This is a genomic window from Ensifer sp. 1H6, from assembly GCF_001976035.1.
GTDB lineage: Bacteria > Pseudomonadota > Alphaproteobacteria > Rhizobiales > Rhizobiaceae > Ensifer > Ensifer canadensis.
This window is the reverse complement of sequence record NZ_MOAI01000024.1, coordinates 57,460-111,786: the sequence shown is the minus strand read 5'-3', so window position 1 is coordinate 111,786 and position 54,327 is coordinate 57,460. Positions and strand designations below refer to the sequence as shown.

At 62.7% G+C, this 54,327-nt stretch carries 57 protein-coding genes and 3 pseudogenes; 29 read left to right on the top strand and 31 right to left on the bottom strand.

Annotation, left to right across the window (positions count from 1 at the left end):
* Positions 1 to 195: 195 nt before the first annotated feature.
* The 6 genes from BKP54_RS24925 to BKP54_RS24895 form a co-directional block, all read right to left on the bottom strand.
* Positions 196 to 843 (bottom strand): TetR/AcrR family transcriptional regulator C-terminal domain-containing protein, encoded by a 648-nt coding sequence (locus tag BKP54_RS24925; RefSeq protein ID WP_025427589.1) that lies wholly within the window; start codon positions 841 to 843, stop codon positions 196 to 198.
* A gap of 578 nt (positions 844 to 1,421) precedes the next feature.
* Positions 1,422 to 2,660 (bottom strand): NAD(P)/FAD-dependent oxidoreductase, encoded by a 1,239-nt coding sequence (locus BKP54_RS24915; RefSeq protein WP_198956872.1) that lies wholly within the window; start codon positions 2,658 to 2,660, stop codon positions 1,422 to 1,424.
* A gap of 243 nt (positions 2,661 to 2,903) precedes the next feature.
* Complete coding sequence (locus BKP54_RS24910; protein ID WP_025427594.1) at positions 2,904 to 3,170, bottom strand: DUF2277 domain-containing protein; 267 nt, start codon at positions 3,168 to 3,170, stop codon at positions 2,904 to 2,906.
* A 174-nt stretch (positions 3,171 to 3,344) separates the two neighbouring features.
* Positions 3,345 to 4,277 (bottom strand): ribose-phosphate pyrophosphokinase, encoded by a 933-nt coding sequence (locus tag BKP54_RS24905; RefSeq protein WP_025427595.1) that lies wholly within the window; start codon positions 4,275 to 4,277, stop codon positions 3,345 to 3,347.
* A gap of 223 nt (positions 4,278 to 4,500) precedes the next feature.
* Positions 4,501 to 4,950: a VOC family protein gene (locus tag BKP54_RS24900; protein ID WP_057211159.1), complete on the bottom strand. Its 450-nt coding sequence runs from the start codon at positions 4,948 to 4,950 to the stop codon at positions 4,501 to 4,503.
* Between the two features lie 290 nt (positions 4,951 to 5,240).
* Positions 5,241 to 5,573 carry a TetR family transcriptional regulator C-terminal domain-containing protein gene (locus BKP54_RS24895; protein WP_025427597.1) on the bottom strand — a complete coding sequence of 111 codons (333 nt, stop codon included), beginning with the start codon at positions 5,571 to 5,573 and terminating at the stop codon, positions 5,241 to 5,243.
* Between the two features lie 201 nt (positions 5,574 to 5,774).
* On the opposite strand from BKP54_RS24895, the pseudogene BKP54_RS24890 reads away from it, so the two are divergent.
* The 4 genes and pseudogenes from BKP54_RS24890 to BKP54_RS24875 all read left to right on the top strand — a co-directional run bounded on the left by BKP54_RS24890 (position 5,775) and on the right by BKP54_RS24875 (position 10,401).
* A pseudogene (locus BKP54_RS24890) lies at positions 5,775 to 7,108 on the top strand (efflux RND transporter periplasmic adaptor subunit).
* Between the two features lie 8 nt (positions 7,109 to 7,116).
* Positions 7,117 to 9,060 (top strand): MacB family efflux pump subunit, encoded by a 1,944-nt coding sequence (locus BKP54_RS24885; protein ID WP_025427599.1) that lies wholly within the window; start codon positions 7,117 to 7,119, stop codon positions 9,058 to 9,060.
* Positions 9,061 to 9,112: 52 nt separating this feature from the next.
* A complete protein-coding gene (locus BKP54_RS24880) occupies positions 9,113 to 9,631 on the top strand; it encodes a hypothetical protein (RefSeq protein WP_225906317.1) in 519 nt (172 codons plus the stop codon).
* Between the two features lie 77 nt (positions 9,632 to 9,708).
* Positions 9,709 to 10,401: a Type 1 glutamine amidotransferase-like domain-containing protein gene (locus tag BKP54_RS24875; RefSeq protein WP_245317897.1), complete on the top strand. Its 693-nt coding sequence runs from the start codon at positions 9,709 to 9,711 to the stop codon at positions 10,399 to 10,401.
* 148 nt (positions 10,402 to 10,549) lie between these two features.
* Here the strand turns inward: BKP54_RS24875 and BKP54_RS35355 are convergent, their stop codons facing one another.
* Positions 10,550 to 10,798: a DUF1127 domain-containing protein gene (locus tag BKP54_RS35355; protein ID WP_128090489.1), complete on the bottom strand. Its 249-nt coding sequence runs from the start codon at positions 10,796 to 10,798 to the stop codon at positions 10,550 to 10,552.
* Between the two features lie 74 nt (positions 10,799 to 10,872).
* Between BKP54_RS35355 and BKP54_RS24865 the strand changes: the two genes are divergently transcribed.
* A complete protein-coding gene (locus BKP54_RS24865) occupies positions 10,873 to 11,778 on the top strand; it encodes a LysR family transcriptional regulator (protein WP_025427603.1) in 906 nt (301 codons plus the stop codon).
* Positions 11,779 to 11,827: 49 nt separating this feature from the next.
* Here the strand turns inward: BKP54_RS24865 and BKP54_RS24860 are convergent, their stop codons facing one another.
* On the bottom strand, positions 11,828 to 12,361 hold the full coding sequence (locus BKP54_RS24860) for a hypothetical protein (protein WP_025427604.1): 534 nt from the start codon (positions 12,359 to 12,361) through the stop codon (positions 11,828 to 11,830).
* A 135-nt stretch (positions 12,362 to 12,496) separates the two neighbouring features.
* Complete coding sequence (locus tag BKP54_RS24855; RefSeq protein WP_025427605.1) at positions 12,497 to 12,904, bottom strand: GFA family protein; 408 nt, start codon at positions 12,902 to 12,904, stop codon at positions 12,497 to 12,499.
* 312 nt (positions 12,905 to 13,216) lie between these two features.
* Between BKP54_RS24855 and BKP54_RS24850 the strand changes: the two genes are divergently transcribed.
* Both BKP54_RS24850 and BKP54_RS24845 read left to right on the top strand, forming a co-directional pair.
* Positions 13,217 to 14,218, top strand: a complete 1,002-nt coding sequence (locus BKP54_RS24850; RefSeq protein WP_025427606.1) for a threo-3-hydroxy-L-aspartate ammonia-lyase — start codon at positions 13,217 to 13,219, stop codon at positions 14,216 to 14,218.
* Positions 14,219 to 14,805: 587 nt separating this feature from the next.
* Positions 14,806 to 15,555 carry an SDR family oxidoreductase gene (locus tag BKP54_RS24845; protein ID WP_025427607.1) on the top strand — a complete coding sequence of 250 codons (750 nt, stop codon included), beginning with the start codon at positions 14,806 to 14,808 and terminating at the stop codon, positions 15,553 to 15,555.
* Positions 15,556 to 15,667: 112 nt separating this feature from the next.
* Here the strand turns inward: BKP54_RS24845 and BKP54_RS24840 are convergent, their stop codons facing one another.
* Positions 15,668 to 16,120: an Lrp/AsnC family transcriptional regulator gene (locus BKP54_RS24840; RefSeq protein WP_025427608.1), complete on the bottom strand. Its 453-nt coding sequence runs from the start codon at positions 16,118 to 16,120 to the stop codon at positions 15,668 to 15,670.
* A gap of 114 nt (positions 16,121 to 16,234) precedes the next feature.
* Here BKP54_RS24840 and BKP54_RS24835 point away from each other — a divergent pair, with 114 nt between their 5' ends.
* Positions 16,235 to 17,218, top strand: a complete 984-nt coding sequence (locus BKP54_RS24835) for a nucleoside recognition domain-containing protein (protein WP_025427609.1) — start codon at positions 16,235 to 16,237, stop codon at positions 17,216 to 17,218.
* A 21-nt stretch (positions 17,219 to 17,239) separates the two neighbouring features.
* On the opposite strand, the gene ftrA is transcribed toward BKP54_RS24835, so the two are convergent.
* The gene (ftrA, locus tag BKP54_RS24830) at positions 17,240 to 18,295 is read right to left on the bottom strand and encodes a transcriptional regulator FtrA (protein ID WP_051509172.1); all 1,056 of its coding nucleotides are present in this window, start codon (positions 18,293 to 18,295) and stop codon (positions 17,240 to 17,242) included.
* 73 nt (positions 18,296 to 18,368) lie between these two features.
* Here ftrA and BKP54_RS24825 point away from each other — a divergent pair, with 73 nt between their 5' ends.
* From BKP54_RS24825 to BKP54_RS24815, 3 genes are all read left to right on the top strand, one after another.
* On the top strand, positions 18,369 to 18,800 hold the full coding sequence (locus BKP54_RS24825; RefSeq protein ID WP_025427611.1) for a rhodanese-like domain-containing protein: 432 nt from the start codon (positions 18,369 to 18,371) through the stop codon (positions 18,798 to 18,800).
* Positions 18,801 to 18,977: 177 nt separating this feature from the next.
* Positions 18,978 to 19,448, top strand: coding sequence for a GNAT family N-acetyltransferase (locus BKP54_RS24820; RefSeq protein ID WP_025427612.1), 471 nt, complete (start codon positions 18,978 to 18,980; stop codon positions 19,446 to 19,448).
* Between the two features lie 398 nt (positions 19,449 to 19,846).
* Entirely contained in the window at positions 19,847 to 20,266 is a 420-nt protein-coding gene (locus BKP54_RS24815) for a DUF1801 domain-containing protein (RefSeq protein WP_084815052.1), read from the top strand.
* A 350-nt stretch (positions 20,267 to 20,616) separates the two neighbouring features.
* On the opposite strand, the gene BKP54_RS24810 is transcribed toward BKP54_RS24815, so the two are convergent.
* From BKP54_RS24810 to BKP54_RS24790, 5 genes are all read right to left on the bottom strand, one after another.
* On the bottom strand, positions 20,617 to 21,849 hold the full coding sequence (locus BKP54_RS24810) for an HlyD family secretion protein (protein ID WP_025427614.1): 1,233 nt from the start codon (positions 21,847 to 21,849) through the stop codon (positions 20,617 to 20,619).
* Between the two features lie 3 nt (positions 21,850 to 21,852).
* Complete coding sequence (locus BKP54_RS24805) at positions 21,853 to 22,317, bottom strand: hypothetical protein (protein ID WP_025427615.1); 465 nt, start codon at positions 22,315 to 22,317, stop codon at positions 21,853 to 21,855.
* Between the two features lie 259 nt (positions 22,318 to 22,576).
* Positions 22,577 to 23,845 carry an NAD(P)/FAD-dependent oxidoreductase gene (locus BKP54_RS24800; protein ID WP_025427616.1) on the bottom strand — a complete coding sequence of 423 codons (1,269 nt, stop codon included), beginning with the start codon at positions 23,843 to 23,845 and terminating at the stop codon, positions 22,577 to 22,579.
* Between the two features lie 430 nt (positions 23,846 to 24,275).
* The gene (locus BKP54_RS24795) at positions 24,276 to 25,184 is read right to left on the bottom strand and encodes a biotin/lipoyl-binding protein (protein ID WP_084815051.1); all 909 of its coding nucleotides are present in this window, start codon (positions 25,182 to 25,184) and stop codon (positions 24,276 to 24,278) included.
* On the bottom strand, positions 25,181 to 25,426 hold the full coding sequence (locus tag BKP54_RS24790) for a DUF3302 domain-containing protein (protein ID WP_025427618.1): 246 nt from the start codon (positions 25,424 to 25,426) through the stop codon (positions 25,181 to 25,183). Before BKP54_RS24790 ends, BKP54_RS24795 begins: the two co-directional genes overlap by 4 nt.
* 587 nt (positions 25,427 to 26,013) lie before the next feature.
* Between BKP54_RS24790 and BKP54_RS36740 the strand changes: the two genes are divergently transcribed.
* Positions 26,014 to 26,562, top strand: a complete 549-nt coding sequence (locus BKP54_RS36740; RefSeq protein ID WP_245317896.1) for a hypothetical protein — start codon at positions 26,014 to 26,016, stop codon at positions 26,560 to 26,562.
* Positions 26,514 to 27,485: an autotransporter outer membrane beta-barrel domain-containing protein gene (locus BKP54_RS24785; RefSeq protein ID WP_245317895.1), complete on the top strand. Its 972-nt coding sequence runs from the start codon at positions 26,514 to 26,516 to the stop codon at positions 27,483 to 27,485. Before BKP54_RS36740 ends, BKP54_RS24785 begins: the two co-directional genes overlap by 49 nt.
* A gap of 145 nt (positions 27,486 to 27,630) precedes the next feature.
* On the opposite strand, the gene BKP54_RS24780 is transcribed toward BKP54_RS24785, so the two are convergent.
* A complete protein-coding gene (locus BKP54_RS24780; protein WP_025427620.1) occupies positions 27,631 to 28,122 on the bottom strand; it encodes a MarR family transcriptional regulator in 492 nt (163 codons plus the stop codon).
* A gap of 154 nt (positions 28,123 to 28,276) precedes the next feature.
* On the opposite strand from BKP54_RS24780, the gene BKP54_RS24775 reads away from it, so the two are divergent.
* The 4 genes from BKP54_RS24775 to BKP54_RS24760 all read left to right on the top strand — a co-directional run bounded on the left by BKP54_RS24775 (position 28,277) and on the right by BKP54_RS24760 (position 30,872).
* Positions 28,277 to 28,672 carry an Ohr family peroxiredoxin gene (locus BKP54_RS24775; protein WP_025427621.1) on the top strand — a complete coding sequence of 132 codons (396 nt, stop codon included), beginning with the start codon at positions 28,277 to 28,279 and terminating at the stop codon, positions 28,670 to 28,672.
* A gap of 72 nt (positions 28,673 to 28,744) precedes the next feature.
* On the top strand, positions 28,745 to 29,773 hold the full coding sequence (locus tag BKP54_RS24770) for a DUF3095 family protein (RefSeq protein ID WP_025427622.1): 1,029 nt from the start codon (positions 28,745 to 28,747) through the stop codon (positions 29,771 to 29,773).
* Positions 29,774 to 30,211: 438 nt separating this feature from the next.
* Positions 30,212 to 30,478: a hypothetical protein gene (locus BKP54_RS24765; RefSeq protein ID WP_025427623.1), complete on the top strand. Its 267-nt coding sequence runs from the start codon at positions 30,212 to 30,214 to the stop codon at positions 30,476 to 30,478.
* A 124-nt stretch (positions 30,479 to 30,602) separates the two neighbouring features.
* Positions 30,603 to 30,872 carry an antibiotic biosynthesis monooxygenase gene (locus tag BKP54_RS24760; protein ID WP_025427624.1) on the top strand — a complete coding sequence of 90 codons (270 nt, stop codon included), beginning with the start codon at positions 30,603 to 30,605 and terminating at the stop codon, positions 30,870 to 30,872.
* Positions 30,873 to 30,889: 17 nt separating this feature from the next.
* On the opposite strand, the gene BKP54_RS24755 is transcribed toward BKP54_RS24760, so the two are convergent.
* Together BKP54_RS24755 and BKP54_RS24750 are read right to left on the bottom strand one after the other, a co-directional pair.
* The gene (locus BKP54_RS24755; RefSeq protein ID WP_038577231.1) at positions 30,890 to 31,471 is read right to left on the bottom strand and encodes an isochorismatase family protein; all 582 of its coding nucleotides are present in this window, start codon (positions 31,469 to 31,471) and stop codon (positions 30,890 to 30,892) included.
* 8 nt (positions 31,472 to 31,479) lie between these two features.
* On the bottom strand, positions 31,480 to 31,944 hold the full coding sequence (locus BKP54_RS24750) for an Lrp/AsnC family transcriptional regulator (protein WP_025427626.1): 465 nt from the start codon (positions 31,942 to 31,944) through the stop codon (positions 31,480 to 31,482).
* A gap of 199 nt (positions 31,945 to 32,143) precedes the next feature.
* Between BKP54_RS24750 and BKP54_RS24745 the strand changes: the two genes are divergently transcribed.
* Complete coding sequence (locus tag BKP54_RS24745) at positions 32,144 to 32,863, top strand: aspartate/glutamate racemase family protein (protein ID WP_025427627.1); 720 nt, start codon at positions 32,144 to 32,146, stop codon at positions 32,861 to 32,863.
* 267 nt (positions 32,864 to 33,130) lie between these two features.
* Here the strand turns inward: BKP54_RS24745 and BKP54_RS24740 are convergent, their stop codons facing one another.
* The 3 genes from BKP54_RS24740 to BKP54_RS24730 all read right to left on the bottom strand — a co-directional run bounded on the left by BKP54_RS24740 (position 33,131) and on the right by BKP54_RS24730 (position 35,401).
* Positions 33,131 to 33,505, bottom strand: a complete 375-nt coding sequence (locus BKP54_RS24740; RefSeq protein ID WP_025427628.1) for a VOC family protein — start codon at positions 33,503 to 33,505, stop codon at positions 33,131 to 33,133.
* A gap of 201 nt (positions 33,506 to 33,706) precedes the next feature.
* The gene (locus BKP54_RS24735) at positions 33,707 to 34,978 is read right to left on the bottom strand and encodes an NAD(P)/FAD-dependent oxidoreductase (RefSeq protein ID WP_025427629.1); all 1,272 of its coding nucleotides are present in this window, start codon (positions 34,976 to 34,978) and stop codon (positions 33,707 to 33,709) included.
* A gap of 18 nt (positions 34,979 to 34,996) precedes the next feature.
* Positions 34,997 to 35,401 (bottom strand): helix-turn-helix domain-containing protein, encoded by a 405-nt coding sequence (locus tag BKP54_RS24730; RefSeq protein ID WP_025427630.1) that lies wholly within the window; start codon positions 35,399 to 35,401, stop codon positions 34,997 to 34,999.
* Positions 35,402 to 35,563: 162 nt separating this feature from the next.
* On the opposite strand from BKP54_RS24730, the gene BKP54_RS24725 reads away from it, so the two are divergent.
* Positions 35,564 to 36,451 carry an NmrA family NAD(P)-binding protein gene (locus BKP54_RS24725; RefSeq protein ID WP_025427631.1) on the top strand — a complete coding sequence of 296 codons (888 nt, stop codon included), beginning with the start codon at positions 35,564 to 35,566 and terminating at the stop codon, positions 36,449 to 36,451.
* A 270-nt stretch (positions 36,452 to 36,721) separates the two neighbouring features.
* Here the strand turns inward: BKP54_RS24725 and BKP54_RS24720 are convergent, their stop codons facing one another.
* From BKP54_RS24720 to BKP54_RS24710, 3 genes are all read right to left on the bottom strand, one after another.
* Positions 36,722 to 37,936 carry a multidrug effflux MFS transporter gene (locus BKP54_RS24720; protein ID WP_025427632.1) on the bottom strand — a complete coding sequence of 405 codons (1,215 nt, stop codon included), beginning with the start codon at positions 37,934 to 37,936 and terminating at the stop codon, positions 36,722 to 36,724.
* Between the two features lie 127 nt (positions 37,937 to 38,063).
* Complete coding sequence (locus tag BKP54_RS24715; protein ID WP_025427633.1) at positions 38,064 to 38,687, bottom strand: histidine phosphatase family protein; 624 nt, start codon at positions 38,685 to 38,687, stop codon at positions 38,064 to 38,066.
* A gap of 272 nt (positions 38,688 to 38,959) precedes the next feature.
* Positions 38,960 to 39,712, bottom strand: a complete 753-nt coding sequence (locus BKP54_RS24710; protein ID WP_025427634.1) for a pyridoxine 5'-phosphate synthase — start codon at positions 39,710 to 39,712, stop codon at positions 38,960 to 38,962.
* Between the two features lie 457 nt (positions 39,713 to 40,169).
* On the opposite strand from BKP54_RS24710, the pseudogene BKP54_RS24705 reads away from it, so the two are divergent.
* The 3 genes and pseudogenes from BKP54_RS24705 (at position 40,170) to BKP54_RS24695 (ending at position 43,258) form a co-directional block, all read left to right on the top strand.
* Positions 40,170 to 41,281 (top strand): annotated as a pseudogene (locus BKP54_RS24705) (hypothetical protein).
* Between the two features lie 416 nt (positions 41,282 to 41,697).
* Positions 41,698 to 42,378 (top strand): MerR family transcriptional regulator, encoded by a 681-nt coding sequence (locus BKP54_RS24700; RefSeq protein ID WP_025427636.1) that lies wholly within the window; start codon positions 41,698 to 41,700, stop codon positions 42,376 to 42,378.
* A gap of 205 nt (positions 42,379 to 42,583) precedes the next feature.
* A complete protein-coding gene (locus BKP54_RS24695) occupies positions 42,584 to 43,258 on the top strand; it encodes an MnmC family methyltransferase (RefSeq protein WP_025427637.1) in 675 nt (224 codons plus the stop codon).
* Between the two features lie 81 nt (positions 43,259 to 43,339).
* Here BKP54_RS24695 and BKP54_RS24690 read toward each other — a convergent pair whose 3' ends face one another.
* Entirely contained in the window at positions 43,340 to 43,699 is a 360-nt protein-coding gene (locus BKP54_RS24690; protein ID WP_025427638.1) for a VOC family protein, read from the bottom strand.
* Positions 43,700 to 43,738: 39 nt separating this feature from the next.
* Positions 43,739 to 44,866, bottom strand: coding sequence for an ATP-dependent RecD-like DNA helicase (locus BKP54_RS24685; RefSeq protein WP_025427639.1), 1,128 nt, complete (start codon positions 44,864 to 44,866; stop codon positions 43,739 to 43,741).
* A 405-nt stretch (positions 44,867 to 45,271) separates the two neighbouring features.
* Between BKP54_RS24685 and BKP54_RS24680 the strand changes: the two are divergent.
* The 4 genes and pseudogenes from BKP54_RS24680 to BKP54_RS24665 all read left to right on the top strand — a co-directional run bounded on the left by BKP54_RS24680 (position 45,272) and on the right by BKP54_RS24665 (position 48,235).
* Positions 45,272 to 46,359 (top strand): annotated as a pseudogene (locus tag BKP54_RS24680) (AbrB family transcriptional regulator).
* A gap of 142 nt (positions 46,360 to 46,501) precedes the next feature.
* Positions 46,502 to 46,873 (top strand): hypothetical protein, encoded by a 372-nt coding sequence (locus BKP54_RS24675; RefSeq protein ID WP_025427641.1) that lies wholly within the window; start codon positions 46,502 to 46,504, stop codon positions 46,871 to 46,873.
* A 10-nt stretch (positions 46,874 to 46,883) separates the two neighbouring features.
* Positions 46,884 to 47,411, top strand: a complete 528-nt coding sequence (locus BKP54_RS24670) for an RNA polymerase sigma factor (RefSeq protein WP_225906325.1) — start codon at positions 46,884 to 46,886, stop codon at positions 47,409 to 47,411.
* A complete protein-coding gene (locus BKP54_RS24665) occupies positions 47,408 to 48,235 on the top strand; it encodes an anti-sigma factor (protein ID WP_025427643.1) in 828 nt (275 codons plus the stop codon). The genes BKP54_RS24670 and BKP54_RS24665 overlap by 4 nt, the downstream gene beginning before the upstream one ends.
* 348 nt (positions 48,236 to 48,583) lie before the next feature.
* Here the strand turns inward: BKP54_RS24665 and BKP54_RS24660 are convergent, their stop codons facing one another.
* The 3 genes from BKP54_RS24660 to nthA are packed head-to-tail and all read right to left on the bottom strand — an operon-like array spanning position 48,584 to position 50,242.
* Positions 48,584 to 48,955: a nitrile hydratase accessory protein gene (locus BKP54_RS24660; RefSeq protein ID WP_025427644.1), complete on the bottom strand. Its 372-nt coding sequence runs from the start codon at positions 48,953 to 48,955 to the stop codon at positions 48,584 to 48,586.
* On the bottom strand, positions 48,942 to 49,601 hold the full coding sequence (gene nthB / locus BKP54_RS24655) for a nitrile hydratase subunit beta (protein WP_025427645.1): 660 nt from the start codon (positions 49,599 to 49,601) through the stop codon (positions 48,942 to 48,944). The genes BKP54_RS24660 and nthB overlap by 14 nt, the downstream gene beginning before the upstream one ends.
* Positions 49,598 to 50,242 (bottom strand): nitrile hydratase subunit alpha, encoded by a 645-nt coding sequence (gene nthA / locus BKP54_RS24650; RefSeq protein ID WP_025427646.1) that lies wholly within the window; start codon positions 50,240 to 50,242, stop codon positions 49,598 to 49,600. Before nthA ends, nthB begins: the two co-directional genes overlap by 4 nt.
* A 346-nt stretch (positions 50,243 to 50,588) precedes the next feature.
* Here nthA and BKP54_RS24645 point away from each other — a divergent pair, with 346 nt between their 5' ends.
* The 3 genes from BKP54_RS24645 (at position 50,589) to BKP54_RS24635 (ending at position 53,553) form a co-directional block, all read left to right on the top strand.
* Positions 50,589 to 51,602: a hypothetical protein gene (locus BKP54_RS24645; protein WP_025427647.1), complete on the top strand. Its 1,014-nt coding sequence runs from the start codon at positions 50,589 to 50,591 to the stop codon at positions 51,600 to 51,602.
* A gap of 188 nt (positions 51,603 to 51,790) precedes the next feature.
* Positions 51,791 to 53,074 carry an SDR family oxidoreductase gene (locus tag BKP54_RS24640; protein WP_025427648.1) on the top strand — a complete coding sequence of 428 codons (1,284 nt, stop codon included), beginning with the start codon at positions 51,791 to 51,793 and terminating at the stop codon, positions 53,072 to 53,074.
* A complete protein-coding gene (locus tag BKP54_RS24635) occupies positions 53,074 to 53,553 on the top strand; it encodes a DUF2269 domain-containing protein (protein WP_057211149.1) in 480 nt (159 codons plus the stop codon). Before BKP54_RS24640 ends, BKP54_RS24635 begins: the two co-directional genes overlap by 1 nt.
* Here the strand turns inward: BKP54_RS24635 and BKP54_RS24630 are convergent.
* On the bottom strand, positions 53,545 to 54,138 hold the full coding sequence (locus BKP54_RS24630; RefSeq protein ID WP_025427650.1) for a LysE family translocator: 594 nt from the start codon (positions 54,136 to 54,138) through the stop codon (positions 53,545 to 53,547). The genes BKP54_RS24635 and BKP54_RS24630 overlap by 9 nt on opposite strands.
* Between the last annotated feature and the right edge of the window lie 189 nt (positions 54,139 to 54,327).

Below are 54,327 nucleotides of genomic sequence, written 5' to 3'. Positions count from 1 at the left end.
ACCGGGATCGATCCAGGCGCCATGCAGCAATTCCGTTTCTGCAGCGGCCTTTGCGCGTCTTCAACACGCGGCGCTGCAATTCAGTTCTGCAGCGGCCTTTGCGTGTCTTCGACACGCGCCGCTGCAATTTCAGTTCCGCAGCGACCTTTGCGTGTCTTCGACACGCGGCGCTGCAGGCGGAGATCTCCCCCGCCGTTAAACCTTCCGGCCGTAGAGCGTGAGAAAGGCGCTGACCGCCTGCTCCGCCTTGCGGCCGAAACTCTTTTTCATCTCGCCGGCCTCTTCGCCGAGCAGCATCTTCAGGTGCCAGTCGGAAACGACCAGCCCGTAAAGCGCGCCATAGGCTTCGTCGGCATCGTCAAACGCGAGCAGCCCCGCCTTGCGGCCGGCCTCCAGCAGAGCGGCAGCACGCCGCCCGATCTGCCGGCGTCCGCGCTCCTGCAGCATGTGGCCGAGCTTGGAGCCTTCGCGGCTCGCCTGGCCGATCGCCAGCCGGTTCAGCGCCAGCGACACGTCGCCGGCAAGAACCTCGAGCAGATCCTTGGCGAAGACAACCAGATGCCGGCTCAGGCTTTCGGCGTCGAGCGCGCTCGCGGCGACATCCAGCGTGCGCACCTTGCTCGCCTGGAAACCGATCATCGCCGATAACAGCCCGTCGCGATCGCCGAACCACTTGTAGAGGCTTTCCTTCGAACAGTTGGCAGCCCGCGCGACACCGGCGGTCGTCAGCGCCTTCTCGCCGCCGTCAACAAGCAGACGCAACGCCTCTTCGAGGACGACACCCTGACGCTCGGTCAGGCCGCTCCCGGCATTCGCCTCTTTTGTCGCAGCAACGCTTTGCACCTGGCTCCACCCATTTGAGTACCGTACGGTACGGTTCGCAGTGTTCTAATCAAGCGCGACGGAAGCGTCAAGGCGATTTTGTCGAGTGGGCGAAATTTCGACAGCGGCAGCGGATGTGGATCCTCATGGGCTGAGGATGCAAAACTGGAAGAGCTCGACGCCCCGCGGGATAGAAGGATGTCGTCGTGATCTTGTGCTTAACCAACGCTCCGAGTTTCAGGGACACCCGCTATTTCCGGCACGACAGCGACGCAATCTCTGCATGCCGCTGCGCGCTTGCCGGCGTTGGTGCGATGGCAACCATGCGCCACCAGCAGACATTCAGGTCCTCGCTTATCTTCGACTGGCTCGGGCCGGAAGTGGACGCACTGCTTCCAGCGGTAATCGATGGCAGACATTCCCGCGCAGAAGCGAAGTCCTTGGCTGATCCCTGGAGACCATTGCCTTCGCCCAGTCGGAACGTCGCCAAGGGGCGAGACGTGACACTGGTGGTGGCGGCGCAAAACAGCGGCTGACAATCTGTCGGCCTCTGATCCCGGCCCTGACCGTCAGGAACTTCTTGACCATGCCGAAGGCGGTCACGAATGCCCCGCGATATGGTCGACAAGGCGAGGCGCTTCCTCGGCGATCGCCAGGATGATGCCTGACTTGCGTGTGGAGGCGAAGTCCAGCCCTGCGAAATAGAGGCCCGGCAGGGCGGCCACGCCATCCTCATGAACAGGCTGTCCCGCGCTGTCGAGCACACCGGGAAGCCTCATCCAGCTGAAATCGCCCTTGAACCCGGTGCACCACACCACGCTCGCTATGCCGGAGCGGGAGAGATCGAGCGAACCGATCGGCGGGTTCTGTCGACGCAGCGCGACCGTCTCCGCCGGGTCGGGCTCGGCAGGGGGCGCATCGATCCCGGCGCGGCTGATATAGTCGTCGACATGGCGTTTGACAGTGTCGGAGGCTTCATCCGCAAAGCGGACATTCGCTTCGAGATCGTCGGCAAACGAGAGGTTGCCGCCATCCTCGATGCCGGTGAGACGCCCAAGAAGCGCGACACCTTGGGCGCTCAGCGCCTGAAGGCTTATCGTATGCACCGAGCCGAGCACACCGCGCGGCGGGATGCGTCCCGCAAGTCGAATGACCTCCTCTCGCCGCACGTCGAGAAACCCGCTTTCGAGCAGCCAGACCATGATGTCGCGACTCCGGTAGCGCCGCGGGAGCCGCCCGACACGACTGGTCGCAAGGAAGACCTTTCGGCCCGCTTCCGCCAATTCCTCGGCGATCTGAGCACCCGATTGGCCGCTTCCGACCACCAGTACCGATCCATCTGGCAAATCAGCAGTGCTGCGGTAGCCGGAAGCGTCGATCTGATGGAGAGCCGGCGACAACGCGGGCGCCCAGACCGGGCGCACCGGGCAATTCAAGCAGCCGCTTGCGACGATAACGTTGTGCGCCCAAAGCGTGCCGTGTGAAGTGGTGAGCCGATAGGCGCCATTCTCGTGCGCGAGTTCGCTTACCGCGGTATCCGGTTCGATCGGCAGCGTGTTGCGCCGGGCGAAATCCTCAAGCAGAGCGACGAACTGCTCGCCCGTCATGGCACCATCCGGATCCGGACCGTCATAGCAGTCGCCCGGCATGACGGTCTGCACATTGGGAGTATTCATCCGAAAGCAGTCCCATCGCTGTGTGCGCCAGGTCTCTCCGATGCGGCCCCGCTCCAAGACACTGTGGCGCAGGCCCCGTCGTGCCAGCCAATAGCTGACACCCAGGCCGGCCCAGCCGGCCCCGATGACGACAGCATCGAGAACATCGCCGTCATCAGTCATCTGCTGCGGTGATCCCATAATCGCCCCCGGCAATCCCGCCATCCCCGCGCAGCATTAAGCCCTGTCGACGGCAACGAGTCCAGCACCGCCGATTTCCGCGCGGCTGGCCGTTCGCATTCCGGTTCGCGGCCCTCTCGCCAGACCGCAAGGCGATCCCGCCTGATGCGAAGCAGATCGCTTCGTCGCTGGTGCGGTGACTGTGAAAGAGCTCCCGTCGATCTCCGGTGCGTGACAGGACTCCCCTTACGCGAACCGGGCCGCTGTTCTCGCGCGCGCCCTTGCCGCGACTTCCTCGCGATCGCGAGGGGGTTGAGAAGTCTCCAGCGAATCCAGCAGCTCGCGGGCGCATGCCGCGACTGAATTGACCGCGCGCTCGAACGCAGCCTCATTGCGTTTCGATGGTTTGTTCGTGCCGCTCACCTTGCGCACGAACTGTAGCGCGGCGTCACGAATCTCCTCGTTCGTCGCAGGCGGATCAAAATTGAACAAGGGTTTGATATTCCGGCACATGACTTGCTCCCGGGCGTGTCACTGACAGGAGGGTGGCGAAGCATACGAAAATAGTCGCGTGAGCGCCAATTGCAACGGACGGGCCAAGCCGGGCCGCGTGGGAACGCTGCGCACTGCATGCCCGGAAAACGAGCGTGATCTTGGCTGACGGTTGCAATCGCGCCATGAGCCGGATCAGTTGAAAAGGGTTGAAACGCTTTGCTCCCTGGCGGTGCGAGCGAGGGCTTCGCCGATCAGCGGCGCAATTGTGACGCGTCGGATATTGGCGGTCTGGCGGTGAGCTTCGGTTTCCTGAATGGAATCGGTCACGACCAATTCCTTGAGGTTGCTGGCGCCAATGCGTTCACAGGCGCCTTCGGAAAGCACACCATGGGTGATGTAGGCAGAAACCTCCTTGGCACCAGCCTCCAGCAGGGCTTCCGCCGCATTGATCAGCGTGCCGCCGCTATCTGCGATGTCGTCGATCAGAAGACAACTTTGCCCGGACACATCGCCAATGATGCCCATCACTTCCGAGACACCGGCGCGGGGTCGCCGTTTATCGACAATGGCAAGATCGGCACCAATGCGCTTGGCGATGGCGCGAGCCCGCGCCACGCCGCCCACGTCGGGCGAAACGATCGTCAAGTTCTTGGTGTCGTAGTGCTTTTCAATATCGCGGGTCATCACCGGCGCTGAATAAAGATTATCGGTCGGTATATCGAAAAAGCCCTGAATCTGGTCGGTATGGAGATCGACGGTGATGACGCGGTTAACACCTGCACCGGCAATCATATTGGCGACCAGCTTGGCCGAGATCGGAGTGCGGCCGGTGGCGCGGCGATCCTGGCGAGCATAGCCGAAATACGGGATCACGGCCGTGATCCGGCGGGCAGACGAGCGGCGCAGTGCATCGGTCAGGATCAGCAACTCCATCAGATTGCCGTCGGCGGGGGCGCTCGTTGACTGGAGAATGTACACGTCCTCGCCGCGCACATTCTCATGGATTTGAACGTAGATTTCCTGGTCGGCGAAACGCTTGACCGTACAGTCTATGAGGGGAAGTTCCAGGTGGCTGGCAATAGCCTGGGCCAGGGCGCGGTTCGAGTTACCGGTCACCAGCTTCATCAGCGCGATCCTGTTTCAAGGGGCCTTCGAGAGGAAAAGACCTTCCAGTTTCGCGGGGCACCTTCAGAGCCTTCCCCCAGACTCGCAACACGGCACCTCGCATTGCTTGCGCAATAGGGCGAAAACGTCGGGAGAAATCAAGATTTATCTGCCGCAGAGGCCTGTGCTTCGAGACTGATTTTTGCGGCAGCCCAATGACCGGTTTGGGCTCCACAAGCGGTCGTCAGCATCTCGGTCGATTACCTATCTGCTCAAGCTCAAGGACGTTTCCCTCCGGATCGCGCGCATAAGCAATAAGAAATGGCTTATCCGGCGTCCCAAAGTCCGTGATTTCGCCGATCTGCGCCCCGCCGGCTTGGATGATTTCCGCGAGCACCACGCTGATATCTTCCATCTGGAATGACAGGTGCCCGAAACCGGGCTCATTCACCCTTGGCTGGTCTCGATCATGAGTGACCTTGTGCTCATGTATCTCCAAGAATGGGCGTTCGAGTTCGGGGAATGTCAGCCAGATCGTATATATCTCAGAGTTCGAAATACCATTGCCGCGCGACACTTTTTCCCCGGACACCATCTTGGGTTCACGAAGGGATTCGCATTTCATGACATTCATGTAGAACGCTGCGAGCACTTCCGCATTTCGGGCTACCAAGTTGATGTGGGCAAGTTTCATGACGGTCGATATCCTCGGCTATGAGGCAACCATATTCATTGGTCGGGAACAACGAAAGAAGTCTCCTTCAGGCCGTCAACGGTCATTGGAGGCATTTGCCAGGCAGGACCGCATTCATGCGCCTGGGGCTCGGCGTTTGTACCCCTGATCCGCCTGCCGGCATCTTCTACAACGAGTGTGGCGAGCTTGTCGCCAGATCCTCGCAACCTGAGCGCAGAGGACAGCCGCGTCCCCTCTTCCCGCCTGAGGCCAGCGCAAATCTCGCAAGGCTTTTGAAGCGCGCCCGCGCCTCAGGCGCCGGTGCGCCGGTGGGCTGGAATGACGCCGCCAAGGATGCCGCGCACCAGAATGCGTACCGCCTGCGCCCGGCCAGCATCATCCGCTGAACGCTCCAGAAGCTGAACCAGCGATAGCCCCTCCAAACCGGCGAGCAAGGCTTGCGCGTGGACGCGCGCCCCGCCCTCGCTCACGCCATCGCCACCCAACCGCTGCAAAACTGCCGCGAGCGCCTCGGTCCCCCGCGCCAGCCGGGCGGAGAAGATCGCTGCAATCCGCTCGCTGCGGTGGCTGGCGCCGACGATCTCGAGCCAGGCCGCCGCCTCGCCGGCGTTCCAATCCCGCATCTGACGGTCTCGGGGCTGAAGGGGTAACACCAGGGGCATCCTGGTTGAGGGGAGCGCTCCGCCTCCCCGCAGCCAAAACATTACAATAATATAATGATCTCAATGCTTCCCGCTCCGGCCGTTTGTGCCTATTTGCTGCTAGGATGAATCGCGCCTGGAACGATGGCGCTGGCAAGGCCAGGTATGGGGCCGGGTATGGGCATGAACAAGACAGGCAAGACGGCACGCACCGAGACCACCGCACGCGAGGAAGCGACGCCCAACGTCACCTTCATTCCCGGTGCCACCCCCATCCGGCGCAAGCGACGCACGCGCACCTGGCTGTGGATCCCCGTCGTCCTCGCCGTCCTCGGCGCCGGCTATTATGGCTGGACGCGCTATGCGACCAATCCGACCGGGGCTGCCATGGTCACCCAGGCCGTTATGCGCGGCGACATCGAAAACAGCGTCACCGCCGTCGGCACACTTGATGCGGTCAAATCGGTCGATGCCGGCGCCCAGGTCTCCGGCCAGTTGAAGGCCCTGCATTTCGATATCGGCGACAAGGTCGAGCAGAACCAGCTCGTTGCCGAAATCGACCCCGCCACCATCGAAAACCGGATCGAGATCGACCAGGCCGAGCTTGCCAATCTCCAGGCGCAGCTCGTGTCGAAGAAGGCCCAGCTCGTGTTGAAACAGGCCAATATCGATCGCCAGCGCAATCTGGTCGCCGCCAACAGCATCGCCCAGTCGACGCTCGACCAGGCAATCGCCGATCTTGCCGCCGCCGAGGCCGACGTCAACGCCATCGAAGCGCAGATCCGCAAGCAGCAGGCGACCCTTGCCGGCGACAAGGTCGATCTCGGCTACACCAAGATCTTCGCGCCGATGGGCGGCACCATCGTCGCCAACCCGGCCAAGGAAGGCCAGACGCTGAACGCCAACCAGACGACGCCGACCATCGTCACCATTGCCGATCTCTCGACCATGACCGTCAAGGCGCAGGTGTCTGAGGCCGATGTCGGCAAGCTCAAGGTCGGCATGGACGCCTATTTCACCCTGCTCGGCCAGCCGGGAAAACGCTTCGAAGGCAAGCTGCGCCAGATCCAGCCGATGCCGGACACGGCAAACAACGTCGTGCTTTATTACGCCCTGTTCGACGTTCCCAATCCTGATGGCGAGTTGATGATGTCGATGAGCGCCCAGGTGTTCTTCGTTCAGTCATCAGCCAAGGACGTGCTGATCGTGCCGAGTGCTGCGCTGCGCATGACCGGCGAGAAGGATGGCGGCCAAGCGGCCGGCAAGCGTGGCGGCAATGCGAACGCCGCCGGTGGCAAGGCAGGCGCTGCCGGCGGCAGCGCCGAGCTCACCGTGGTCACACCCTCGGCGCGCCCGAAACCCGCGCCGTCGACGTCGGCATCCGCAACCGCGTCAACGCCGAGATCACGAGCGGCCTCAATGAAGGCGACACCGTCGTCGTCGCCACCGGCACCGATACCCCGGCGGCGAGCACCCGTGGCAGCCAGCGCGGCATGCGCATGCCGCCGATGTTCTGAGACCGGCCATGACCCCGCTCCTCTCGCTCCGGCACGTCAGCAAGACCTATTTCAACGGCGATCTCGCCGTCGAGGTGCTGCATGGCGTCTCGCTCGACATCGAGGCCGGCGAGTTCGTCGCGATCATCGGCCAGTCCGGCTCGGGCAAGTCGACGCTGATGAACATTCTCGGCTGCCTCGACCAGCCGACCGAGGGCGACTATCTCATCGACGGCGAGCGGGTGTCGGGCTTCGACACCGACGAACTGGCGGCGCTCAGGCGGCGCACCTTCGGCTTCGTCTTCCAGAGCTACAATCTCATCCCCACCGCAAGCGCACAGGAAAACGTCGAGGTGCCGGCCGTCTATGCCGGCATGTCGGCACGAGACCGTCACGATCGCGCAGGCGCCCTGCTGCATCAGCTGAAGCTCGGCGAGCGGCTCGACCACCGCCCAAACCAGCTTTCCGGCGGCCAGCAGCAGCGGGTATCGATCGCCCGCGCGCTGATGAACGGCGGCCGCGTGGTGCTGGCGGACGAACCGACCGGCGCGCTCGACAGCCAGAGCGGCTCCGACGTCATGGCGCTCTTGCGCGACATGAACGACAATGGCCATACGGTCATCGTCATCACCCACTCACGCGAGGTCGCCGAACAGGCCGACCGGCTGATCGAGATCCATGACGGCCGCATCGTCGCCGACCGCACCAAGAAGAGCCGCAGCAATCCGGACGCAGCCCATGCGCTCAGCCGGACGGTGAGCGAGGGCTCGGCTGCGATCGCCGACGTCACCGAAGCGGTGAAGATGGCGTTCCGGGCGTTGCGCGCCAATCTCTTCCGCACCATCCTCACTTTGCTCGGCATCGTCATCGGCGTCGGCTCGGTCGTCGCCATGCTGGCGATCGGCACCGGCGCGCAGGATTCCGTGCTCAGCCGCATTTCCTCCATGGGCTCCGACCTCCTGGTGGTCAGGCCGAGCATGGCCAATTTCCGCGGCAGCGCCGGCGGCAGCAATGTCACCCTTGTTCCTGCCGATGCCGACGCCATCCTCGAGGTACCGAATGTCGCCTTCGCCGTGCCCGAGTTGACCAGCACCGTCACGGTCCGGCGCGGCAATGTCGACTACCAGACCAGTGCCAACGGCACGGTGCCGCAGTTCACCACCGCCAAATCCTGGAAGATACAGCAGGGCGAATTCCTCACCCAGGACGACATGGACACCTATGCGCCGGTGGCGGTCCTCGGTCAGACCGTGGTCAAGACGCTGTTTCCTGAAGGAGACAATCCGCTCGGGCAGTATGTGCTCGTCAACAAGATCCCCTTCCAGGTCATCGGCGTGATGGCGGAAATGGGCGCCACCTCCTTCGGCAACGACCAGGACGACGTCGTGCTCGTGCCGCTGACGACGGGCAGCATGCGCCTCTTCGGCCAGCGCAACGTGCGCACCATCACCGTGCAGGTGAAGGACGCGGCCGCCATCGACATCACGCAGCAGACCATCCAGGCGCTTCTCAACCAGCGGCACAAGCGCGAGGACACCCAGATCACCAACATGTCGTCGGTGCGCGAAGCCTTCACCGAAACCTCCAATACGATGAAGCTGTTTCTCGGCTCGGTCGCCGCCATCTCGCTGCTCGTCGGCGGCATCGGCGTGATGAATATCATGCTGGTCTCGGTCAGCGAGCGCACCCGCGAAATCGGCGTGCGCATGGCAACCGGCGCGCGCCAGCGTGACATCCTCCTGCAGTTCATCATCGAGGCGCTGGTCGTCTCGGCGATCGGCGGCACGCTCGGCGTCGTCCTCGGTCTCGGCACCGGAGCGCTCGCCGGCCAGTTCGGCATGCCCGTTTCGTTCACGCTCGGCCCCGTCGCACTCGCCTTCGCCTGCGCCTTTTTGACTGGCCTCGTCTTCGGCTTCCTCCCCGCCCGCAATGCTTCCCGCCTGCAGCCGGCGGTGGCACTCAGTGCCGATTGAGGCAAGCGGAGATTTTTCAACGAAATCCGCCCATTGCCGACACTCTTGTGTCATGCAACAACAACGCGAAATCCCTTATCAGGCGCATTTAGCACTCGGCATGCAACGCAAGAAACCGCTTTATCGCAAGGTGAACACCCGAACGCACGGTGTGCGGCACGGTGACGGCGGCGAGTGGCGAGAGTCACGAGGCACAAAGGCCGTCAAACTGGATCTGTCTCATAACGGCTCGATGCACTCTCACCACCGGCATGGATTGGACTACACACCGCTGTTCCGGTTTCTCCTTTCACGCGTTGGCAACGATTGGAACGAAACCTACAGCGAAGCCGTCGCTCGGATTGATCGCTCTGATCCCATCTTTTGGCTGGTCGCCCGAAGCGAAGATGAACGACAGCCGTATGTGCGCCTCGGCGAGAGCTCATACTACAGCGGCCTATATGTTGATGAGAACAAGCACCTGGCATTGGTGGACCCGACGCTCACCGTCGACAATATGAAGCCCACTTGCAGATGCTGTACACACACTTTCAACGGGGAACGCTTCACACAGCCGTATGACGAGAGTTGAAGCGGCATCATGTAGCCACCGAGACTTTGCCAATCTTTGCATTCTGACCGGATCGCTTGACAAACCAAGAGGATTACTTGCTCAACCTCATATTCTACAGCGACCAGCTTTTCCCCGAATGTTCGGCAATCGACCTCCGGCTCGTGGACTTGCTGAAGGCCCGCGGCGGCGGAAACCGCATCGCCTATGTCGCCTCCGGCCCGGAACCGGACCGCAGCTTCTTTCTGGCCGGCCAATCCTATTATGGCAGACACGATCTCGATCTCGCGCTGTTCTACGATCTCGACGAGCCGCATCCCGCCGAAGATATCGCCGGGCTCTTCGCCTCAGACGCCATTCACCTCGCGGGCGGCCACACCGGTGAATTTCTGCAACGGCTGAAACGAAGCGGGATGCTCGGGCCGCTCCGCAATTGGGCGCCCTCCGGCGGCATCCTCATCGGCGTCAGCGCCGGCGCCATTCTCATGGGCCCGACGATCGCCACCGACGCGCTCTTCATCGGCCGCAGACCGGAGGAGATAACGGACGGCAATGCCCTCGACCTCATGCCATTCGAGTTCTTCCCGCATCTTAGTGACGAGGACACCTACCTGCCCGACCTGCTGCGTTACAGCACCGGCACGGCGAGGCCGATCGTAGCATGCAACGATGGCGACGGTGCCGTTGTTGCGGGTGGAAAGATTGAGTGCGTGGGAAATCCGCTGTGGATCTCCGGTGGCGCCGTACGCGCGCCAGGCGAAATCGAGCTTGGCGGCTTTTCGATAGCGTAGCCCTCAGTTCGCGGCACTCGCGCTGGCGCTACGGCATGCCGCGCAAAACTGAACAGCGAAAAAACAAGAGCCGCGAGCGCGGCAAGAAGATCCTGAGATCGCGGCGCGTTTTCGCGCCGACGAGGCCGTCGCAGATGCCTTTCGTCGTCTACATCGCCCCCGCACGCGCGGCTTCGGAATATCGCGCAGTCGCTGCGGTTCCTCGCGACGACGCCGGCGCGCTTTCGGTGCGCCTTCCCTGCCACGCTTCGGCAGGTGTGACGCCGATGTCGTCCAGACGCTCCGCGTCCAGTTCGCGCAGATTTTGCAACTGCCAGAGCCGCGAGCGCGGCGAAGCGGCGAGAAAGAGGCCAAGTTCCCTGAGCATGTCGAACACCCATGTTTTGCTGCTGATCATGCTCGCATTGTGCAAGGCATCGATCTATAAATGAAGCTTGGATGTTCTATGCAATGCATAAGGATTTCTTTGGTATGGCAACCCTCAACCTGGACTACCTCAAAACCTTCGCGCTGGTCGCCGAACTCGGCAGCTTCTCCGCCGCCGCGGAGCGCCTGGGGCTGACGCAGCCGGCCATCAGCCTGCAGGTGCGCGCGCTGGAAAAGCAGCTCGGCGTGCGCCTCGTCGAGCGCGTCGGCCGCACTGCAAGGCCAAGTGCCGCCGGCGCCGAACTGCTTGCGCATGTTGGCCGCATCGAGGCCGCGACAAACGAGGCTGTCGACGCGGTGGCACGCCACTCCAAGGGCGTTCTCGGCCGCGTGCGGCTCGGCACCGGCGCCACCCCTTGCGCCTTCATGCTGCCGCCGCTTCTCGCCGATCTCAATTGCCGCTTTCCCGATCTCGACATCACCGTGGCGACGGGCAACAGCGCCGACATTGTCAGGGCTGTCGACGACAATCTGCTCGACATCGGGCTGGTCAGCCTCCCCGTCTCCGGCCGCATGTTCGAAGTCACCCCGCTTTTCGACGAGCGCTTCGTCGCCATCGCTCCGGCGGAGACCTCGCTCCCCGACACCGTGACGGCGGAGACATTGGCGCAACGACCGTTGATCCTTTACGAGCCGGGCGCCAACACCCGCCGGCTCACCGATGAATGGCTGGCGGCAGACGGCGGCACCGCCGTCAAACCGGTGATGGCGCTTGGCAGCGTCGCCGCGATCAAGGAGATGGTCGCCGTCGGCCTCGGCGCGGCGCTCGTTCCGGAGATCGCCTTGCGCGCGCATGATCGCGAACGGCTGGTCGTGCGACCGCTGTCGCCGCCACTCTCGCGCCGCTTCGCCCTCGTGCTGCGCCGCGACAAACGGCTTGATCGAGCCCTGCGCGAAACGCTGGCTGCCTTGAAGACGCTGGCGGCGCTGGAGCCGGAGCCCCTGATATAGGCTGCAAGGTTGCGGCCACGAGACCGGCGCATTGTTCCAGCCTTTCAAATCATGCAAGCGCGTCCAGTTGCCGCAAGAGCTTGAAGCCTACGTAGTCGCTGCACCGGAACTGCCGACGGTAGTAGCAGTCCCAATAGCTCATCACCCGGTCACAGGTGAGCTTATAAAACGCCGGATTTGCCTTGATAAATGTTGAGACAACGTCCCGCTCCAAGTCGGGCAGAGCTGCGTAGATGTCATGGATGATCTCGACGACGTATTCGCCGATCAACGCGATGACGAAAGGAATGGACCAGGGCTTATTGATGTGAAGGATTTCTTGCAGAGCGGCCTGACGTCCGAAGCCATCGGAACTGCGCGTCAGCATGCACAGTGCAATTTGGCGCCGTTGCAGGTTCAGCCCTACAAACTCCGGCTTTGTCGAGGGAAGAACCCGACCAGGTATGTGCAGGATCTCGCCGAGAACGTTGACCGAAAACGGTTCGGAAACGTAGTCGGAATTCAGTTTGAGTGCTGAAACAGCAATCGCGGACTGGGAGCGGAGTGCACTCGGGAAGGCTTCTGGAAACGTCTTTTCCACCATCAATCAACTCCAGAAATGCAGCCCCACCAGGGACATGTGGCCGCAACATTATCCGCGAGGCAATATCCCCGCAAAAGCTGACGGCTGCATCAAGAACTGCGTAACACAAGGGGTCAGGATTTTCAGAAACGAGCCCTACAGATGCCGCACCTCTGATGGTGTCGAGCCCCAGTCATCGTGCAGTCCGTCGAAGTAGGTGACGGGTGCGGCCATCAGTTCGTCGATATCGACGCCGTCGAGGCAGGCGACGTTGATGTTGTAATAGGTGTGTCCCGTCATGTTCGGTGCGTCGATCCGCTCGAACGGGCGCACGCCGCAATGGCTGCAGAAGAAATGATGGGCGACCGGGTTGCGACCGCGATAATCCGCTAGCGCCTCTTCGCCGGCGATCAGACGGAAAGCCGACGGCGCCACCTCCACCGACCACAGCCGCATCTTGGTACAGAGCGTGCAGTTGCACTTGCCGGTCCCGGCGCTGAGATCGACATCTGCCTCGATGTAAACTGCGCCGCAATGGCAGCTGCCAGTGTAGGTCTTCAGCATTCCGCCCCTCCCGCCTTGCCTGAAAATCCCAAATCCAAGGTCCTGCGGCGTGTGTGCGTCCCATCTGACGCGACGCTGCCAAGCCGCGCAAACTATGCCACCGGCCGCCGTTGTTGAAAATCGCGGAACTGTGCAGCAGATGCCTTAAAGCCGGTACAATGCGGCCTGGCCCGTGTCAGCGGTGTCATAAGGCAGATGGCGCCAATGGTTCTTCAACCTGGCTCGTGCAAACGCCGGCGCGATGCTACATTGCCGTGCCTTGGAAAATTCCCTCTCGGCCCAGGGCCACCGCGTGCGCAATGGAGGTTTCTCGTGGTCAATCCTGCACCGGCACCCGCTTCGCTGCGCATCCCGACCTTCGACGATGTCCAGACCGCCCGAGCACGCATCGCCGGCGCGGCGCACCGCACGCCTGTGTTGACATCGCGAACTGCCGACGCCCAAGCCGGAGCGACCGTATTTTTCAAGGCGGAGAACCTGCAGCGTGCGGGCGCTTTCAAATTCCGTGGCGCGTACAACGCCATCGCTGCGCTGGACGCACGCTCCCGGCAGAATGGTGTCGTCGCCTTTTCCTCAGGCAATCACGCCCAGGCACTCGCCTATGCCGCGAGACTCCAGGGTGTTTCGGCGACAGTGGTCATGCCGCGCGACGCTCCGGAGATAAAGGTGGCGGCGACCAGGGGCTATGGAGCCGAGATCGTCTTTTACGATCGATATACGGAAGATCGTGCGGAGATAAGCCTGCGCCTTGCCGCCGACCGGGGCGCAGCGCTGATCCCTCCCTATGACCACCCGGATGTCATCGCCGGACAGGGTACCGCAGCACTGGAACTGATCGAGGATGTCGGGGAGATCGATTTGCTCGTCGTTCCGCTGGGCGGCGGCGGTTTGCTTGCCGGCAGCGCGCTCAGCGCCAGGGCGCTTTTGCCCGCCTGCTCCATTGTTGGCGTCGAGCCCGAGGCGGGAAACGACGGCCAGCAATCATTGCGCAAGGGCGAAGTGGTTCAGATCCCGGTGCCGAAGTCGATCGCTGATGGCGCGCTTGTCACCCATGTCGGCAACCACAACTTCGCCATCCTGAAAGACACGGTCGATGACATCGTCACGGTTACTGATGGGCAACTGGTCGAGACGATGCGGTTCTTTGCCGAGCGCATGAAGATCGTCGTGGAACCGACCGGCTGCCTGGCCGCGGCGGGCGTTTTGCAGGGGGCAATCGCCTGTGGCGGAAAGCGGGTGGGTATTCTGTTGAGCGGCGGCAACATCGATCTGAAAACCTTCAGCGCACTTCTAGAGCGCCGTGCGTTCAGATGAACGCACAAAGGACGCTCTAGCACTTTGATCCTAGAGCATCTTATCCGCTTTCAGCGATTCCACTTGAAAGCAGGATGCTCTAGGCGGGCACTGAAGCGCGCACCCGCTTACCCTTCGGTTGCATCAATGCTAATATGCCCTCGATCGGTGAATGGGGATCGCCGCCATGATCGAGGGTCAAGCTTTCTACTATGTCCTGGTTTGGATGCTGGCTTTTGCCGTCTGGTTTTTCTTCTTCCGATGAATGTGAAGGATAGTCGGCCCTACAGCGCCGCGCGTCTTTTAGGATGCGCCAAGGTCGCTGTAGCACTTTGATTGACTGCATGTTTTTGCCCTTTGATCGGATAGGAGTAAAGGAAACATGCAGGTGCTTGAGCAGTCATCTTTGCCGCGGCGAACTTTCCAGGGTGCAGGGCAAACACGAGATCGTGGCAGATGCTACGCTTCGATCCGCTCAACCCTGACATCCGGACCGACCCTTCAAATTTTCGATGACCACCATCATTCAGTTGTCCCCATCGCAAATCGGGTGGGCGCTGCTTCTTGTCGGCGATACTCAGTGCGCCTCAACCAAGAGGAGCAAGTCCATGTCCATGCTGCAAGATAAGATCGCAATCGTCACCGGCGCGTCGTCGGGTATCGGCCGCGCGGTCGCAGAACTCTTCGCCACCGAAGGCGCGAAGGTGGTTTTGAACGCCCGCACCCAAGCACCACTCAATGCCGTGGTGGAGGCTATCCGTGCCGAGGGCGGCGAAGCGATCGCCGTCAGCGGCGATGTCGCTGACGAAGATACCCATGCCCGGCTGATTGAGGCCGCCATCAGCCGGTTCGGCGGCCTCGACATTGCCGTCAACAATGCCGGCGCCGTCGGCGCGGTCAGGCCGCTTGCCGAGATCACGGCCGCAGAATGGCAGGAGGTGCTGGCCGCCAACTTCACCTCCGCCTTCCTCGGCGCCCGCCACCAGATCCCGGCAATGCTCAAGCGCGGCGGCGGATCGCTGGTCTTCACCTCGACCTTCGTCGGCACCAGCGTCGGCATCCCCGGCATGGGCGCCTATGGCGCCTCCAAGGCGGGGTTGATGGGGCTGGTCAAGGGCATCACCGCCGACTATGGCGCGAGCGGCATCCGCGCCAATGCCCTGCTCCCGGGCGGCGTCGACACGCCGGCTGCCGGCAGCCAGGAGCAGAAGGAATGGGCCGCAGGCCTGCATGCGATGAAGCGGATCGCCCAACCGGAGGAAATCGCCCGGGCGGCGCTATTCCTGGCAAGCCCGATGGCAAGCTTCGTTGCCGGCACCGCGCTCTACGCCGATGGCGGCAACGCCGCGGTCAAATGACCATAGCGGCAACGCCGTTGTTGCGCGCCGGAGTAGATCGCCCCGGCGCCTTCGTTTGATGCCGCAGATCGGGGTGCAGTGCCTGCGAAGCTCGTCCAGTTACATCGAAGCTTCAAAGCGGGATTGCCGTCGTCTCCTTGCCGGTGCGGATCACGAAGCTGGTGTAGTATCGCGCGACATTGCTCCCTTCCCCGAACAGTCGCTCGGTGAGCGCGTCGAGTTCGTCCATGTCCTTCAGGCGCAGCATCAGAAGCGCATCGGTCGCGCCGCTGACGCTATAGGCCTGGGTCACCGCCGCCTCGGCGGCGACCATATCGAGAAAACGGCGCACATATTGTTCGCCGTGGCGCTCCAGCTCGACGGTGATGATCGCCTTCACCCCTCGGCCCGCTTTTGCGGGATTGAGAACGGCAACGACGCGGTCGATGATACCAGCGGATCTTAAGCGCCTGATGCGCCGCAGGCAGCTCGACGGCGACAGCCCGACCTCGGTGGCAAGATCAGCGTTGGTTCGCGACGCATCCTCCTGCATCAGCTTGAGCAGCTTTCTGTCGATCCGATCCATTCCATCCCCCAATTTATGCGCGTGCAATTTTATTGCACATATTCGCATATTTTGACCACAACTGCGAATGGCCCCGCGCTAGTCCTTGGACAACCCATTCAAGGAGGCATCGCCATGACCGTTCACATCATCCTCTACCGCAAGACGCTCGCCACTCTCGAAATCTACTGGGACCTGGTGCGCATCATCGTTCCCGTCACGATCGTCACCCATGTCCTGCAGGAACTCGGCGTGATCCGGGCGGTCGCACCGGCCTTCGAACCGCTGATGACGCTCGTCGGGCTGCCGCCCGAGCTCGCCTTCGCCTGGCTCACCGGCCTCTTGGTCGGCATCTGGGGCGCGGTCGTGGTCGTCTTTGCGCTGGTGCCGGTTTCGGAACTGACGACCGCCGACATGACCATCTTTTCGGCGCTGATGCTGGTGGCCCACGCCATCCCGATCGAACAGCGCATCATCCAAAAAGCAGGCCCTGGCTTCCTGGTCACAGGGGCGCTCAGGATCGGCGGCGGCCTCATCTTCGCGGCACTGCTACACCAGGTCTTCGCGGCAACCGGCTGGCTCGCCACGCCGCTCAACCCCACATGGATACCGGTCAACGAAGGCTCCGGCTGGATCGCTTTCGCGCTCAGCACGCTGAAGACGCTCGCCACCATGCTCGTCGTGCTCTTGGCCTTGAGCTGGACGATCGAGATCCTCAAGCTGGTGGGCCTCCTCGGCTGGCTGAACCGGGGCATGGCGCCGCTCTTCCGCCTTGCGGGCATAAAGCCGCAGACGGTGCCGTTTGCCGCCGTCGGCGTACTCTTGGGGATCTCATATGGCGGCGCGCTGCTGATCCGTGAGGCACGCGAGGCGAATGTCGAGCCGCGCCAGGTCTTCCTCGCGTGCGTCTTCATGGGCTTTGGCCACAGCCTGGTGGAGGATACGCTGGTCGTGGTTGCCCTCGGCGCCGATTTCACCAGCGTGTTCTTCGGTCGCCTAGTCTTTGCCATAGCGGCAACGGCGATCGTCGCCCGGGTCATCGTCTCGGCGCCGGACGCCGTGTTCTTCAAGTCGTACTTCCGCAGGAACGGCAGCGAACTTGCCCCGTCGGAGGCGTAGTGGCAGCAGGGCGCGGTCCGGCTACTCGGCCGCGACCTCGGCCGGCGCACCCGCTTGCGCTGCCACCCGCCCGAACATGGCGCGATAGGCGGCGGGCGTCGTCGAAAGCTGCTGGCGAAAGTGATGCCGCAGCGTCTGGGTCGAGCCGAAGCCCGAGCCTTCGGCCACCTGTTCCATGCCAACAGTGCTTTCCTCCAGCAACTGCCGGGCCCGCGCCAGCCGCTCGCCAAGCAGCCAGCGCGCCGGCGTTGTGCCGGTGGCCGCCTCGAAGCGGCGCAGGAAGGTGCGTTCGCTCATGCCCGCTGCTTTCGCCAGCGCCGCGATCGAGAAATCCTCACCGAGCCGCGCGCGCATCCGGTCGATCAAGGGCCCGAGGCGCGCGCTCTCGTGCACTTCCGGCACCGCCCTTTCGATAAATTGCGCCTGCCCGCCATCGCGGTGTGGCGGCACGACGAGGCGCCGCGCCACCCTGTTTGCCGCCTCGCTGCCGAAATCGCGGCGAATGAGATGCAGGCAGAGATCGATGCCGGCGGCACTGCCGGCAGACGTCAGCACCGCGCCGCTATCGACATAGAGCACGTCGGGCACCACCTCGACATCAGGGTAGAGCGCCCTGAGCTTGTCGGTGTAGCGCCAATGGGTCGTTGCCCTGAGGCCAGAGAGCAGACCGGCCGCCGCCAGCACGAAGACGCCGGAGCAGATGGAGAGAACCCGCGCGCCGCGCGCATGTGCCGCCCGCAGGGCCTGGCACAGGGCTTCAGGCACCGGGGTATCGGCACCGCGCCAGCCGGGCACGATGATGGTTCCGGCCTCAGCCAGGAGATCGAGCCCGCCATCGGCCGTCAGCCTGATGCCGCCGGTGGCCCTCAGTTCCCCCGGTTCGATCGCCGCAACGGCGAAGCAATACCACCCCTCGCCCATCTCAGGCCTGGGCAGGCCGAACATCTCCACCGCCACGCCGAACTCGAAGGTGCAGAGACCATCATAGGCGAGAGCGACGACGAGTGGATTGGCTGGTGATGGCGATGTGACAGACGGTTTTGGCATGATCTTGAGCATATATGGCAAACCTGCCATCTGCCAGCCCCTTTCCGACATTGCTACAACCCTCCTCGTCAACCGCCCAAGGCCAGAGCCACAGGAGAGAAAGATGAGCTACGTCACCGAAACCCAGGCCGCAGCACCCGAGATCGCCATTGCCCATTTCGCCCGCCGCCTGAGCGTCGAGACCGATTGCTCCGACGTTGCCGCCGCGCTGAAGAAGGGCGAACAGGATTTCGTGCTGCTGCACGTGGTCGGAACCGAGGCCGCCTATGCCCGCCGCCATGTGCCGGGCGCGATCCACCTGCCCCACCGCGAGATCAGCGCAGAGCGTTTGGCCGAATGGCCGGCCGACACCCTGTTCGTCCCCTATTGCGCTGGGCCGCATTGCAACGGCGCCGACCAGGCGGCGCTGAAGATCGCCCGGCTCGGACGACCGGTGAAGATCATGATCGGCGGCATTACCGGCTGGGAAGACGAAGGCCTGGCCTTCGCTTCAGGCGCCGCCCCCGGCGAACCCCGGCTGCTGCTTGCCGCCTGAGCGCTACTCCTGCGATGCAGATGGCCCGCGGATCAGGCGGGCCATCGCTGGCTCCCCGGGCCGGATTCGATTGTGCGCGTATCCATGCACTCCACCAAACGGCCACCTTGGCGGATCGGCGCAAACACGCCAAGGTAGCCGGCAGGATCACCCCTGCCAGCCCCCTTGAGGAGCCCTATGACGATTGCCATTTCCACGCGCCCATTCGAGCATCGCGATGTCGCCACGGTGCTGGCGCTGATGCGCGGTCTTGCCGTCTTCGAAGGCTATATCGACAAGTTTGCCGTCACTGAGCGGGACCTGATCGACCACGGCCTTTGCGACAGCCCGCGCTTCGGGGTCTTCGTGGCGGAGCTCGACGGTCGCGTCGTCGGCATCGCCGTCCAGTATGTCATTCCCTGGACCTATGACCTGAAGCCAACGGTGGTTTTGAAGGAACTGTTCGTCGAGGAAACCGCGCGCTCTTCAGGCGCGGGCGCTGCCCTCATCGAAGCGCTGAAGCGCTACGCCGCCGAAATCGGCGCGCCGCGCATCAACTGGACCGTGCTTGCCGGCAACGCCCCGGCCAAACGCTTCTACCGGCGTCACGGCGGCGGGCCCGACGAAGTCTGGGAACCGTGGACGATGCCGGTGCCGTCAGGCAACTAACCGACATCGCGGCAGTGAGCGCGTTCGCAAGCGCACGCAGACGCGGGTGACAGCACCTGTGCGGCGCAACGGCCGCTCGTTGTATGGGATGGTCTATCGTTGCAATTCATGCTGCCCCCTCGACCTAGCGCCCGCCCGCACCATATTGCCGCGCAAGCCGGAAAATGGCGTCACGCGGTGTCCTCCCGTTGCGGAAACGACGGCGCTGCGCTTCACGCCGCAACACATTAATCCCGCTGCATAATACCTTGAATCGATTCCGATTTGAGGCATTGTGCGGTGGCAATTGCGCCGCCCAAGCAGTCGAGGAGCCAGGACGGCGTTTCTGGCACGAGCAAAGTAAGCGCAGTTTTTGCCGGCGGAAGAAACGGAGCCGGAAGTCGGAGGATAGAGGCCCAATGAATGCATCGGAACACATCGACCAGTTGATTGCCGGGATTAGCGACTGGCGCGGCAAGACACTCGCCAGCCTGCGCAAAAGCATCCTTGGAGCAGACAAGGAGATAGCAGAGGAATGGAAGTGGATGGGAAGCCCGGTGTGGTCTCGCGATGGCATCATCGCGGTCGGCAACGCCCACAAGGATAAGGTGAAGCTTACCTTCTCTCACGGCGCGAGCCTGCCGGACCCTGAAAATCTGTTCAACAACGGCTTTGGCGGCAAGGTCTGGCGCGCGATCGACGTCTTTGAAGGTGACGAGATCGACGAGCGCGCGCTGCAGAACCTCGTCCGCGTCGCCATCGACTACAACCAGGCCAAGGCGAAGAAGAAGGCGTCTTCGGGCAGCCGGGCAAAGGCGGCCAAAAACACGGACGCATGATGCGGCCGCTTGTCCCTGCCGGCGCCGACACAGGACTGGCGACAAACCGACTGTTCGCTATTTTGCAAGAATGGAAATGGCGTTGCGAAGCGGCACAAGAATTGCGCTCCGGTGCGTTTGGTCATGCCCGCCGGATCGTTGCCAGGGCGCGCCGCATATCCACCTAGAGCATTTCCAGGAAAAGTGCGAAGCGGTTTTCCGTCAGGGAATGCGCAAAAACAAAGAGATAGAGCGTGTCCGTGACTCCGTTTAAACCGGAAACGCTCTAGCCCCTCCCGCGTGCCGACCGACGGAAAAGGTGGCGCGAACACGCGCCGCGCCGTTTTGCCGTCAACAGATGCGGCGGACCGTCAGTGCCCGCCGAGCACCAGTGTCTGCACCGGCAGCATCAGCGCCTGCATACGCAGGATCATCGCATGCACCAGGCCGACCGTGTCGACAACGTGCAGATAGATCCCGCGCAGCGTGCTGGTGCCGGGTGCTTCCAACTCGTCATGGCTGTTGGTGTAAGCGTTGGCGATGCAACTGCTGCCCGGTGGAAGCCCTTCGAGGCCGCCGGGATAGAGCGGCTCAAGGTAAACGGTGATCGTGCCGGGCGCCGCCAGTTGCGAGAGGTCGATCAGTTGATCGCTCGCCCTCAGCTGTCCGCCGGCGATCACGGCCTGCACCTCCGTCACCACCATCGGGATGATGGTGAAGGGTTTGCCGACGCAGGTGGCCTCGGCAATCATGCCGACTTTCAACACCTGCGCCTCGATCTGGCCGAACCCGGCGATCAGCGCCACGCGACCGGCCTCAGACGGTACCATAATGCCCGCCGGGCGCAGCATCGGGTTGACGACTTCGCCGACCCTGAGCGTGAATTGCTGCAGCGTGCCGGAAAAGCCGGCGCGCACGGTGGTCTTGTCGAGCTCCACCTGAGCCTGTTTGAGGGCTGCCTCGGCGCTTGCCTTCTGCGATGGCAGCAGCGACGCGATCTTCGTTTCCAGCGTGCGCTTGTTGGCAGTGGCCGCGTCGACCGCTCCCCTGCGGCCGTCAGCCGCCACCTGCAGCCGCTCGATCTCACGCGGAGCCACGACATTGGGGTTGCGGCGCATCAGCTCCGTCTGGGTCTCGAGCTGGTCCTGTGCCTGAAGAAAGGCGCCTTGCGCCTGCTGGATCAGCCCGTCGGCGGCGGCAAGCTCAGTCTGCGCCACCGTGGTTTCGGCCTCGACCTCGGCAATCTGCCGACGTGCAAGCTCGATCGCCGCTTCCTGTTCGGTACTGTCGAGCTTGAACAGCGGCGCACCAGCCTCCACCATTTGATGGCGCTGGACATAGACCTCGGCCACACGCCCGCCCGTCTCCGGCAGAATGGTAACGGTGCGGAACACCGAGGTGACGTTCTTGGTCGACGGATGGAAATAGAACACCAGGGTGATCAATGTCAGCGTCAGCATCAGACAGGCGGTGATGCCGTACCGAAGTTCGAACCAGACGGAATAGAGCGTGATTTCGTGGCCGAACCTCTTGCCCTGGACATACCGGCGAAAGAGATAGTCGGGAAGGATGGTCAGCATCGAGCAAAGCAGGAACTCGAACATGGCTCATGCCCTCCCATCATTCGAGGTCGGCTCGACCCTGGTTTCGACAGCCGACGCCGCCGGCTCGGGAACAACAGGGTGATCGACACGGACGTGCCCATGGGCGTCCAGCTCCGGCTCCGGTTCGCGGCCCGACATTTTCTCCAGCGAACGCGCGATCGATCTGAGCGGCGACCAGATGTCGGGCAGATCCACCAGAGCCAAGATCAACCCCGCGATCCAGAAGAGATGATTGTGCGTAAACAGCGCGATCAGCGCCAGCACTGCCACGACCTCGAACTTCGCCTTGCTCCCCCCGTGGGCCATCTGCTCGGGCAGGGCATGCAGGCGCAGGTAGAGCGTGCCGATCCCGAAGATTGCGAGCAGCAGGAACACCACGACGAAATTGAACAGAAGGTCAGACTGCCCGGGCGGCGTGACGAACATCGGCAGATGTTCGATCGCTTTTGGATGTATCAAGTCTGCCATCTCCGTCTCCCCCAACGCATGTCAGGTTATAGTCTCGATTTCAGAGAGTTAGCACACAATTTGCGCTTGTAAGCAAAGTCTTTTTTACCGTATCCCCGATCACGGTTGATATCAGCCGGTCGCGTCCGGCGGGCCTTGCCGGCCACCGCCCCTCCATCATTGCGTCAGGAGCCAGCGAGCCCTTGTAGAGGCACACTCACCTGTAGAGGCACACTCACCACCCGCGATGCTCAGGCCCGCCGGCTGTCATGCCGCACCGCTATTGCCCGTCGCGCAAAGTCTCTTTCTGGGTAATCAACCGGGCGCTGTGCTGGCCACTCAAATAGGTCCAGAACCAGCTCCAGGCGACGGCGAAGCGGCTGCGCGTGCCGATCAGGAAATAGATATGGGCGATGCCCCAGATCCACCAGGCAAGCGCACCCTTGAGCTTGAAGCGGCCGAAATCGATGATCGCCGCCCGCCGACCGATCGTCGCCAGGCTGCCCTGATGGCGGTAGCGAAAATCGCCGGGCGGCTTGCCGCCACCAAGGCGTGCGCGGATGACCTTCGCGACATAGGCACCCTGCTGCTTTGCGGCCGGCGCGATCCCCGGCACCGGCTTGCCTCCGTCATAGGTGACGGAGGCCGTATCGCCGATGACGAAGATATCGTCATGACCTGGCGCCTCAAGATCGGCGCCGACGATCGCGCGGCCGGCCCGATCCTCGGCAATGCCGAGCCAACGGGCGGCGGGCGACGCCTGGACGCCGGCGGCCCAGACGAGCGTCCGGCTGGCAACGAAAGTCTCGCCGATCGTCACCCCTTCGGCGGTGCAGTCCGTCACCGGCGTTCCGGTCCGGACCTCCACGCCCAACCTTTCCAGTTCACGCCGGGCATAATCGGACAGGTCCTCGCTGAAGGCAGCCAGAATGCGCGGCCCCGCCTCCACCAGGATCACCCGGGCCTTTCGGGTATCGATGCGGCGAAACTCGCTCGGCAGCGTGCGGTGGGCCATTTCGGCGATGATGCCGGCAAGCTCGACGCCCGTCGGCCCGGCGCCGATCACGGTGAAGGTCAACAGCGCCTCGCGCACGGCCGGGTCTTCCTCGAGTTCCGCCTTTTCGAAAGCGATGAGCACGCGGCGACGGATGGTGGTCGCGTCCTCCAGCGTCTTCAGACCCGGCGCCACCGGCTCCCATTCGTCATGGCCGAAATAGGCATGCGTCGCGCCGGTGGCGATCGCCAGCGTGTCGTAGCCGATCGCCTGCCCGCCCTTGAGCGTCACCGTCTTGGCGGCAGCATCGACGCCGGTAACCTCGCCCAGAAGCGTCGTTACCTCCGGCCGGTCGCGATAGAGATTGCGGATCGGCCAGGCGATCTCCGACGTAGCGATCAGCGTGGTCGCGACCTGGTAGAGCAGCGGCTGGAATAGATGGTGGTTTCGCCGGTCGATCAGCGTGATACGCACCGGCGCGCCGGCAAGCCCGTTGACGAGCTGCAGCCCGCCAAACCCTCCACCGACGACGACGACATGATGCCTGTCCTGCATGGCCATGATCCCGATTTGACTTTTCTCAAATGTGGAGCGGCGCCGCGCCAACACAACCGCCGGCTTCGTATGCCACCCTTGCAAAATCGGTCATGGCGCTGGCACCGGCGTTGCAATAATGTGTTGGGCTACCGTAGACGGGTGCCGGAAGTCGGTGCTGGCAGGATCGTTTCCCCCTCTCCCTGCGAGGCGGCCTTCGGCGCCGTGTGGCTGGCGCAATGCCGCCCTTCAGCTGCTGCTGGTCATTTGCAGAACGCATTCGAGAGCAGTGGCAGCCTCACCTATTGGGCAACGTCGGCCAAGCATGGGTTCAGCACGCGATTTCCGAAAATGGACCCCGGGCATGGGACATGATTGCTTGCAGCTGGCCGCCCTACGCCCGCAGCCGTTTACACAAGCACTGATCGTTTCGCCCCGATCTAGCCCTCAGTCAGAAGGGGTTGATGTAGTTCGTGATCGCGATCTGCCGAAGCAGGACTTTCCGGATCACATGGGCCGCGCTGACATGTTCGGTAAAGATCGCCGCATCCCCCGTGCTTCCTGCGGGCAGACGATTGGCAAACTCGGCGTCATCAAGTTTTACCCTGACAACGAACGGCAGCGTCTCGATGGTCTTCGATGAAACGGCAGTGCCCGACGTCTGCGTCTGTCCGGTCGCCACCGCCTGGAGAATGCTCTCAACCTTGCCGCCGTAGACTTTTCCGGGCTCGTACTTGAACGTCACCTCAACAGGCTGACCGGGCTCGACATAGCGCGCATCGATCTGCGGCACCTCGACGCCGATGATCGTCTCCGAGGTATCGATGAAGGCCATGACCGGTGATAGCGCTAGGTTCGTCACGTAGCCATCGGCAGGAGCACGGACGATGGTTTTTTCGAGGTTCCAGTTGGCTCCCACCAACTGCGCCTCCAATTGATCGACCTCGGCCTGATATTGTTCGACATCGAACGCGCGTCCGGCGGGAGTCGTCTGCAATCTCGTTTTCTCCGCCAGCCGCAACTGGCTCAACTTGAGCTGGGCCTGCAGAGCATTGACCTGCGACTGATAGGGAGCGGGATCGATACGGAACAGCACGTCACCAACCCTTAGCGGCGAATTCGCCTTGACCGGCACCTCGACCACTTCGCCCGCGACGCTGGGCACTATGGCGACGGAATTGCGCACGACGAGTGCGGGTCCTTGCGGTGCGCCCCAGTTCATCGGGATGAACAGGCCGACCAGCAGGATGAGCAGGACCAGTATCGGTGAGACCTTCCAGAACAGATTGAACGGGACAATCCGAAACTTCACCAGGCAGAACAGGATGACCAGATAGACGTTGAGAAGAACAACGATCATTGTCCAAGCTCCACCTTGGAGACACGGGGAACGTCAACATAGGCCCAGATCAGGACGATCGGCCAAAGGGCGAAACCCAACAGCAGCGTCACCCAACCGCCCACCGTCACCGCTTCGGCCCACGGATGGTTCCGCTTTTTGGCGATCATCCCGGGCAGCATGGCCAGGAAGACGATCACCGCGACGGTGCTTAAGACCAGGACGACAAGCACGATCCACGCAAATAGGTCGATAAGGCTCATGGCCAAATCCCTTCGTTGAGGCGTAAACACTATTGAGCCAGGCATGGCCGTGGCCTCTGGCATGAGCGAGCCGACCCGCGCTGCCGGCAAGGACGCTGAACAGATCGGCTCAGGCTAGCCAATGCCGCTCGCGTGGGAAGTACGTAACAGTTAATCCGATGCCGACGTCGGCACGGCCGAGAAGACGGCATGACGGCCTTGGCCCGTGGCGGGCGCCCTCGCGCAACGACGGGTGCAACCGTGTCTCTTTCACCTTTGAACCGCCCGCACGGGCGGCTCCGCATTGTCCCCGACGACGTTGGTCGAGCATCGGCAACGGCTTTGTCGAGTTCGGCCCGATTGCCAGGCATGCGGGAAAAACCGCCATCGAACCACTAGAATTGCACGGTGGGAGTGCGGCAAGCTTTGAGGAAATATACAAATGGAGTCGGTGCGGCGGGGCAGTCGCCTGCCGCCTCGGGGGCAAGGGGAATAGCGCCAGGAAGCGGCTTGGAGCGATTGACGATACTTCGCTGCGGCAGGAATGTCGCAGAGCGTTTGGGGGAAGCATGCGCAGAGCTGATTTCCATGTCCGACAAGCGGCGTCGATGGCATATCTGGGTGCGGCGCTGATTGCCGGCCTCTGCAGTTTTGGGGCAGCCGGCGACGCATTAGCCGCGAACTGCAGTTCCCGCGGCGGCCTGGCCTATCTCGGCAACACGAAAGGGGCCACCCGCTCTGTCTGGCTTTCCGGAACCAGCGCCGGGTCTTTCGGCCTCGAGGCGGCTCAGGGCAATCAGACAGTCGACACCTGGAGCAAGAGCAAGCGCGGCCTCCATCTCTCGCTTTCGCCGGTCGTTTCAAACGGCAACGGTGGCACGCACAAGCTCTATGACACATCGAGCGGAAAACCGTGCCTGCTCGACACCCAGAACCAGGTGCGTAATATCATCTTTCCGAACATCGACTGGCCCGACGGCCGCCCGGATGTTGGCCCACAGCCGGTGTTTCCGGGTTTCAACTTGCCCGATGGCCGCCGGACGTCGGCCCGCAGCCGGTGTTTCCGGGGTTCACGCCGCGCACCCCGACCGCCATCAGAGGCGGCCGCGTGGTCGCAGCCCCCACGCCGGACACCTGTATCGACCCGCGGTCGATAAATTCCAACAAGCAACAGCGCGACCTGCCGATCTGCCGGGACCTCGCTGCCGAAGAAGCCGCCGCCCAAAGCGCCGACCGATCACAGGTGCCGTTGACGCCGGGCCGCGATCTGCCAGCGCCCTCGCTCTGGAACTTCTGGTCGGATATCCAGTTCGCAGACATATCCGACGAACGTTATGACCGCGACAGCGACACGCTCGCCCGCTCGTTGACGATGGGTCTCGATCGCCGCATCACCAACGACCTCGTCGTCGGCATGACCGTTTCCCTTGAGAACAGTTCGACCGATGCGTTCGACGGCACATTGGGCATCGACACCGACGGCTTCAGCTTCGGCCCCTATGCGGCCTACCGTCTGTCGAAACACTGGGCGATCGACGGATCGCTGACATACGGGCGCTACAACAACGATATCGACCTGAGCGTGCTGAGTGGCCGACAGGATTCGGAGCGTCTTGCCGGCGAAATCTCGCTCCACGGCCAATATAAGGTCGATGCCTATTTCATCCGCCCCAAGGTCTCCGTCAATTGGTCCCATATCGACAGCGACGCCTACGACCTCTCGGGCAGCATCCTCAACATACCGGTCAGCGTTTCCCTTCCCGGCGACAGCTTCAATTATGGCGTCCTCGATCTCTCGACCGAGATCAGCCGTTATTTCCGTCTGCCGGACGGGCAGCCGTTTCTCGCCTTCGCCGAACTCGGTGCCGAATACCAATTCGAGCGGCCCAACGACGGCAAGATCCTGACCGGCGACCTGTCGGAAGTGACGCCCTCGCCCTGGGCGTTTTCGCTTCGCTCGGGCTTCCGAATGCTGGTGAACGACAACCTCCAGATCGAAGCGACGGGCGGCTATTTGAGCATCGGCCAGAAAGATCTCGATGTCTGGGAGGGCAAGCTCCACGTCGCGTGGAGCTTCTGATTTCCAGCAAACGTGCGAAGCGGTTTTTCGTCAGGAAATGCGGAAAAACAAAGAGATAGAGCGCTTCCGTGATTCCGCCTAACGCTCTGACTATCTCCTGCGAGCCGACAAGCGGCGAATCTGCCCGGCTCCTGGCTACCGAACGTCATGTTTTCTCAGGATGCGTCGCACGCAACAGGTTGTCGCGCAACTTCACCACGGTTTGCTGCACCACCGGAAAATCGTCTCCGAGACCGATCACATCCGTCAATGCTGCGCCGGGCTCCATTTCGACCAGTTTGCGTCCAGCCGCTGTCAGCGTCACGCGGACCTGCCTTTCATCGGCCGGATCGCGCCGGCGCTGCAGATAGCCCTCGGACTCGAGCTTCTTGAGGATCGGCGTCAGCGTGTTCGACTCCAGGAAGAGCTTCTCGCCGAGCGTGCCCACGGTCTGTTCGTCTTCCTCGGAAAGCGCCACCATGGTCACGTATTGAGTATAGGTCAGACCGAGCTTGTCCAGCAGTGGCTTGTAGGCGCGACCGAAGGCGAGGTTTGCCGAGTAGATCGCAAAGCACAGAAAATTCGAAAGCTTCCTGCCGCCGTATTCGGCCTGCGACGCGGAAACGTCGGCACCTTTTGCTGTTGGGGATTTGGGCATGGGTATATCCTGTTCCATTGTCCTCGTTGTCGACCCTTATATAAATCGCATCCGATTAAATCGCAATGGTATTGACATCCGGTTTGGGTTGGCATATTTACATCGCATCCGATTATAGTGGATGCGATAAAACTTAACCAGAAAGGATTTCACCATGACCGAGAAGCTCCTCTTCACCGGCAAGACCCACAACACCGGCGGCCGCAACGGCGGCACGCGCAGCGACGATGGCATGCTTGACCTCAAGCTGGCGCAGCCGCATCCGGCCGCTGAAAACCTCTTCGGTGCTGCCTGGTCCGCGTGCTACATCGGTGCGATCGAGGTCGCCGCCTCCCAGAGAAAGATCAAGCTTACGGCCGGACCCGAGGTCAACACCGAGATCGATCTGAACGTTAATGACGGCTCCTACTTCCTGCGCGCACGTCTCAATGTCAGCCTGCCGGGCCTCGACCGCGACGTCGCCCATGAACTGATCCATGCAGCCCACGAGATCTGCCCCTATTCCAAGGCGACACGCGGCAACATCGATGTCGAGACCAATCTGGTCTGAAGGCCATCCGGTCAGGTCTGGCCGCTCACCCGGCAGACCTGACCTCCCCTTATGCCCACTTGGAGAACACGGATGAGCAACAGCCACACCCAGCCGCCGCAAGCCTATAGTGAGTTCTCTGATGTGGTCGACCCGGCCATCTATGAGCCATTGCCCGACGATTGGCACATCGCCATTACCGATGTCGTCGACTCGACCTCGGCGATCAGGTCCGGGCGCTATGAGGACGTCAACTTTGCCGGCGCCTCCGCGATCGTCGCCTTCGGCAACGCCCGGGGGACGTTCGATTTTCCCTTCGTGTTTCGTGGCGACGGCGCGGCATTCGCCCTGCCGCCGGAGGCGGCCGCAACCGCGGCATCGACCTTGCGTCAGGTCGCGGCCTTTGCGAGCGACAGCCTTGGCCTGACGCTTCGAACCGGGTTGTTGTCCGTGCGCGAAGTCCGCGCCAACGGAAGCGATGTCAGGATCGCCCGCTACGCGGCATCGCAAGACGCCACCTATACCATGTTTGCCGGTGGCGGATTGAAATGGGCGGAACAGCAGATCAAGCGCGGGCGCTACCTGATAAGGCCGGACAGGGATACGACGCAACCGAACCTGACCGGTCTCCGGTGCGAATGGAAGCCGTTTCCCAGCCAGCGCGGTGAAATTCTCTCCTTGCTGGTAGAGCCGACCGAACAGACCGGCGCTCAGGACTTTGCCGCCCTGGCGAGAAGCGTCCTTGCCGTTCTCGAGGCCGGGCAGCGCCAGGCTCATCCGGTGCCGGAGGCGGTCGCGGTACCAAAGGATGAGCGGATGGATGTCGACCCGGCGCGCTGGTCGACGGTCGCGGCCAATTCGGATTTCCGCAAGTGCGATGACGGCTTGCGCCTGACGCTCGATTGCACGCATGAGCAGATCGACCGGGTCGAAGCCATCCTTGTCGCCGCCAGACAACGCGGCGAAGTCAGTTTCGGTCTACACCGCCAGTCTCATGCGCTGATGACCTGCCTGATCCCATCCGGCAGACCTGATTCACACCTACATTTTCTCGACGGAATGGACGGCGGCTATGCCAGGGCCGCGGAAATGCTGGCACCTGCCAAACAAGCTGCGGCGTGATTATTGGCGGGCGGCAAAGGCCATCCACTTTCATATCCACCTCCAGCAAACCGACATCCAGTAGATTCGCTAGGCAGTTGACAGAAACATCGCAAGCCCCGGACGGGGCCGTCCAAGCCCTCCATATCAAGCTTGCGATGGGCTACCGGATGCCGGCGCCCACAGCCGAGCCCTCACCCCGGTTTACCATTTCATTCTGTCGCGACCGCTCGTGAAGCATTCGACACCAGAGCGCGAGGGTCGCCAAGTGAAACAACCGAAAGCTCAGCCGCGACAGAACGACCCAATGAATGCGATTTTTCCGAATTAATCCAAAGTGATTGCAGAGATATCTTTCGGATGGGCGGGTCGAAAACAGCCACATTCGTAGCATCATTGAAATGAACGTTACCAAACGCAGCAGTGTAGTTGAATATTTGACCCACAAGGGAGGACATCATGCCTACCGTTATGGCTTATCACGATGTCAAAGACACCAAACACTGGCTCGCCTCGCCGCTCCGCAAGCAGATCTTCGAACCGATCGGCGTCACAAACATCCGCACATTTGTAGACCCTCAGGCATCCAACCGCGTCGGCTTGGTCATGGATGTTGCCGACATGGCAAAATTGGAGGCCTTCATGCAGACAAAAGCGGCAGCGGATGCGATGACGCATGATGGCGTGCTGCCCGAAACTCTGGTGTTACTCGTCCAATCCCAGTAACCGGGGTGCCGCATCCGACATCATGCCAAGACGGTCTTAAGGCGCTTGCGCCGATGTCTCGGCATCACAAAGGCCCCTCCGGGCAGGACACTCGTCCCAACCCAACCTGACGCAGGAGGATGATATGACGACATTGTTCGTAAGACACGAAGTCTTCGACTACGCGGCCTGGCGCAGGGTATACGATGCGTTTTCGCCGGTGCAGAAGGCAAACGGCGTTTTGGCGGAGGCGGTTTATCAAGCCCCTGACAATCCCAACGATGTTACCGTAACCCATGAGTTTGCCACGCTTGAAGCGGCTCAGGCGTTCGGCAACCTGGACGAATTGAAAACGGCAATGCGCAACGGCGGTGTGCAAGGCACGCCGACAGTGTGGTTTGCCAACAAGGCATGAGATAGCCCGGAGTGGCATCACCCCGCCTGCGCCATCGCCGGCTCGAAGCCGATTTCGTCGATGGTTCCGACCAGCACGATCTCGTCGCCGAGCGACCATTCGGCGGCCCGCGCCGCCATGTGCGCCGGGACCTTTTCCGAGCCGCCCGGCCCCGGTGGCACGTCATAGGTGGCGTGCGCGTCGTGGGCGAGGATCACCTGGAAGCCGAGGTCCATCGCCCGGCGCGCCGTTGCCGCCAAACACATTTCCGACAGCATGCCGCAGATGGCGATGGTTTCGACCCGATGGCTCCTCAGCCGCGCCTCCAGATCGGTGTCGTGAAAACCATCGTCGACGGACTTGCGCACGACCGTTTCACCGGGGCTCGCATCGAAGAACAACTGCCAGCCGTCCGTGCCCGGCTCGTCCGGCGCACCCTTTTCCCCGTCGTTCTGCACGAAGATGATGGGGACTGCCTTTTCGCGCGCGCGCTCAAGCAGCCGGCCGACGGCCCGCTGCAGCGACAGAAGATCCGGCACCGCATCCGCACCCGATATGAAGGCGCGCTGCACGTCGACGACCACAAGCGCCTCGGCCAGTTTGATGCCGTTCTCGCTCATCGTCTCAATCACTCCGCATAATCGACCGGCACCGCGGTGCCGCTCTTCAGGATCTCCATCGAGATAGACGCGGAAACGTCGAAGAGCTCCACCTTGCGCACGATCTGTTTGTAGACCACGTCGTAGTGTTCGACCCGCGGCAACACGACCTTGACGATATAGTCGTAGTTGCCGGTCAGGCGATGCGCCTCGACGATCTCGGGGATGTCGCTGATCGCCCGGCGAAATGTCTCGATCCACTCGTCGGAGTGATGCGCAGTCTTGATCATCGCGAACACGGTGGTCGGCACGCCCATGCGCTCGCGGTTGAGAACGACGATACGCTTGGCGATGTAACCTGCCTCTTCCAGCCGCTGGATGCGGCGCGAACAGGCGGACAGCGAAAGGTTCACCCGGTCGGCAAGTTCGCCGACGGCCATGCTCCCATCCTGCTGCAACAGCGTCAAAAGCTTCCTGTCTCTCTCGTCCAGCACGCTCACCACTCCCATTTCATCGAAACGATACGCTGCATATTTGCACAATCAACAGTCATTGCGCAATTCATTCGCGCTAAACGACCATTCTCGCGCCATCAAAGCGAACCATTGCGGACGAAGGTCCGGCATAGTTTCCCCATCGAAAACAGCTGGCCGCACTTCGGTGCGGATGGCGACAGGATCAGGGAAAGAAACGATGGAAATGCGCAAGATCGGTCTTATCGGCGGCATGAGCTTCGAAAGCTCGGTGGTCTATTACCGCATGGTCAACGAGGCCGTTCGCGAGCGGCTGGGCGCGCTGCATTCGGCCGAGGTGCTGCTGCACTCCGTCGACTTCCAGTCGATCGTCGACCTGCAGAAGGCCGGCCGCTGGGACGACGCCGCCAGGCGGCTTGCCGATGTTGCCCATGGGCTGAAGACGGCCGGTGCCGACTGCGTGCTGATCTGCACCAACACCATGCACCTGATCGCCGACGCCGTGCAGGCGGCCGTCGACATTCCGCTGATCAACATCATCGACGAGACCGGAGCCCGCCTCAAGGCCGCCGGCGTTCGCAAGCCGCTGCTGCTTGCCACCCGCTACACGATGGAGCACGGCTTTTACGCCGAGCGCATGAAGAGCCACGGCATCGAAGTGATGGTGCCCGACGCTGCTGGCCGCACGCTGACGCACAACATCATCTTCGACGAGCTTTGCGCCGGCAAGGTGCTGAGCCCTTCCCGCAAGGCGCTGATCGACCTGATCGACACGGCGGAGGCCGAAGGGGCCGATGCCGTCATCCTTGGCTGCACCGAGATCTGCCTGATCCTCGACCCGAAGAGCCTGCCGCTGCCGGGCTTCGACTCCACCGCGATCCACGCCGACGCCGCCGTCGAATTCGCCCTCGGCGTCGAGGATTTGCGCCGCGCCGCATAAGCCAGGATCGGGCGTTCCCCGATCCGCACCGACCGCAAACGAAAATGGCCTCCAGCCTGCGCTGTGGGCCATTTTCCGTTGATCCATGCGGCATGCTCGGTCCCTTACAGCGCCGCGCGTCTTATTAGACGCGCAAAGGTCGCTGTAGCACTTTGAATGGCTGCATGTTTTGATCCTTAAATCGAATAGGATTTAAGGAAACATGCAGTAGGCGCAATTGCCGCGCCGCGTGCTTGACGTTTGCCGCCGTTCAGGTGCGTCGGATGTTCAAGCCGTTTCCTGCCCGCTGCGTGGCCCGCGAAGGCCGATGCAGTTGCCCCAGGGGTCGCGAACCTGGCACATCCACAACCCGTCTTCGATCGCAAGCGGGCCGCGATAGAGCGGCGCGCCCAGACCGTTGAAATCGGCAAGCGCCCGGTCGAAATCCTCGACCTGCCAATAGACGACCGAACCGGCCGCGCCGCTCGCCACCTTCTCGTCCGCCGGCACGATTTCCAGATGGGTCGAACCGATCTTCAGATACTCGAAATCGAAGGCGTCCAGACGGCGACGTTCTGCGCTTGGGAAGGCGCGCTGATACCAGGAAAGCCCTGCATCCACATCGGCGACATGCACCAGAACCGCAGCCACAAATTCTGTCATCACAACACCTCGCCAACGCAAAGAACCATTTGAGGGTCGGCATTTCCGTCCCTCTACAGCGCCGCGCGTCCATGACGCGCAAAGGACGCCGTAACACCTTATATTTGCTGCATAATTCCTTAAATCGAATCCAACTTGAGGAATTATGCTGAGCGGGCCTTATACAGGGTTTGCACGCGGATGCGCGGTCTCGCGGTACGCTCAGGCGGGCACGGCGACAGCGCTTTCGGCGACCGGCTGCGCGCATATCGCCTGCCAGTCGCACTCCTTGAGGCCCGCGGCTGCAAAGGGGTCGATCAGCGTGCCCGAAACTATCGAGGCGAGCAGCGCCGGCGAAGGCGGAATGCGCGCGATCGTTGCCACCAGCCGGTCGCGCAGCCAGGCAAGCGCTGCGGAGTCCGATTGGTAGAAGGGCGTGAACGCCAGCGACAGCAGCTGGAACAGCGCCATATGGTTGCGCCTCGCCCGGCCATACGCGGCCAGCGCCGCGTCGATATCGTCGGTAAGCGACAAAGTGTGGGCAAGCGTCGCCGCATCGATCAGCGCCATGTTGGCGCCCTGCCCCAGTTGCGGGCTGGTCGAATGCGCGCTGTCGCCGACAAAAGCGACGCGGCCCGACGTCGGCGGGCGCAAGGTGCGGTGGGCATAGCGCGCCAGCGTCAGTTGGTCCCAATCGTCGATCTGGTCGAGCAGCGGCGCGCAATCCGGCCAGTAGTCGCGAATTGCCGCCTTCCATCTGTCCAGACCCGCCGCCTTCACGGCGTCGGCATCGCCGACCTTGACGCTCCAGAAGAAGGCAACATGGTCTCGCGCCTTCGGTCGCGCCCGGCCCGCCGGCAGGATGCCGATCATCACCTTGGCGCGGTCGTAGCGCTGTGTCAGTGCGTTTGGATCATGGGTCAGGCCGTCACTGTCGAGCGTCGCCCAGAAGGCGCCATAGGCAAGCTCGCGCACGCCGGGCGCCGTCGCGGCACCCGCCGCAATGGTCGAGCGGGCACCGGTCGCGTCGATGACGAGATCATAGCGCCCCGCCTCCTGGCCGGCGGCATCCGTCAGCACCGCCTTTTCGCCCGAGGTCTTGGCCGCGGTCAGCGTCATGCCGGTGCGAATGGCAATGCCGGCCGCTGTAACTGCATCATGCAACACGCCGAACAGCGCTGCGCGCTGAACGGCCAGCCCGAAGCGACCGCCCGCAAGCGCGTCATAGCGCACGTCGAGCACCGTGCGGCCGCTCCTGGCATCGGCGCCGTGCAGCCGGTCGATGCGGCTGCCGAGCGCCATGATCGGCTGAAGCAACCCGAGCGCGGCGAGCGCCGTCAGCCCCGTCGGCTGCAGCATCAGCCCGGAGCCGACCGGCGCGACGTCCGCGAAACGTTCCAGGATTTCAACGCGGTGGCCCTGCCGCGCAAGCAAAAGCGCCGAGGCAAGCCCGGCCGGCCCGGCGCCGGCAATACCGATATCGAGTCTCTTCATGCAGTCAGCAATAGCCGCTCAAGGCGCGCCGTCATAGGCCTGGCGCGAGGCGCGGATTGCCACATGGTTGGCAGCCGACCAATCGACAAAATGCTTCAGCAATTCGTGCAACGAGCGCCCGAGATCGGTCAGCGCATATTCCACGCTCGGCGGCTGCGTCGGAAAGACCGTGCGACTGATATAGCCGTCGCGCTGCAGGTCGCGCAGCGTCTGCGTCAGCATGCGCTGGGAGATATCGGGGATCAGCCGCCGAAGTTCCGAGAAGCGCAACGCCCCGTCGGCCAGCGACAGGATCATCAGCGAGTTCCACTTGCCGCCGATGTTGTCCATGACGTCGCGCACCGGGCAATTCTCGACATCCATCGGCACGCCGCAGACCATCGCCACGCGCTTGCCCTTCACATCACCACTGAGCTTGTTCATGGGCCGGTACCCTTTTTGTAACCACGGCAGAAAAAACTGCCTCCTTTACAGCTCTTACCAGATTACTAGATTAGAGCAACTCTCAAAAAGAGACCAACAACCGGCAGACGTGCTTTCCCTCCCGAAGCGTCGGCTGGCATCACAGAGAAAAAGGAAAAGTTCATGTCCGATACATTGCTCGTGACCGGCGCCACCGGCCAGCTCGGCAAGCTCGTGCTCGATGCGCTGCTTGCATCCGGCAAGGTCCAGCCGGCCAACATCATCGCCACCAGCCGCGATACGGCAAAGCTTTCCGACTATGTCGGCAAGGGCGTGCAGGCACGTGTCGCCGACTTCGACGATCCGGCCTCGCTCGACCGGGCCTTTGCCGGCGCCGACCGCATCCTGATCATCTCCACCGATGCGCTCGACCAGCCGGGCAAGCGCCTGCATCAGCATCTGGCAGCCGTCGCGGCCGCGAAGAAGGCCGGCGCCAAGCACATCCTCTACACCTCGATGCCGAACCCGGAGACCTCGGTCATCCCGTTTGCGCCCGATCATCTCGGCACCGAAAACGCCATCAAGGCAACCGGCATCCCCTACACGATCCTGCGCAACGGCTGGTATATGGAAAACCTGTTCATGGCGCTGCCGCATGCGCTGGAAACCGGACAGTGGTACTCGTCCTCGGGCAAGGGCCGCCTCGCCCACCTCGCCCGCGCCGATGCCGCAAAGGCCGCCGCAGCAGCCCTGCTTTCAGCCGGCGATGAAAGCCGCACGTTCACGCTGACCGGCCCGGAGCTGCGCTCGACCGACGAGATCGCCGCTCTCGTCTCCAAGGCTGCCGGCAAGCCGCTCGACGTCGTCCACATTTCCGACGACGCGCTGGCCGGCGGGCTGAAGGGCGCGGGCCTGCCCGACTTCCTCATCCCGATCGTCGTCTCCTTCGACGCCAACACCCGCGAGGGCCATATCGACATGGTGACGAGCGACGTGACGACCCTGACCGGCGCCACCCCCCTGCCGCTCACCGCCTTCCTCGAAGCCAGCAGGGCAAGACTTGCCGGCTGAATGGTAAGCGCCCTCATTCCTGTGCCTGTCACAGGAATCTAGCCAGCCCAAGTCTTTGGGCTGAAAGGTCTTTTGACCCGACAGACGTCGGGTCACTGGATCCCCGCCACAAGGGCGAGGATGAGAAGGACGGGATGTCTCTCGCATCAAACAGGGGATCTCGGTCGTTTGTCATCAGCCGGGCCGGCAAATGCCGGCTTTCGGTCCGCCAACACCCCATTGCTTCCAAGCTTTCCCCACGGCCTGCCCAATCTTCGCAGCCCTCTATCGTTATCGGACGGCCTCCACCGGCCCGACATCTCCCCGCACCGCGATCTCGGCCAGAACGAGAGCGCTGATGCCCGCGAGGAAGAAACCCGCCGACAGGTTCAGCGTCGTGCCGTTGTAAAAGGCGCCCAGACCGATGGCAAACAGGGTCGCGATCAGGCTCGATCCGGAGGCGATCAACGATGCGCCGAGGCCCGCAACCTGGCCAAGCGAGCGCATAGCCATGGCGTTCAGGTTGCCGAACAGCACCCCGACTGCAAAGAACGCCGCAAAGCCGAGCACCATCAGCACGGTCAGTGGCGGCCGTCCGCCCCAAAAAATGGATGCCGCCAGCATCATCAGTCCCGCCGTCGCCAGCCCGACAAAACCATAGCGTGCCATTGTCTCCGCCCCAAAGCGCTGCACAAGTTTTGCGTTGAGGAACGAAGCAAGCCCGATCCCTGTGGCCAGCATCGCAAAATACAATGGGAAGGTTTGTCCGATCCCATAGGCATCGAAGAAGAGATCGGCCGCCGTGCTGAGGTAAAGGAGCTGCGCACCGAAGACGAGCCCGGTCGCCACGATCAGCAGCGTCACGCGCCGATTTGACAGGATACGCCGCCCGTTCGACAGCAGAAGCCTCGGACGAAAGGGAATGCGTTTCCCGGCCGGCAATGTTTCCGGTTGCCGCATGACCAGCCACAACCCGAGAAGGCCTGCCACAGCGAGATAGACCACGAAGACGCTGCGCCAGCCGCCGACCGCGATGATACCCTGCGCCAACGTCGGAGCCAGCATCGGCACGAGAATGAAGAGCGTGAACATGAATGACATGACGCGGGCCATGGCATCGCCCTCGAACTGGTCGCGGATCATCGCCCGCGTGGCGATCTTCGGTCCGGAGACGCCGACCCCCTGAAGAAATCGGCCGAGAATCACCATTTCGAGTGAGCCTGCCACCATGGCGATGACCGTACCGAGCGCATAGACGCCAAGGCCCAGAACAAGCGCTTTCTTTCGTCCCATCGCGTCGGAGAGCGGGCCCAGCAGCAACTCTCCGAACGCCATGCCGAGGATGAAAAGCGATATGATGTGCTGGGTAGAGAGCGGCGGCGCAACGCCGACATCGGCCCCGATCTGACGCAAGCCCGGCAACAGCGCATCGATGCTGATGGAGGTTAGCGAGGTCAGAAGGGCATAGAGAGCGATACGCTCGCGGAAACTGGTGGGAGATGTCATTAGCCGCACACAAAGGAAAAGATAGGCTCGACCTATAGCAGTCAAGCCGCAGGTTTGCGCGCGCCAGTCGCAAGACTCGTTCGAGAAACTTTGCTCCTGAAAGTTCAGCGTCTCGGTTTCACGGCGCTCAGGAGTTCAGGTGGGAGGCATCCGCCAGGCTGATGACTGCCCGATTTCGGAAGAAATCGTCCTGGCGCAGATGCGTGATGCTCCCGGATTTTGCCGGGAAACTCAGGAAGCCCGAGGCATCGATCGGTATCTTCATCCACGCGGCAAGGACCAGCGTGAGTGTAAAGCCATGGGTCACGATGATCTGTGTCTCGCAAGGCCGCTCGACGATCGCGTTCACGCAAGGGTAGACACGGGCTGCCACGTCGCGCCGGGTTTCCGCGCCATCGATGCCGCAATGGTAATCGAGCCGGTTGTCGTCCGGCGCCGGGCTATACCGTGCGTCGAGCCACGCCTGGGGTTTGCCGCCCGCCACACCGTAGCTGATTTCCCTGAGATCGGCGGTCTCCGTCACCGGCCGCTGGAAGCGCTTTGCAATGGCAGCCGCCGTCTGCGATGCGCGGCGAAGATCCGAGCTATGGATCTCCACCTCGTTCCCGCCGATGAGGTCCAGCAGCTGCTCGGCAGTTGCCGCCGCGTCCTCGTGGCCGCGAGTTGTCAGGTCGGTGTCGTACCAGCCTCCCACCTTGTCCTCTTCGTGGTGGATGGATTGAGTGTGGGTGACGACGAAAATGTCTTTCATATCGGCAATCTCATGAATTTCGCCTCGTCGGTCCGGTTTTCGCGACACAGCAACTGCATGGCGCGCCTTAAATCGGAATCGATCGACGGAGAAAATTATGCAGAAATTTTAAAATGTTACAGCGCCGCGCGGCGCTGCAAGAGTGAACATTCCGCCATGCCAGCGCTTGCGGAATACGTCGCGAAACTCGCGACGTCCCCATGGGCTCCGCGCCCGCCTGCCGCTCTGAATGGCGCGCCCGTCAGGGACTGCGTCGCCTGCAAATGGTGGCTTCAAACCGTCTGGCCGCAGGCGCGGCGGAAGCGGCGCACGGTTTCGGCCATGCCATACTCCAGCGCATCTGCCGTCAGGCCATGGCCGATCGACACTTCGGCGAGGTTGGGGATGTGCCTGGCGAGCAGCGGCAGATTGGCGACTGTCAGGTCGTGCCCGGCATTGACCTCGAGCCCGAGGCTGGCGGCGATTTCCGCCGTGCGGCCGAGTTCGGCGGCAATCTTTTCCGCCTTCTCGGGGTCGTCATAGCAACCGCCATAGGGGCCGGTATAAAGCTCGATGCGGTCGGCACCCGTCTCCTTGGCAATGCGTAGCGCCTCGGTGTCCTCGTCGCCATCGGCAAACAGCGAAACGCGAAAGCCCTTTTTCTTCAGCCGACCAACGACGCTGCCGAGCAGGTTGTGGTTCTTGCGGAAGTCCCAGCCATGGTCTGAGGTCGCCTGCGCCGGATCGTCAGGTACCAGCGTCACCTGTTCCGGCTCGTGCGTTTCGACGAGGCGTAGAAACTCCTCGTTCGGGTAGCCTTCCATGTTGAACTCGGTCGCTGAGAATTCGTCGTCGATGAGATCGCGGATCGGCTGCAGATCGGAGAAGCGCACATGGCGCTGGTCGGGGCGCGGATGCACCGTCAGCCCGCTTGCGCCGGCTTCAAGAGCAATGCGGCCGAGCGCAGTGACGGACGGCCAGGGAAGATCGCGCCGGTTGCGCAGCATGGCAACGGCATTCAGATTCACGGACAGTTTTGCGGGCATGTCGGAACTTTCCAGAGGCGGGCAATGTCAATGCAATGTTCTACTGCATAATTGTAAAAACAGAAAACAGTTTGGACCAAGATTATGCAGCAATTCCAAAGAGTACGTTCGCCAGCGAAAGTCGGCTCCGGCGTCGCTTGTTTGCCGGCCATGCCTTGACGAAACCTTGACATTAGTGGGGCCTAACATGCAGTGCGTCCAGCAAGACCCATCAACCAAGGCAAAAACCGATGCGGATGTCGGCGATGCAAGGTCGCAAAAGACGCACCGCTACGTTCTGTCACAGGGGACGGTCGCAATTTTGAGTTTATTTCAGATAAATCTCAAATTTGGGGTCAAGCATCCTGACAACAGCTTTTTTTGAGCCTAAATTTCCGAATCATATCGAATTGCGGCAGATCTGCCCTTCGATCTCTTTCATAAAGTTTCGCGACGAATGAACCTGGAGCAACAATTGATGATGGCGGTCGAAAGACCCTGCGACGAGACGATACGGCAAAACCTTCGCCGTATCCTCGAGAGCAAGTCTTTCGCGCGTTCCGAACGCCTGCGCGCTTTTCTCGCCTATGTGGTCGAAAAGGAGATGATCGGCGAAGGCCCGCAATTGAAGGGCTATTCGATCGCCATCGACGTCTTCGACGCCCTCAGGCGTTCAATGCCGACAGCGATCCGCTGGTGCGGGTGCATGCCGGCAAGCTGCGCAAATTGCTCAAGGCCTATTACGAGACCGATGGCGCCGAGGACGAATGGCATCTGGTCATTCCCAAGGGCACCTATGTACCGGAATACAGCCGCCGGCAGATCGATGCGGCCTGCCCCGCCGAGCCACAGACGCGCCAGCCGAAGCTGACGCGCAAGCGCCTCCCCGGCCAGAAGACGGCCTGGCCGCCGGCACCGTTGTCTTCGCCGCTGGCTGTGCTGTCGGTGCTGCCGCTTTTGTTGTTTGCGCCGCTGCCTTCACCGGAAATGACGATGGACATCGATGCGCAGGCGAAGCTCTTCAACGGCCGCCATTCGATCGAGCGCGTGCTGCCCTCCGTCAACGTCGCCATATCGGGAGACCAGAACGCCGACGTCAAAGCCTTCGCCGTCGCCCTTCGCGCCGCCGCTCAGCGCCACCGGACACTGGCGCGCGCCACCGACGGCGACGCCGGACGGCCGGTATCGCGCAATGCGGCGCTGTCGTTTTCGCTCGAGCTGACCTGGTACGACGCGCCTGCGGCCGGTGTGCGCGTTACGCTCAAGCATGATGGCGAAGGCGTGCCGCTGCGGCAGGATTTCATCACAAGCGAACGATTGAAGAGTGAGCCCGATCTGCTGTTTGAAAGCATGTCGCTGGCATCCGAACTGTTTTCCCTCGATGGCGAGATCTACACCCATGCGAGCGAAGAACAGATCCAGAGCCCGCTGATGGATTGCATGACGGCAACCGCCCAGTATCGCAAGCTGCTGACCCGCGGCAGCTTCGAAAGCGCCTGGTCCTGCCAGCAAAAACTGGCACCGCTGCGCGGCGACGAGCCGCTGTTCATCCTCAGCGCAAACAGCCCACTCCGGGTCATCGGCCACTGACGGAAAACCATGCTGCCTGCGTCCTAAGCGGCCCGCCAGCATGGCCCAAACCAGCACTTCCCCTGCAATATTCAGGACTATTCATATATGTGATTCGCGTATACGGTGTGGCCATGCGTTGGGAATTGGTGCCTGGTTGCTCGTCAGGCAAGCACAATTGTCAGCAGTAGCCGCGCCCTTCGCGGTGTGCCCCAGCCGAGCAGCAGTCGCTATCGTCGACCATCGACGGTTGCATTGGAGCGCGGATCGCTTCCGCTCCGGTCATACCGTGCGATCGCGACGGGTTCCTGATGCCTGCGGCATAATTCCGTAAATCGGCAGCGATATCGGGATCAATTATGCAGCAAATCGAAGCGTGACGGCTGCCTTCGCCCCCTTGAACAGGCGCGCGGCACTGTCAAACGGGGATCATCGATATGCCGCGAGACCACTGGAAGTACGAGGGCGCGCTGGCGGCGCCGGAGCGCACCGGCTACCTGCCCAGACTGCCGCTTCCCCATCACGATCCCTCAAGCCCGCTTGCAATCGCCGATATGGCCGATGCCTTCGGCGTCACCCACCGCACCCTGCATTTCTATGAGGAGAAGGGCCTGCTGACCGCCGCCCGCATGGGGCCGATGCGGGTCTATGGACCGGACCACATCCGCCGCATGGCCGTCATCAACGCCTGCCGTGAAATCGACATGCCGATCGCGGCCATCCAGGAACTGCTCGCTGGTCTTGCCGGCGCCGACGACCAGACAGAGGCCGACCGGCTGTTCAAGGAAGCGCTGTTGTCACGACGCCGGGAACTGGCGGCGCAACAATCCAACCTGCGGCGCCAGATGCAGCGCATCGCCGAACTGCTGGAAAACGAAGCTGAACAGGGCGAGGCCTCGTCCGATGACGCCGAAAACGTGCATCTCTCGCCGATCGAGAGCGAATGCCTCACATTCATGGCCGAAGGTTACCCGGCTGCACGCATCGCCCGGCTGATGGAGATGGATCTGGCCGCAGCGCTGACGCTCGAGGCCGGCATCATCCGCAAGTTCAACGCCCACAACCGCTTCCAGGCCATCGCCAAGGCGGTGCTATCAGGCATGATCGCCGCGGAATAACCAGGCGCGACGCTTCGCGCTATCGGACGTATCTAGCCGAGATCCCGCGCTGGTCACGGGGATGAAGCATCGCGGTGTCGAAATTCCCGTCGCCGAAAAGGGCATCGTGAGGGGGCAATTCTCCCTGGATCATCGACAATGTGATGTCTTCAGCGCCACGCTCATGTTACGAGGCGCTTGAACGATGCAATGAGAGACGACCCCGATGCTTCCCTGGATCCTGCTAGACCGCGCAACCATTCCCGGTGATGGCGACGAGTTGCGCCTGAAGAGCCGCGGCAGCGAATTTTCCATCATGCTCGGCTCGACGGAATTGATGAACAGCCGGCTGAGCGGATCGGAAGAGGCGCTGGCGACGCTGAGCTGTGAGCGGATTGCCTGCCGGAAGAATGCCCGCATGCTGATCGGCGGCCTCGGCATGGGGTTTACCTTGCGGGCCGCATTGGGCGCGCTGCCTGATGATGCCAGGGTGGTGGTCGCAGAGCTCGTGCCAGCTGTCGTCGAGTGGGCGCGCGGACCGATGGCGGATCTCCACCAAGGCACGCTCGACGATCCACGCGTCGACATCCATGTCGGCGATGTCGGCGCGCTGATCCGATCGAAGACCGCCGCTTACGATGCCATCCTGCTCGATGTCGACAATGGTCCGGATGGCTTGACGCGCGCCTCCAACGACAGCCTCTACAACCACACCGGCCTTCGCGCGGCCAAGGCTGCCCTGCGCCCAAACGGCGTGCTTGCCGTCTGGTCATCGGCGCCGGACAGCGCCTTTACGCGCCGCTTGCGCGAAGTCGGCTTTGCCACCGACGAGGTGAATGTGCGCGCCAACGGCAAGCGTGGTGGTGCCCGCCATGTCCTGTGGATGGCGACCAAGCGCTAGCAAAGAGCAGAAAGAGCGGCGCGCGCTTCAGATCCGGCCGCGGCGCGACGGAGCCAAGAAAAACGCCGCGCTATTCGACAGTCACCCGTTGCGAAAAGCGCGGCTTGAGACCGAGATCGGATCGTCGCACGGGTCCTTCGCGTTGGCGAAGACATAGCCATCGGCCTGATGGATGGCCCCAAACACCAGCCCTTCGGCAGCGCAGCGCTCGCAGAAGGCTTCGACGTCTCTCACGTCGAATACCAGCTTGACCAGCGACTGGCCGCGCCGCTGTCCCTTGGCCGCCGGGTGGATCATCAGGTTGGCCCCGCCTTCCCCGCAGATCAGCTCGATGATCCGGTCGCCCGCCTCGTCGCATGCTTGAAAGCCGAAGTGCTTCTCGTAGAAGCGGACGGTCGCCTCGACGTCTTGGGCGTAAATGATGATCCTGTTGATCGGCACTGAAATCTCCCTCGATCGAAGACTTAGGCCTGCCCGTCCTCAGCGAACGATCGTCAGGCGCTCGGCCGCACGGGTGATCGCGGTATAAAGCCAGCGCTCGCGGGTATCGCGAAACGCCCAGCTCTCGTCGAACAGCACGACATTGTTCCACTGCGAGCCCTGCGCCTTGTGCACCGTCAGCGCGTAGCCGAAGTCGAATTCGTCGTAGCGCTTGCGGGTCGACCAAGGAATTTCGCCCTCGACCTCTTCGAAGGCTGCCTTCAGCAGCTTGATCTTGGCGGCACCGCGATCCATGTCGTCGTCCTCAGGGCGGATCATCAGGTTGATGCCGGGCTTCACCGTTTCCTTCGACGAGCTCATGACCTGCCAGAGCGAGCCGTTGAGCAGGCCCTTGGCCGGGTCGTTGCGCAGGCAGACCAGCTTGTCGCCGGATTGCGGATATTCGCTGGTAAAGCCCTTGAGCTCGCGAAGCCGCTGGTTGTAGCGCCGCCGGGTCTTGTTGGTGCCGACCAGCACCTGGTCGGCCTCCAGCACCAGCTCCTGGTTGACCTGCCCGCGGCCGATCACCTGGGTGGTGCCGTAGTCGCCATGCATGATCTCGTTGCCTTCGCGCACCTGCATCGCCAGCCGGATGATCGGGTTGTCGCGGGCCTGGCGGTGAATGTCGGTCAGCAGATAGTCCGGATCCTGATTGGTGAAATAGCCGCCGCCGGTGACCGGCGGCAACTGGCCGGGGTCGCCGAGAACCAGGATCGGCGTGCCGAAGCTCATCAGGTCCTTGCCGAGCGCCTCGTCGACCATCGAACATTCGTCGACGATGATCAGCGCCGCCTTTGCGACCGGGCTTTGCCGGTTGATGGAAAACATCGGCGCGATCGAGGTCTTGCCGGTCTCCTCGTCGGAAACCTCCTCCTCGCCGCGCGGCCGGTAGATCAACGAGTGAATGGTCTTGGCGTTGCTGGCACCCTTGGAGCGCAGCACCTGGGCGGCCTTGCCGGTAAAGGCGGCAAACAGCACGTCGCCATCCACATGCTCGGCGAAATGGCGCGCAAGCGTCGTCTTGCCGGTGCCGGCATAACCGAACAGCCGAAAGAGCTGCGAGCGGCCCTCTTTCAGCCATTGTGAAACGGCCTTGAGGGCCTCGTCCTGTTGCGGAGCAAATTGCATGATCCGAAGTGTCAGGATTCGGGGTGCACAAGCAAGCCCGGATTTCGGGTCGTCGTATCCTGCCGGACGCCCGGCACCCGCGTTTGCAACGACCTCCATCGCGAAATCCCGCACCAGATCAAGGAGCTATCATCGATCTGCCGCGCGCCGGGCTGCCCAGCGCCGCGCCGCAATGGCGCAGGCGTGTCACATGACGGCACCCCCATCCAGTCGTTTCGGCCGCCCGCCCTATCCGCTGTGGCACTTTCTGGCCCTGTGGCCAGCCTGCCGCTTGAATGCCTGCGCGCAATGCTGCTAACGAGCGGTTGCGCGGCGGCGAACCGATCCCTGCATGGGCCAGCCCCGACAAACGGATCAGGCGGGCACGAACACGTCAACCGCCTGAGGCAATGCCGGAGAATGCCCTTGAAGCCCGACCAGCCCGCCACGCCCTCGTCTTCGGACCCTGTCGGCATCGGCCGCCTTGCGCCGACGCTGCAATGGCTGCTTCTCACGCTCGTCTCCGTGATCTTTGCGACAGTCCTCGAATTGGTCGGCATTCCCGCCGGGCTGTTGATGGGGCCGATGCTCGCGGCCGTGCTCTTCGGCATGAACGGCGGCACCATCCGCCTGCCCAAGCAGGTGTACTTCTGCGTGCAATTCATTCTTGCAATGATGATCGCCGGCGCGATGACGCCCGGCATGCTCGGCACCTTTTCCGGCAACTGGCCGCTGTTCCTCGGCGTCATTCTCTCCGTCATCGCCGTCAGCACGCTCTGCGGCTGGGTGATCACCCGCATGCGCATCCTGCCGGGCACGACGGCGATCTGGGGCTCGTCGGCGGGTGCCGCCTCCACCATGCTCTTGATGGCGGATGCCTATGGCGCCGATGCGCGCCTCGTCGCCTTCATGCAGTATCTGCGCGTCATCTTCGTCGCCAGCACCGCGACGATGGTCGCCCATCTCTGGGTGACGGCGCGGAGGCCGAAACCGCAATCGTCTGGTTCGAGCCTGTCTCGATCCTGCCGTTCCTGGCAACGCTTGCCGTCGGGCTCGGCGCGGCCTTTGCCGGCCGGATGCTGCGCGTGCCGGCCGGCGCCTTCCTGCTGCCGTTCCTCGTCGGCGCCGTGCTCAATGTCAGCGGCGTCATGACCACCGAGCTGCCGCAATGGCTGCTGGCGCTCTGTTACGCCCTGCTCGGCTGGAACATCGGCCTTGGCTTCACCCGCTCGATCCTTGCCCACGCGCGCCGCGCACTGGTGCCGACGGTGATCTCAATCGTCGTCTTGATCTCGTTTTCCGGCCTGCTTGCCCTGCTGCTCATCAAGGTCGCCGACATCGACCCGCTGACGGCCTATCTCGCCACCAGCCCGGGCGGGCTCGATTCGATCGCGGTCATCGCCGCTTCGAGCAATGTCGACCTCTCCTTCGTCATGGCGCTGCAGTCCGCCCGTCTCATGATCATCACCATGATCGGCCCCGCGCTCGCCCGCTTCGTCGCCAACCGCGCCTGAAAGCGGTGCGGCTCGCCGGCACTTGAAAAAAAGTGCGACGATGCAACAATTCCGGGAATAATCCCCGCCCTCCTCGTGTCTCATGTCAGGATCCGCGCGCCTGCGCACTCCGCTAGATTCAAGTTGAGGAAGGAAAGCTCCCATGAGAACGTTACCGCTCGCTATTGCCATTTCCCTTGTCGCCGGCGCCGCCTTTGCGGCACCTCCGGTCAAGACGGTCGAAACGGCAAAGGGCAATGTGCTCGCCGCCGCCAACGGCATGACGCTTTACACCTACAAGGACGACCATGGCGGCGTTTCCAGTTGCTATGACGCCTGCGCGAAGAACTGGCCGCCCTTCACGGTCGAAGGCGATGCCAAGGCGGAAGGAGCCTACACGGTCGTCGAACGCAAGGATGGAGCCAAGCAGTGGGCCAAGGACGGTATGCCGCTGTATTTCTTTATCAAGGACAAGAAGATGGGTGACATTACCGGGGATGGCTTGAAGGGCGAATGGGATGTCGTCAAGCCGTGATGGCGTGAATATGGATGCGGGGGCGAAAAGCCCCGCATCCGACCGGTTCGAGGAGGATGTGCTGGCGCTGATGCCGGCGCTCCGGCGCTATTCGCGCAGCCTTGTGCGCTCGGATCCTGATGGTGAAGATCTGCTGCAGGATTGTGTCGAGAAGGTTCTGGCGCGCCGCGCCCAGTGGCGCGGAGTCAACCTGCGTGCCTGGGCCTTCACCATCATGACCAATCTCAGCCGCAACCGGCACCGGCACACCGCGCTGCACCCGCAGGTCGAGCTCGACGACAACCTCGGCCTCCAGGCGGAAACCCAAGAGAGCGATCCGCTCGAACGCTCGCGGCTGGAACGGGCGCTGAACGGCCTTTCGGCGGAAAACCGCTCGGTGCTGATGCTCGTGGTGATTGAGGGATACCGATACCAGGATGTGGCCGACATGTTGGCCATTCCGATCGGCACGGTGATGTCCCGCCTGTCGCGGGCGCGTCACCAGCTTGCCGAAGCGATGAAGGACGACAACGTGATCAGCATGCGGAGACCGAAATGACGGACGAATTGAACACCGTCTCCGAAGACGACCTCAACGCCTATGTCGACGGCTTCCTGAGCGAGGCGGACCGGGCGCGGGTCGAGCAATGGCTCGAGCGCAACCCCGCGCGCGCCGAGGAGGTCCGCCAGTGGCAGGGCCAGGCAACCGAACTCCGCGCCATGTTTTCGACCTATGCCCGCAGTGACGAGCGCGACCGGGCGTTGCTCGCAGGTACGAGCAGCCGGGGCGCGGCCGTCGCTTCGCGCGATCGCTGGACTTTGCGCCTTGGCGGCCGCATCGCCGCCGGTCTCCTGCTCTTTGGCGCCGGCGCCCTCAGCGGACTTTATGCCCCGCATGTCCTCGCCCCCGAACGTTCAGAACAGGTTGCCCTGGTGACTGAGAGCTTGCCGCGGCAGGCGCAGTCAGCGTTTCTCATCTATGCAAGCGAGGTGCGCCACGCCGTCGAGGTCGGGCCGGACCAGCAGACCCACCTTGCCACCTGGCTCGGCAAGCGGCTCGATCATCCGCTCAACATTCCCGATCTGTCGAAACTCGGCTTTTCGCTCGTCGGCGGCAGGCTGCTACCGGTCAACGGCAAGGCGGGCGCGCTGTTCATGTATGAAGACCCGAGCGGCCAGCGGTTGACCGTGCTTCTCGGCCGCAACCCGGACAACCGCGAAACCAGCTTCCGCATCGACAGCAGCGGCGGCGTCGAAACCTTCTACTGGATCGACGGACCGATCGGCTATGCCGTCACCGGCGAAGTGCCGCGTACGCTTCTGCAACAGGTCGCCGACGAATGCTACCGCCAGTTCGAGAAGCCGGCAGCCGCCAAGAGTTGACGGCGTCAGAGACGACTGCAGCGCTGCCGCAACTGAAAGCGTTTCGAGGTTAAAACCGTCGCCATATCATAACGTTGGCTCAGTTTTCGAAGCATCGATTCACGTTACGTGATGTTCCGTGGAGATGGCCCCTCATCCGGCCTGCCGGCCACCTTCTCCCCGCACGCGGGGAGAAGGAAACTTGTGGCTCGCGGCCACTCCACGTCAGCCATTCGCTGCCGAGGTGCTCGTCAACGACAGATGCCAGGTGGCAACGCTATTGTCGTCCACGTCCCCTCTCCCCGCCCGCGGGGAGAGGGCTAGGGTGAGGGGCAAACCCGCTCGCGTCCCATGAGATATGACAGACCGCTACCGCAGCGGGTCGTTCTCGATCAGGATCGGATGCCCATGCGGCGTCGCCTCGGCCGCGCGCTGCCAGCTCTTCGTCAAGGTTTCCAGCTGCCCGCTGGAGGTGATCGAAAGCTCGGTGACGAGCCGCGACAGCGCCGCCACCCAGCAATCGAAATAGTCGCTGGCATCCGCCTTGCGGCCGGGCTTGTAGAGTTCGGCGGAAAGCGCCTCGGCCCATTCGTTCCAGGAAAAGACGCCCTTTTCGTGCAGTCTCACCGTCATGGCAAAGGCAGACGCCTGCCACAGCTCGGCGAAGACGGGATCGCCCTCGGGCGATTTCGGCAGCTCGGCGGAGGCGGCAAGCGGCGATGTCGTCTTACAGGTGCTCAAGGTAGCTCTCCCAGGCATCGATCGACACCGTCAATGTCGGGTCGGCGCCCTCGCCCCAGATCTCAGCCCCGTCAAACACCACTGTATAGAGCCACTGCGCGCTCTCGCCGCGGCCATGGGCGTTATCATCGGGAAAGACGAAGGAACCCTGCACCGCCTCGATCGTGCCGAGCTTGGCGCGGGCATAGCGCGGCAGCCGCGTATGGGTCGTCGGGTTGAAATTTTTGGTGCGCACCTGTTCGCCGACGACGAAGCGCGGGCGCGTTTCGACCAGCCGGTCGCAAGAGCCGCCCTTGGCAAGCACCGCCGGCACCATGTCGGCCTTCAGCACGCGCTTGGGCTCGGCTCCTTTCTCGAGCATTTGGCCGCCGTCGAGTTCGGCCTGGGTCACGAAACCGTGGCGCTTCAGCAGCGTCTCCAGCGCCCGCGTCCAGATCTCGTAATAGCTCGCCGAGAGATAGGTGGCAGGCGGCAGGTTTTCACGCGCATGCCGGCTCTCGTCGATGGTCCAGGCGCCGAAGGCGCCGCAGGAAAGCGTCACGCCGAGCGCCCGTTTTTCCCATTCGGCGTGAAAATAGGGTTCGTTGGTCTCGGGCGCGACCGGACCCATTCCATGCTGCCCGCCGAGATCGTGCGGCCCGTTCATCGCAGCGCCTCGGTGACAAGCGCAAGCCCGGTACCGATCATGGAATCGCGGGTCACCAAATCGGCAAGCTCTTCCTCGCGGAGCCCCTCTGTCCCCACCGGCCGCTCCGGCACGACGAGATAACGCAGCTCCGCCGTCGAATCCCAGACGCGAATGCGCCTGTCCTCGGGGAGCATCAGCCCGAATTCCGCCAGCACCCCGCGCGGATCGATGACCGCGCGCGAGCGATAGGGCGGCGCCTTGTACCAGACCGGCGGCAGGCCGAGCACCGACCAGGGATAACAGGAGCAGAGCGTGCAGACGACGAGGTTGTGGGTGTCGGCCGTATTGAACACGGCGCGCATGTGCTCGCCCTGCCGGCCGGTATAGCCGAGGCTGGCGATCGCCGCCGTTGCGTCGCCCTTCAGCCAGTCGGCAAATTCGGCGTCGGTCCAGGCCTTGGCAACGACGCGGGCGCCGTTTCGCGGGCCGATCTTGGTCTCGTAGGTCTCGACGATGGCATCGATCGCCGCCGGATCGATCAGGCCCTTCTCCGTCAACACCGTTTCCAACGCCTTTACCCGCGCCTCCATATCGGTGAAATGGTTGTCGTGGTGATGGTCGTGATCATGGTGATCGTGACCATGATGGTGTTCGGACATTGCCTGGCTCCTCGCAGCACGGCGCCTCGCGGCTGCGCAGATGGCGCCGCTGCCTCCCTGAGGCAATAGTCGTAGCGAATAAACGCCGATTTCGAAATCGATTTTACCAGCGGCCGTGGACCGGAATTGTCACCGTAACAAGTCCGGTTCGACGCGGTTTGCCATCGCTGTCAAAACGGCCCGTTTGATTGCAAGCAATCATCAGGAAACGGCGAAGGCACGATTGCACACCACCTCCGTCACAAGTCTGAAGTTGCGCTAAGGTCTTAGCAAGCGGGGTGATTCGACGCCACGACGCCTTGTGGGCGGAAGGCGGAGGACGGAGCATTGGGGGAACTGGCAGCGCATGACGACACCAATCGAAAGTGCTTTCCCGTCCCGTGCTATCCGCGTCGTTGCGCCCGTCTTTTCCCTGGGCTTCTTTTTCCTCTTCCTGGCACTTTTGCCGTTGCCATTGGCGGTGGGCCTGCTCCGGCTCCCGATCGACGAGATCAGGCGTGATTACGCCATCAGCCGGAACCCCGTTCTCGTCAGCGGCGCAGAGATTTGCTCGGTCGATTGCCTGCCTGGCAGCGGCGAACCCCAGCTCTGCAGCACGCAGGTTCGCTTTCAGCACGATGGTCAGCCCCACGAGCAAATCTTGAACACCCGTTCGGTCGGTCAACCCGGCCTTTGCCGGCACGGCAACATCACAATCGCCGGCGACAGCCCCGAGCATGTCAGCCTCACCCATGATTATCGCAGCGTCATTCGCACGACGGCGCAGCGGCTCATCCTCGGAGCCGGCCTTGTGCTGTTCAGCCTGGTCATGCTGAGCAACGCCATCCCCATTCTCCTTGCCCGCCGCGCCGCCGGCCGGCGGTATTTGCTGAAGCCCATCATCGTCGATCTGAGCGGCAGCCAAATCCTGCGCTACGCCCCGAGCGTTCCCTTTGCGCGCGGTACTATAAAGACAGCCTATACCCGGATGAAGCCAGGCCAGCGCCCACTGTACCTCCGGCCGACGAGCGACGACCGCGCGCTGCCGACAACCCCCTTCGCCGGACATGCCTACCCCGCCCTCGCCGTCATCACCGAAGGCGTCCCGTTACCGATCCTGCTTGACGAGAAACTCACCCGGCTTGAACTGAGCGAGGCCGAGCGCAATCACATTCGAGCGGCAATCGATGAGACCATAGGGGTGTCCTTCGGCGACCTCCTATCCCCCGCGTTCGTCAGGGAAAAACTCATTCGACCGTTGCGGAAAGACAATCCGGTCGATAGGCCACGATTGCCTTCAAAATGGGCATTCCGGCTTGCCATAGTCATTCCGCCAATGCTGCTGCTCGCTGTCTTGTCCATTATCGACCAGTTCTTGTGATAGGTTCGCCCTGCCCCCTGCCGCGTCGGTTGTTGACCTAGCAATCGCAGGCTTGCCCTGGTGCCCGCAGCAGCCTCTGCTGTTGCATGATGCCGGCTCCATCCGAGGCGCGAAGTCGTCCAATCCACCTTCGCTGCTCGATCATTTTTACCCGCCAATTTTCGCTGGCAGCTCTGTAAACTGACGTCATGAAAATTCTGATTCTCGGCGCCACCGGCTTCATCGGCTCGGCCCTCCTCGATCGACTGACAAGCGACGGACATGGGGTGACCGGCCTTGGTCGCAATGTCGCCCGCGCCCGGCTGAAACGGCCGGGAGCGTCATGGATTGCCGCCGACCTTGCTGAGATGCGCAAGGCCGGCGACTGGCTGCCGCTGGTCGAGACGCATGACGTGGTCGTCAACTGCGCCGGCGCGCTGCAGGATGGCCTGGCCGATCATGTCGCTGCAACCCAGGAAGCGGCGATGCTGGCGCTCTATACCGCTGCCAAAAACAAACCGCCGATGCGCATCGTGCAGATCTCGGCGCCGCGCGGCGATGCCGGCACTGACCTCGCCTTTCTCGCCACCAAGTTCCGCGCCGACACGGCGCTTGCGGAAAGCGGCGTGTCGCATGTCATTCTGCGGCCGGCGCTGGTGCTCGGCCGCAATGCCCATGGCGGCTCGGCCCTGCTCAGGGCGCTTGCCGCCCTGCCCTTCGCGATCCCGCTCGTCCACGCGCAAAGCCGCGTCGAAACAGTTGCCCTTAGCGATGTCACCGAGGCGGTCAGCGCCGCCGTCGCAGGTCTCCTGCCCGAACGAAGCGACCTCGTGCTCGGCCACCCAGAGCGGCCACCCCTTGCCGAGCTCGTCGCGCTGCACCGCCAATGGCTTGGCCTATCGCCAGCTAGGATCGTTTCGCTGCCGGCCCCGCTCGCCGCACCCGTCGGGCTCCTTGCCGATATCGCCGGACGGCTCGGCTGGCGCTCGCCACTGCGCTCGACTGCGCTTTCGGTGATGGCCGGCGGCGTCTCAGCCGAGGATGACGCTCACGCCCCGGTGCCGTTTCTGTCGGCCCGCCAAAGCCTTTCGGCTGTGCCATCCGGCGTGCAGGATCTCTGGTTTGCCCGGCTTTATCTTTTGAAACCACTGTTGATCGTCGGGCTGTCGGCCTTCTGGTTGCTTTCGGGGCTGGTCCCGCTCTTTGCCATCGATGCGGCGAGACAGCATTTCCTGCGGTTCCTGGCCGAAGGCCCGGCAACGGCGTTGACGCTGTTGACCTGCCTTGCCGATATCGTGCTCGGAGCCGCGGTGCTCGTCCGCCCGTGGGCGAAACAGGCGCTCTTGGGAATGCTGGCGCTGACCGCCGCCTATCTCGCCTCCGCAACCCTGGCGGAGCCCGAACTCTGGACCGATCCGCTCGGGCCGCTCGTCAAGGTTCTGCCGTCGATCCTGTTGACGCTTGCCACCCTCGCCATTCGGGATGAACGCTGATGTTTCCGGACGACCTCCTGCGCCTCACCCATGTCATCGGCGCCACCGTGCTCTTCGGTACCGGCGCCGGCATCGCCTTCTTCATGCTGATGGCGAGCCGCACGCGCGATGCGCGGCTGATCGCCCATGTCGCCGGCACAGTCGTGGTCGCAGATACGGTCTTCACCGCCACAGCCGTGGTGTTTCAGCCGATCACCGGATATCTGCTGGCGACAAGCATCGGCTGGTCGCTTGCGGAAGGGTGGATCGCGCTGTCGCTGATCCTCTATGTCGTCACCGGCCTGTTCTGGCTTCCCGTGGTCTGGATCCAGATCCGGCTGCGCAATCTGGCGCAGCTTGCTGCGGCGGAGAACACGCCGCTGCCGCCGGCCTTCGATCGGCTCTATGCCATCTGGTTTGCCTGCGGCTTCCCGGCCTTCTTTGCCGTTGTCGGCATTTTCTGGCTGATGCTGGCAAAGCCGCAGTTCCAGCTATTTTAGCATCGGCCACAGGCTGACGACGAGCAGCACCGCCATGGTGATGTTGAACCATTTGAGCCGTGCGGGCTCCGACAGCCATTGGCGCAGGGCCGAGCCGAAACCGGCCCAGGTGGAGACGCTCGGTACGTTGACGAGGGCAAAGACCAGGCCGACGGCAAGCACGCTGGCGATGTAGCTTTCGCCGCCGGTATAGGTCGCCATTGCCGAGACTGCCATGACCCAGGCCTTGGGATTGACCCATTGGAAGGCCGCCGCCTGCAGGAAGGTCATCGGCACGGCGCCGGCCTTGCCTTCGCCGAGCGAGCGCGAGGTGCCGATCTTCCAGGCGATCCAGACGAGATAGGCACCGCCGGCAAACTTCAGGGTGGTGTAGAGCAACGGTACGGCGTGGAGAAGCGCGCCCAGGCCGAGACCGACGGCGATCAGCAGCGAGAAGAAACCGGCACCGATCCCCAGCATATGCGGGATGGTGCGCACGAAGCCGAAGTTCACGCCCGAGGCAAAGAGCATCATATTGTTCGGGCCCGGCGTAATCGACGTCGTGAGCGCGAACAGAAACAACGCCAGGAGCGTATCGGCCTGCATTATCTTCCTCCACCAGGATTAGGTCAACATAATTGACCTAATCCTGGCAACCAGCCCGGAATTGTCACGGTGACAACATCGGGCGACCACCGGCCTGATAGGACGGAACGGGAGTTGGGTCGAGTTCCGCGCCCGAGATATCGCGACCAGCAACGCGCCTGCGCGCCGAGAAAAGGCACCTCGAAAGAC

Excerpts from the sequence above, each read along its gene's own strand:
- BKP54_RS24915 (WP_198956872.1), bottom strand. The coding sequence starts at position 2,660 with ATGACTGATGACGGCGATGTTCTCGATGCTGTCGTCATCGGGGCCGGC.
- BKP54_RS24910 (WP_025427594.1), bottom strand. The coding sequence starts at position 3,170 with ATGTGCCGGAATATCAAACCCTTGTTCAATTTTGATCCGCCTGCGACG.
- BKP54_RS24905 (WP_025427595.1), bottom strand. The coding sequence starts at position 4,277 with ATGAAGCTGGTGACCGGTAACTCGAACCGCGCCCTGGCCCAGGCTATT.
- BKP54_RS24900 (WP_057211159.1), bottom strand. The coding sequence starts at position 4,950 with ATGAAACTTGCCCACATCAACTTGGTAGCCCGAAATGCGGAAGTGCTC.
- BKP54_RS24895 (WP_025427597.1), bottom strand. The coding sequence starts at position 5,573 with ATGCGGGATTGGAACGCCGGCGAGGCGGCGGCCTGGCTCGAGATCGTC.
- BKP54_RS24885 (WP_025427599.1), top strand. The coding sequence starts at position 7,117 with ATGACCCCGCTCCTCTCGCTCCGGCACGTCAGCAAGACCTATTTCAAC.
- BKP54_RS24880 (WP_225906317.1), top strand. The coding sequence starts at position 9,113 with ATGCAACAACAACGCGAAATCCCTTATCAGGCGCATTTAGCACTCGGC.
- BKP54_RS35355 (WP_128090489.1), bottom strand. The coding sequence starts at position 10,798 with ATGATCAGCAGCAAAACATGGGTGTTCGACATGCTCAGGGAACTTGGC.
- BKP54_RS24865 (WP_025427603.1), top strand. The coding sequence starts at position 10,873 with ATGGCAACCCTCAACCTGGACTACCTCAAAACCTTCGCGCTGGTCGCC.
- BKP54_RS24860 (WP_025427604.1), bottom strand. The coding sequence starts at position 12,361 with ATGGTGGAAAAGACGTTTCCAGAAGCCTTCCCGAGTGCACTCCGCTCC.
- BKP54_RS24855 (WP_025427605.1), bottom strand. The coding sequence starts at position 12,904 with ATGCTGAAGACCTACACTGGCAGCTGCCATTGCGGCGCAGTTTACATC.
- BKP54_RS24845 (WP_025427607.1), top strand. The coding sequence starts at position 14,806 with ATGTCCATGCTGCAAGATAAGATCGCAATCGTCACCGGCGCGTCGTCG.
- BKP54_RS24840 (WP_025427608.1), bottom strand. The coding sequence starts at position 16,120 with ATGGATCGGATCGACAGAAAGCTGCTCAAGCTGATGCAGGAGGATGCG.
- BKP54_RS24835 (WP_025427609.1), top strand. The coding sequence starts at position 16,235 with ATGACCGTTCACATCATCCTCTACCGCAAGACGCTCGCCACTCTCGAA.
- ftrA (WP_051509172.1), bottom strand. The coding sequence starts at position 18,295 with ATGGCAGGTTTGCCATATATGCTCAAGATCATGCCAAAACCGTCTGTC.
- BKP54_RS24825 (WP_025427611.1), top strand. The coding sequence starts at position 18,369 with ATGAGCTACGTCACCGAAACCCAGGCCGCAGCACCCGAGATCGCCATT.
- BKP54_RS24820 (WP_025427612.1), top strand. The coding sequence starts at position 18,978 with ATGACGATTGCCATTTCCACGCGCCCATTCGAGCATCGCGATGTCGCC.
- BKP54_RS24815 (WP_084815052.1), top strand. The coding sequence starts at position 19,847 with ATGAATGCATCGGAACACATCGACCAGTTGATTGCCGGGATTAGCGAC.
- BKP54_RS24810 (WP_025427614.1), bottom strand. The coding sequence starts at position 21,849 with ATGTTCGAGTTCCTGCTTTGCTCGATGCTGACCATCCTTCCCGACTAT.
- BKP54_RS24805 (WP_025427615.1), bottom strand. The coding sequence starts at position 22,317 with ATGGCAGACTTGATACATCCAAAAGCGATCGAACATCTGCCGATGTTC.
- BKP54_RS24800 (WP_025427616.1), bottom strand. The coding sequence starts at position 23,845 with ATGCAGGACAGGCATCATGTCGTCGTCGTCGGTGGAGGGTTTGGCGGG.
- BKP54_RS24795 (WP_084815051.1), bottom strand. The coding sequence starts at position 25,184 with ATGATCGTTGTTCTTCTCAACGTCTATCTGGTCATCCTGTTCTGCCTG.
- BKP54_RS24790 (WP_025427618.1), bottom strand. The coding sequence starts at position 25,426 with ATGAGCCTTATCGACCTATTTGCGTGGATCGTGCTTGTCGTCCTGGTC.
- BKP54_RS36740 (WP_245317896.1), top strand. The coding sequence starts at position 26,014 with ATGGCATATCTGGGTGCGGCGCTGATTGCCGGCCTCTGCAGTTTTGGG.
- BKP54_RS24780 (WP_025427620.1), bottom strand. The coding sequence starts at position 28,122 with ATGCCCAAATCCCCAACAGCAAAAGGTGCCGACGTTTCCGCGTCGCAG.
- BKP54_RS24775 (WP_025427621.1), top strand. The coding sequence starts at position 28,277 with ATGACCGAGAAGCTCCTCTTCACCGGCAAGACCCACAACACCGGCGGC.
- BKP54_RS24770 (WP_025427622.1), top strand. The coding sequence starts at position 28,745 with ATGAGCAACAGCCACACCCAGCCGCCGCAAGCCTATAGTGAGTTCTCT.
- BKP54_RS24765 (WP_025427623.1), top strand. The coding sequence starts at position 30,212 with ATGCCTACCGTTATGGCTTATCACGATGTCAAAGACACCAAACACTGG.
- BKP54_RS24760 (WP_025427624.1), top strand. The coding sequence starts at position 30,603 with ATGACGACATTGTTCGTAAGACACGAAGTCTTCGACTACGCGGCCTGG.
- BKP54_RS24755 (WP_038577231.1), bottom strand. The coding sequence starts at position 31,471 with ATGAGCGAGAACGGCATCAAACTGGCCGAGGCGCTTGTGGTCGTCGAC.
- BKP54_RS24745 (WP_025427627.1), top strand. The coding sequence starts at position 32,144 with ATGGAAATGCGCAAGATCGGTCTTATCGGCGGCATGAGCTTCGAAAGC.
- BKP54_RS24740 (WP_025427628.1), bottom strand. The coding sequence starts at position 33,505 with ATGACAGAATTTGTGGCTGCGGTTCTGGTGCATGTCGCCGATGTGGAT.
- BKP54_RS24735 (WP_025427629.1), bottom strand. The coding sequence starts at position 34,978 with ATGAAGAGACTCGATATCGGTATTGCCGGCGCCGGGCCGGCCGGGCTT.
- BKP54_RS24730 (WP_025427630.1), bottom strand. The coding sequence starts at position 35,401 with ATGAACAAGCTCAGTGGTGATGTGAAGGGCAAGCGCGTGGCGATGGTC.
- BKP54_RS24725 (WP_025427631.1), top strand. The coding sequence starts at position 35,564 with ATGTCCGATACATTGCTCGTGACCGGCGCCACCGGCCAGCTCGGCAAG.
- BKP54_RS24720 (WP_025427632.1), bottom strand. The coding sequence starts at position 37,936 with ATGACATCTCCCACCAGTTTCCGCGAGCGTATCGCTCTCTATGCCCTT.
- BKP54_RS24715 (WP_025427633.1), bottom strand. The coding sequence starts at position 38,687 with ATGAAAGACATTTTCGTCGTCACCCACACTCAATCCATCCACCACGAA.
- BKP54_RS24710 (WP_025427634.1), bottom strand. The coding sequence starts at position 39,712 with ATGCCCGCAAAACTGTCCGTGAATCTGAATGCCGTTGCCATGCTGCGC.
- BKP54_RS24700 (WP_025427636.1), top strand. The coding sequence starts at position 41,698 with ATGCCGCGAGACCACTGGAAGTACGAGGGCGCGCTGGCGGCGCCGGAG.
- BKP54_RS24695 (WP_025427637.1), top strand. The coding sequence starts at position 42,584 with ATGCTTCCCTGGATCCTGCTAGACCGCGCAACCATTCCCGGTGATGGC.
- BKP54_RS24685 (WP_025427639.1), bottom strand. The coding sequence starts at position 44,866 with ATGCAATTTGCTCCGCAACAGGACGAGGCCCTCAAGGCCGTTTCACAA.
- BKP54_RS24675 (WP_025427641.1), top strand. The coding sequence starts at position 46,502 with ATGAGAACGTTACCGCTCGCTATTGCCATTTCCCTTGTCGCCGGCGCC.
- BKP54_RS24670 (WP_225906325.1), top strand. The coding sequence starts at position 46,884 with ATGGATGCGGGGGCGAAAAGCCCCGCATCCGACCGGTTCGAGGAGGAT.
- BKP54_RS24665 (WP_025427643.1), top strand. The coding sequence starts at position 47,408 with ATGACGGACGAATTGAACACCGTCTCCGAAGACGACCTCAACGCCTAT.
- nthB (WP_025427645.1), bottom strand. The coding sequence starts at position 49,601 with ATGAACGGGCCGCACGATCTCGGCGGGCAGCATGGAATGGGTCCGGTC.
- nthA (WP_025427646.1), bottom strand. The coding sequence starts at position 50,242 with ATGTCCGAACACCATCATGGTCACGATCACCATGATCACGACCATCAC.
- BKP54_RS24645 (WP_025427647.1), top strand. The coding sequence starts at position 50,589 with ATGACGACACCAATCGAAAGTGCTTTCCCGTCCCGTGCTATCCGCGTC.
- BKP54_RS24640 (WP_025427648.1), top strand. The coding sequence starts at position 51,791 with ATGAAAATTCTGATTCTCGGCGCCACCGGCTTCATCGGCTCGGCCCTC.
- BKP54_RS24635 (WP_057211149.1), top strand. The coding sequence starts at position 53,074 with ATGTTTCCGGACGACCTCCTGCGCCTCACCCATGTCATCGGCGCCACC.
- BKP54_RS24630 (WP_025427650.1), bottom strand. The coding sequence starts at position 54,138 with ATGCAGGCCGATACGCTCCTGGCGTTGTTTCTGTTCGCGCTCACGACG.